We start from the raw sequence: 55,327 nt of genomic DNA on the forward strand, positions 1-55,327 counted from the left end.
ATGGGCGCAACTTCCTGTTCTTCGCGCCGCATGTCTCGGTCCTGCCGAGCCTGGTGATCTTCGCGGTGGTGCTGGCCTTCAACGTGCTTGGCGACTCCCTGCGGGACGCCCTCGATCCCAAGCTGCGCAAATAGCGCCGACATCAACCAAGAAGCGTCAAAAAGGGGACTTGCTCGATGTTTAAACTCTCAACTCTGCTTCTCGCCGGCGCCGCCGCCGCGACCTTTGCGGCCGTGCCCGCGGTCGCCCAACAGAAGGCGCCGCTCTCGATTCTGCGCATCATCGATGCCGACAACTACGATCCGATCCGCACCACCGCGACCGCGGCGGCCGAGGTCATGTACATGCTGGCCGACACGCTGGTGACGGTCGATTTCGATATGAAGACGATCAAGCCCGGCCTCGCCGAGAGCTGGACGATCTCGCCGGATGGCTTGACCTACACTTTCAAGATCCGCAAGGACGTGAAGTTCTGCGACGGCCGGCCGATGAGCATCGACGATGTCGTCTATTCGCTCAGGCGCTGGACCGACCCGGCCAACAAGTCGCCGGTCTCCTTCCGTGGCGGCCCGGTCAAGGACATCCGCGCCGATGGCGATTCCACGCTGATCTACGAGCTGAAGGAGCCCTATGGCGACCTGATGTTCCAGCTCGCGCTATCCTTCGCCTCTGTGGTCGACAAGGCGACCGTTGAGAAGCTCGGCGCGAATTTCGGCGTCCAGGGCTTCAACGGCACCGGCCCCTATTGCTGGTCGAAATGGACCCCGCGCCAGGAGCTCGTGCTCAAGAAGAACCCGCATTATTCGTGGGGCCCGCCGATCTACAAGGACCCCAAGCCGCAGATCGACGAGATCGTCTGGAAGGTCATTCCAGAGTCCAACACGCTGATGGCCGCGATCCAGGCCAAGCAGGCCGACGTGACCTACTACATGCCCTATATCGCGCTCGACACGATGCAGCGCATCCCCGGCATGACGGTCCAGCGGCAGGACAACTACATCTACGACGTCTTCATGGGCTTCAAGGTGGACAAGCCGGTGGTGAAGGACAAGGCGATCCGCGAGGCTGCCAATATGGCCGTCGACAAGGAAGCCATCGCCAAGGCGATTTATTTCGGCAAAGGCAGGAGTCTTCCCTCCCTGCTCAATCCCGCCGTGGTCGATTACGATCAGAATTCGGCCAAGGCGATGCCGAAACACGATCCGAAAGCGGCCGCCAAGCTGCTGGAAGACGCCGGCTGGAAGATGGGCGCGGACGGCATCCGCGAGAAGGATGGCGAAAAGGCCAGCTTCACCGTCTACGGCATCCGCAACAGCGACAATCCGCGCATCTCCGAGGCGATGCAGGCGGATCTGCGCAAGGTCGGCATCGACATGAAGATCCAGCTCTGGGACGCGACCGTCGCCTGGGGCAAGCTGGCGACGCAGGAATTCGACGCGTTCCTGATGTCCTACCCCTATGTGACCGCGACGGAGGCGATGAGCCTCTATTTCCGCAGCCAACAGGCCCCCACACCGAACCGGATGAACTGGAAGAATCCTAAGACGGACGAACTGCTCAAGGCTGCGTCGATGGCGACCGACGCCGACAAGCGCAAGCAGGCGCTGGCCGAGGTGCAGACCCAGCTCACCGAGGCGAATGTCTGGGTGCCGCTATCGTCGCAGCCGCTCTGGATCGTCGCGACCGACCGGGTCGAGGGCGCGCGCGCCCACGGTCTCTACGGAGCCGGCCTCTACAAGGGGCTCGACCTCAAACTGAAGCGCTGAACGTCTCCAGCGCCGCGTGGCCCGAGCCACGCGGCGCTTTTTCTATGTCTGGATTGCTAGGGAGGAAATGTCATGACGATCACGGTCATCAAGAACGCCGAAGTCGTTGTCGCCTGGGATGCGGAAGCCTCCCGTCACGTCTATCTGCACAATGCCGATGTCGCCTTCGAGGACGGCACGCTGCGCTATGTCGGGCCCCGCTATGAAGGTCAGGCCGACGAGACCGTCGATGGCAGCGGGCGCATGGTCATGCCCGGCCTCGTCAACATCCATTCGCATCCGTCGAGCGAGGCGCTGAACAAGGGCTTCCTCGACGAGCTCGGCTCGCCCGCGCTCTACAATTCCTCGCTCTACGAGTTCATGCCGATCCTGCGGCCCGACGCCGAGGCCGTGCCGGACTGCGTGCAGGTCGCCTATTCGGAGCTGCTGCTCTCCGGCGTCACCACGCTCGCGGACCTCTCGGTCGCCCATCCCGGCTGGATCGACCTTGCAGCCAATAGCGGCCTGCGCGTCTGCGTCTCGCCGATGTTCCGCTCGGCCCGCTGGTACACCAAGAACGGCCATGTCGTCGAATACGAGTGGGACGAGAAGGCTGGCGAGGCGGCCATGGAGACCGCCTTCGACGTCATCGAGCAGGCGCAGAAGCACCCTTCAGGGCGCCTCTTCGGCATGGTCTGCCCGGCGCAGATCGACACCTGCAGCGAGGGCCTGATCAAGGACAGCCACGCCGAAGCGAAGCGTCGCGGCCTGCCCTGGCAGATCCACGCCGCCCAATCGACGGTCGAGTTCCACGAGATCACCCGCCGTCATGGCGTGACGCCGATCCAGTGGCTGGAGAAGCTCGGCGTGCTCGGCAAGACCAGCATCGTCGGCCACGGCATCTTCCTCGACGATTATCCACGCGTCGGCTGGCACAGCCGTCGCGACCTCGCGTTGCTGGCCGAGACCGATACGATGGTCGCTCATTGCCCGACGGTGTTCATGCGCCGCGGCATCGCGCTCGACGATTTCGGGCGCTATCGCCGCGCCGGTGTCCGCATCGGCATGGGCACCGACACCTATCCGCACAACATGCTCGAGGAGATGCGTCATGTCGGCTATGTCGCCCGCATGATGGCGGAGAACCCGCGCACGCTGACCACGACCGACATCTTCGAGGCCGCGACCACGGCTGGCGCCGCCGCGCTCGGCCGCGACGATATCGGCAGGCTGGAAGTGGGCTGCAAGGCCGACCTCGTCATGGTCGACCTCAAGCATCCGATGATGCAGCCGCGCCGCGACCCCGTCCGCAGCATGGTCTATGCCGCCGCCGAACGCGCTGTCGACCGTGTCTATGTCGACGGCAGCCTCGTCGTCCGCGACGGCACCGTGCTGACCATGGACTATCCGGCCGCGGCCCTGCGCCTGCACGAAGGCCAGAAGCGGACGGAAGCGGCCGCGCCCGGCAACGACTGGATCAAGCGGCCGGTAACGGATTATTCGCCGCTGACCTTCCCGTTGAAGTGAGCGGCCGGAGACCGGCATAAGCCGAAAAGTGGCGATGCGCCTCGTCCGGGGCGCATCGCCGTATCGTGAGCCCCCTGCGTCACGCCGCCCGCTTTCGGTCGGCGCGATCCGGCGATAGGTTGTGCCCATGTCGCAGGCAGACGAGACAACGCAGACGGAGGCCGGCTCTTCGAGCCGTCTTGGCCTCATGCTGATCGGCGGAGGCTTCTTCGCCCTGTTCCTCACCGGCCTGCTGCTCTGGTGGCGCGAAGGCGACCGGCTCTTCACCGACGGTCTGATCGCCGCCATCGTGGCTTGTTTCTAGCGGTTGAGGCCGCCTGTCCGGGAAGTCTTTCGTGAACCGCCGTCTCGTCCTGCCCCTCGTCGTATTCCTGGCCGGGGCGCTTGCGCTCGCCGCAGCCGCGATCCTGACCTTCTCGCCCGGCCGCCAGGGAAGCGGCGGCAGTGGCGTAGCGAGCGTCGGCGGCCCGTTCACGCTGACGACGCAGGAGGGCAAGCCGCTCTCCGACACCGACCTGAAGGGTTCGCCCTTCCTGGTCTTCTTCGGCTTCACCCATTGCCCGGATATCTGCCCGACCAAGCTCTTCGAGATCTCGGAGGCCCTGCGCGCGGCCGGCGACGGCGCCAAGGCGAAGGGGCTTAAAGCGCTCTTCATTACGGTCGATCCCGAGCGCGACACGCCGGACGCGATGAAGAGCTATCTCGGCTCCTTCGATCCCCGCATCGTGGGCCTGAGCGGCGACCGCCCGGCCATCGACGCCGTGGTCAAGGCCTACCGCGCCTATGCCAAGAAAGTGCCGCTCAAGGATGGCGACTACACGATGGACCACACCGCGCTGGTCTATCTGATGGGCAAGGACGGCAAGTTCGTCGGCGCCTTCAATATCGAACAGCCTCCGGCTCAGGCCGCGGCGGAATGGCTGCGTCACTCGTAGAGGTTTCGATCGGCGCGCGCCGGCGCGCCAACCCATGCTCCGTCTTGTTCCAGGCGAAGCGGCGGTTGAAATATTCGTAGAACGCCATCCAGGCGGCGACCGAGACCAGCGCGTAATAGAGCGGCAACAGCGGCACGAGCAGCAGCAGCCCTGGCGCGCCCCGGCGCAGCGCGCCGACGATCGGCGGCACGAACAGCGCGACGCTGCCGAGCAGCCAGACGCCGAGCGCGATGATTGAGGTCAGGGTCGCGGCGGTGCCGACCGGTTCGAAAAGCGAGCCGTCCCAATAGGCAATCAGCGCGGCGATTGCGAAAGCGGGATAGCCGAGCGCCGTCGCGACGGTGCCGAAGACCAGGGACAGGAAGGCGAAGGTCGCGGCTATCCCGGCCTCGCGCATCAGCCGCACGGGCGCGCGCGAATGCGTCACCAGCGTCTGGATATAGCCCTTGATCCAGCGCGAGCGCTGCTTGAGCCAGGCGGGGATGGAGACCGGCGCCTCCTCGCGGGTGCTGGAGGGCAAATCGCCGATGCGATAGCCCGCGCGCACCAGCCTGAAGCCGAGATCGGCATCCTCGGTGACGTTCCAGGCGTCCCAGCCGCCCACCGCGCGCAGTGCCTCCGTGCGGAAATGGTTCGAGGTGCCCCCCAGCATGATCGGCAGCTGGAACTGCAGCAGGCCGGGATTGAGCACCTCGAACAGCCCGGCATATTCGAGCGCGAACAGCCCGGGCAGCAGGCCTTCATCGGCATGGTCGATCACCAGCCTCGCCTGCAGGCAGCCGAGCTCCTTCGGGCCGCCGAGGAAGCGCGCCGCCGCCATGCGCAATTGCTGCGGATCGGGGATGTCCTCGGCGTCGTAGATCGTGAAGAGCGTGCCACGCGCTTCGAGCAGGGCGAGGTTCAGCGCGCGGGGCTTGGTGCGCGGAAAGCCGGGTGGGACGATGGTGACGGAAAAATGCGGCGGCAGCGCCATCTGCGCCAATGCGCTGCGCATGGTCGTGTCGTCGGCTTCGATCAGCAGGCGGATATCGAGCTTGGCTGCGGGATAGTCGAGCGCGCCAAGCGCATCCGTCAATTGCCGGAGCACGGCAAGCTCGCGGTAGAGCGGCATCGCGACCGTGTAGACCGGCAGGCGGGCATCGTCGATCCGCCAACGATGGCTGTGCCAGAGATCGGGCGCCGAGCGCTCGATAGAAGCCGCAAGCCGCAGCAGGATCAGGCCGAGGAAGAGCGGGCCGAGCAGGAGCGCAAGCCCGAAGAAGGTTTCGAGCGGAGCAAGCACCCCGCCGATCGCGGCAGCGGCGACGCCGCAGCCGGCAGCGATCACCTGACCCCGGCTCGCGCCGGTGCGGGCGCTGTCACGCGCGAGCCCGGCTGGATCGAGCCCGGCCGCCTGCTCGGCCAGCGCGCCGGCATTGCTGTGGCGCAGGGCGTCGCCGAAGCGGCGCGGGGTCGTCACCGCGATGTCGTCGCGGTTCCGCGGCCCGGCTTCGAGCATCCGCCGCAGCGCCGGCCCCTCGGGCGCGAGGATGAAGCGGAAGCGCGGATCGCCATCGGTCGGTGCGATGCCTTGGCGCAGGATCGCATCATGCCCACCGCCGGGCCTGAGCGCCGGAGGCTGCGCCAGGAAGGCGAGCCCCATCTCGGCGGCTAGCGCCCGGTAGAAGCGGGTCTCGTCGATCAGGCCCTGTACGATCGCTTCGCGGGCCGGTTCGGTGCGGTTGCGCCGGGATGTTTCAGCCGCGCCTGCGAGCGAGGAAGGCGGCAGGCCGTGTCGCGTCAGGAAGGCGAGCTCGACCGGCAGGCCGGCTGAACCCGGCCCGACCTTGATCGGAAGGTCGTCGTTACCGCTGCCCCCCACTGGCCCCGGTCCCGCTGCGCACAAGGATGCCCGGTGCGGATGCACCGATGGCAACTCATGGTTGCCAGTGCGGCGGGGAGAGTCGAGAGGCCCCGCATAAGACTTTCGTGAGCCCCGGTGGCGTCAGCGCGCCGCCAGGATTTCCGCGACCTGCGGGATGTCCTTGTCGCCGCGGCCGGAGAGATTGACCACCATCAGGTGATCCTTCGGCTTCTGCGGGGCGAGATCGGCGACGCGGGCGAGTGCGTGCGCTGACTCCAGCGCCGGGATGATACCTTCCAACCTTGAGATCAGCTGGAACGCCTCCAGCGCCTCCTCGTCGGTGGCGGAGAGGTATGTCGCCCGGCCGACATCGTGCAGCCAGGAATGCTCCGGCCCGATGCCGGGATAGTCGAGCCCGGCCGAGATCGAATGCGCGTCCTTGATCTGCCCGTCATCGTCCATCAGCAGGAAGGTGCGGTTGCCGTGCAGCACGCCGGGGCGCCCGCCGGTGAGCGAGGCCGCATGCAGTCCGCTGGGAATGCCGTGGCCGGCGGCTTCGACGCCGTAGATCTCGACGCTGGAATCGTCGAGGAAGGGATGGAACAGCCCCATCGCGTTCGAGCCGCCGCCGATGCAGGCGATCAGAGAATCAGGCAGGCGGCCTTCCGCCTCTTGCATCTGCTCGCGGGTTTCCTTGCCGATGATCGACTGGAAATCGCGCACCATCGCCGGATAGGGATGGGGGCCGGCGACCGTGCCGATGCAGTAGAAGGTCGTCGCGACATTGGTGACCCAGTCGCGCAGCGCCTCGTTCATCGCGTCCTTCAGCGTCTTGGTGCCGGATTCGACCGGCACGACGGTGGCGCCGAGCATCTGCATGCGGAAGACGTTCGGCGCCTGCCGGGCGACGTCGACCGCACCCATGTAGACGATGCATTCCAGGCCGTAGCGGGCGCAGAGCGTCGCGGTGGCGACGCCATGCTGGCCGGCGCCGGTCTCGGCGATGATGCGCTTCTTGCCCATGCGCCGCGCCAGCAAAATCTGGCCGAGCACGTTGTTCACCTTGTGGGAGCCGGTATGGTTCAGCTCCTCGCGCTTCAGGTAGATCTTGGCGCCACCGAAATGGTCCGTCAGCCGCTCGGCGAGATAGAGCGGCGAGGGCCTGCCGACATAATGTTTCAGGCCGCTGGTCATCTCGGCGTGATAGGCCGGGTCGGCCTTGGCGGCCTTGTAAGCCTCCTCCAGCTCGAGGATCAGCGGCATCAGCGTCTCGGCGACGAAGCGGCCGCCGAACAGGCCGAAGCGGCCGTTCTCGTCGGGGCCGTTGCGATAGCTGTTCGGGGTCGAGGGGGCGTTCATGCCGTCAAACCTTCTTGCAGTGCCGCTGCGGCCGTGCGGGCCGATGCGATGAATTTCGCGATCCGTGCGGGGTCCTTGACCCCCGGCGCGCTTTCGACGCCCGAGGAGACGTCGACGCCCGCCGGCCTCGCGATGCCGATGGCTTCAGCGACATTCGCCGGATCGAGCCCGCCCGATAGCATGAAGCGCTGGGAAGGGTCGAGGCCGGCGAGCAGGCCCCAGTCGAAGGGTCTGCCATGCCCGCCGGGAAAGGCCGCATCCTTCGGCGGCTTGGCGTCGAGCAGGATGAGATCGGCCGCGTCGCGATAGCCTGCGACGGCCGTGAGGTCTCCCGCCGTCGCGATGCCGAGCGCCTTCATCACCGGCCGGCCGACGGCGCGGCGCAGGGCCGCGGTCTGCTCGGGCGTCTCGCGGCCGTGGAACTGGAACCAGTCGGGCTTCAGCGCCTCGGCAAGCTCCGCCGCCTGCTTGTCGCTCCAGTCGACGACCAGCGCGACGATCTGCGCCTTGCCCCGAGCGATCCTGGCCAACTCCCTAGCGCGCTCCAGCGTGACGTAGCGCGGGCTCTTCGGATGGAAATTCAGCCCGATCATGTCGGCGCCGGCCGCGAGCGCGGCCTCCAGCGTCTCGGGGGTGGAGAGGCCGCAGATCTTGATCAGGAAGGGCGAAACATTGGACATGGCCCGGCGTTTAGCACGGTCCGTTCGCGGGCGCATGCCGTACTTGCGACATGATGACGAAGGAAGCCATGTTCGGACAGGGCGAAGAGGGGGACGGGTTGATCCGGCTGGGCATGGGCAGGCGCGGGCTGACGATGATGGCGGGCCTGCTCGCCGTCACCGGGCTCGTCGTGGCGGTGTTCTATTATGTCGGCCAGCCGCGGACCCTGCGCCTCGCCGTCGGGCCGCTCGGCTCCGAGGATGCCCGCATGGCGGCAGCCTTCGTGCAGGGGCTCAATCGCGACAAGGCTTCCATCCGCCTCCGCCTCGTTCTGACCGAAGGCTCCGAGGACAGTGCGAAGAAGATCGATGCCGGCCAGGCCGATCTCGCCATGCTGCGCGCCGACATCGCCATGCCCTCGACCGCCGACACGGTCCTGATCACCAGGCGGACCTTTCCGTTCTTCATCACCCGGAGCGAGGCCGCGATCGGCCGCATCGCCGAATTGCGCGGGCGCCGGATCGGCGTCTCCCGCAATCCGGCCGGCAATCTCACCCTGCTGAAACGGGTGCTGGCGCAATACGAGGTCCGGCCCGAGGAGGTCGAGATCGTCAAGCTCGGCCAGGAGGAGATCGTGGCGGCGGCCAAGGAGAAGCGCATTGACGTCTTCTTCTCGATCAACGCCGTCGGCTCCCACACCAACAACGACGGCCTGCGCCGCCTGCGCGAGGCCTGGGGCAACGATCCCGTGCTGATTCCAGTCCGCGAGGCCGATGCGCTCGCGGCGCATTACCGGGCGATCGAATCCGGCGAGATCGTGCGCGGCGCGCTGGGTGGCGACCCGCCCCGTCCGGCCGAGAGCCTCCAGACCATCTCGATCACCTCGCGCCTCGTCGCGGCGCAGAGCCTCGACGACAATCTCGTCGGCGAGCTGACCAAGGATATCCTGGGCCTGCGCCTCACGCTCGCGTCGGAACTGCCGGCCGTGCAGGCGCTGGAGACACCCTCGACCGACAAGGACGCGCCCCTGCCGGTTCATTCGGGCGCGGCCGCCTATATCGACGGCGAGCAGGAAAGCTTCTTCGATCGCTATGGCGACTGGTTCTATATCGGCGCCATGGCGCTCTCGGCGGTGGGCACGGGCGGCGCCGCCTTGCTCGGCCGCGAGAGCGCCAACCGGCGCCGACGGGCCATGTCGGGCCTCGACGAATTGCTCGGGTTGCTGGCCCTGATCCGCGCTTGCGAGGACGAGGTCGAACTGATGCGGCTCGGCCGCGAGGCCGACCAGATTCTGACGCGCGTGCTCGCCGATTACGCCAAGGGCGATCTCGACACGGCGGCGCTCGCCGCCTACCGCCTCGCCATCGATCAGGTCGGCCGGGCGGTCGCCGAACGGCAGCGCGCGCTGGCCGAGACCTGAGCGCATTTACTTTTCGGCAGGCTCGGCGGTTGCCGAAAAGCCCGTCAGCGTTTATGTGCAGCGCAACGAATTCCAGATTCACGTGAAACAGGCTGCGCCGGCGGGGCATCGCTCCAGACCGGCTCGTGGCCTTGAAAGCAAGGCCCTACCCGCATGTCCATGCGCAACATCGCCATCATCGCGCACGTCGACCATGGCAAGACGACCCTCGTCGACAAGCTCCTGCAGCAGTCCGGCGCCTTCCGCGAGAACCAGCGCGTCGCCGAGCGCGTGATGGATTCGAACGACCTCGAGAAGGAGCGCGGCATCACCATCCTGGCCAAGGCGACCTCGGTCGTCTGGAAGGATACGCGCATCAACATCGTCGACACCCCCGGCCACGCCGATTTCGGCGGCGAGGTCGAGCGCATCCTGAACATGGTCGACTCGGCCATCGTTCTGGTCGACGCCGCCGAAGGCCCGATGCCGCAGACCAAGTTCGTGGTCTCGAAGGCGCTGAAGCTCGGCCTTCGCCCGATCGTGGCGATCAACAAGGTGGACAAGCCCGACGCCCGCACCACCGAAGTCATCAACGAGGTCTTCGACCTCTTCGCCGCGCTCGATGCGACCGACGAGCAGCTCGACTTCCCGATCCTCTACGGCTCGGGCAAGCAGGGCTGGATGGCCGACTCACCGGAAGGCCCGCAGGACCAGGGTCTTGCGCCGATGTACGACCTCATCCTCAAGCATGTTCCGGCCCCGGCGGTCGAGGACGGCCCGTTCCGTATGATCGGCACGCTCCTGGAGGCCAACCCCTATCTCGGCCGCATCATCACCGGCCGCGTCACCTCGGGCACCGCCAAGCCGAACCAGACCATCAAGGTGCTCTCTGGCGACGGCTCGACCGTCGAAACCGGCCGCATCTCGAAGATCCTCGCCTTCCGCGGCATCGAGCGCCAGCCGATCGAGGAAGCCGTCGCGGGCGATATCGTCTCGATCGCCGGCCTGGTGAAGGGCACCGTCGCCGACACCTTCTGCGACCCGGCCGTCACCGAGCCGATCAAGGCCCAGCCGATCGACCCGCCGACTGTGTCGATGACCTTCTCGGTCAACGATTCCCCGCTCGCCGGCACCGAAGGCGACAAGGTCACGACCCGCGTCATCCGCGACCGCCTGTTCAAGGAGGCCGAGGGCAATGTCGCGCTGAAGATCGAGGAAGCCACCGACAAGGACAGCTACATCGTCTCCGGCCGCGGCGAACTCCAGCTCGCGATCCTGATCGAGACCATGCGCCGCGAGGGCTTCGAGCTCGGCGTCTCGCGTCCCCGCGTCGTGCTCAAGCGCGATGAGGCCGGCCAGCTGCTGGAGCCGATCGAGGAGGTCGTGATCGACGTCGACGAGGAGCATTCCGGCGTCGTCGTGCAGAAGATGGCCGAGCGCAAGGCCGACATGCTGGAGATGCGTCCGTCGGGCGGCAATCGCCTGCGTCTCGTCTTCCACGCCCCGACCCGCGGCCTCATCGGCTATCAGGGCGAGCTTTTGACCGACACGCGCGGCACCGCGATCATGAACCGCCTCTTCCACGCCTATCTGCCTTACAAGGGCGAGATCGCCGGCCGCCGCAACGGCGTGCTGATCGCGATGGAGACCGGCGAGGCCGTCGCCTACGCGCTGTGGAACCTCGAAGACCGTGGCCCGATGATGATCGAGCCGGGCTGGAGGGTCTATCAGGGCATGATCGTCGGCGAGCACACCCGCGAGAACGATCTCGAGGTGAACGTGCTCAAGGGCAAGAAGCTCACCAACATCCGCACGACATCGAAGGATGAGGCCGTTCGCCTGACGCCGCCGATCCGGATGACGCTGGAGCGTTCGCTCGCCTGGATCGACGATGACGAGCTCGTCGAGGTCACGCCGAAGTCGATCCGCCTGCGCAAGGGCATCCTCGACCCGAACGAGCGCAAGCGCTCGCAGAAGCAGAAGGCCGAAGTGGCCTGAGCGACTTGTCCGGCACGGACGTCGAGATCCTCCTGATCACCGGCCCCGCAGGGGTCGGCAAGTCGACCCTGTGCTGGGAGGCGAGCGGGCTGCTGGCCGAGGCCGGCATCCCGCATGCGGCGATCGAGAGCGACGAGCTCGATCGCGTCTTCCCCAAGCCCGGCGCCGAGGAGCTTGCTCGGCTCGCGCCCGGCGCGCGCGATGTCAGCCAGCTCAACCTGGCGGCGCTGTGGGCGACCTATCGCGCACTCGGCCACCGGCGCCTGCTGATGTCCGGCGTCATCCTCCATCCCGCCTTCGACAGGCGCTGGATTCTCGCTGCCATCCCCGATGCGCGCATCACCATCGTGCGCTTGCGCGCCGGTGACGAGGCCTTGCTCGCGCGTCTCGACCGCCGCGAGCAGGGCGCTGGCCGCGAGGCGCAGATCGAGCGCAGCCTGCGCCAGTCCCGTCGCATGGCGGTCGAAGCTGCCGAGGATTACCTCGTCATCGACACGGACGGACAGTCGCCGGCCGATCTGGCCCGCCTCGTCCTCGCCCGAACGGGCTGGCTGACCCCCGTCTGAAGCCACGGCCTGTTCGGCTGCCGCGTGTCCGCCTTGCGCCGGGCGCCATTGTCTCGCCGCGCCGGCTCTGATCCTCTGCCGCCCTCTCAGGGGAAGGATCAACACCATGCAATTCCGCAATCTCGGCCGCTCGGGCCTGCGCGTCTCGCTCGTCGGGCTGGGCTGCAACAATTTCGGCGGCCGCATCGATCTCGACGCGACTCGCAAGGTCGTCGATGCCGCGATCGAGCATGGCATCACCCTGTTCGACACCGCCGATATCTATGGCGAGCGGGGCGGCTCCGAGACCGCGCTCGGCGAGGTACTGGGCGCGCGCCGCAAGCAGATCGTGCTCGCCAGCAAGTTCGGCATGGACATGGATGCCGAGGGCGTGAAGAAGGGCGGCTCGCGCCGCTACATCATGAACGCGGTCGAGGATTCGCTGCGGCGCCTCAAGACCGACTGGCTCGATCTCTACCAGCTCCACCGGCCCGACCCGCTGACTCCGATCGAGGAGACGCTGCGCGCCATGGACGACCTCGTCCGGCAGGGCAAGGTCCGTTATATCGGCTGCTCGAATGTCGTCGCCTGGCAGGTCGCCGATGCCCAGTGGACGGCGCGCGATCTCGGCATCCCCGGCTTCGCCTCGGCGCAGGACGAGTACAGCCTGCTGAAGCGTGGCGCCGAGAAGGACCTGATCCCCGCCATCGCTCATTACGGCATGGGCCTGCTGCCCTATTTCCCGCTCGCCAATGGCGCGCTCACCGGCAAGTACAAGCGCGGAGCGGCGATGCCGGAAGGCGCGCGCCTGACCAAGCTGCCGCAGCGCGCCGACGAGATCTTCAGTGAGGACAACTGGCGCCGCATCGAGGGCCTGACCGCCTTCGCCGAGCAGCACGGCCACACGCTCGTCGAGCTCGCCTTCTCCTGGCTGGCGGCGCAGCCCGTGGTCTCCAGCGTCATCGCAGGCGCGACGAAGCCGGAACAGGTCGCGGCCAACGTCAAGGCGGCCGATTGGGCGCTGAGCGCGGAAGACCTCGCCGAGATCGACAAGATCACAGGCTGAGCGATTGCGGAACCGCCTCGGCACCGGCCATGTTGTAGCGGTGTCGAGGGGGGAGCGCGTTGACACGCCTGCGTTGGGTCCTGAAACAGCTTTCGGAGCGCCTCTGGGTGAGGGCGGCGCTCTTCGCGCTCCTGGGTATCGCCAGCGCGCTCGCATCGATCGTCGCGGCGCCGCTGGTGCCGGAGGACGTATCGGCCAAAATCGGTGCGGATGCGGTCGACAAGGTGCTGGGTATCCTGGCGTCGTCGATGCTGACGGTGGCGATCTTCTCGCTGTCGACGATGGTGTCCGCCTATGGCGCGGCGGCGAGTTCGGCGACGCCGCGCGCGACCTATCTCCTGCAGGCCGATACCGGTGCGCAGAACGCTCTGGCGACCTTCATCGGGGCGTTCCTGTTCAGCCTCGCCGGCATCATCGCGCTGAGCACCGGCCTTTACGGCTCCAGCGGGCGCTTGCTGCTCTTCCTCGTGACATTGCTGGTCGTCGCCGTGGTGGTGGCGACCTTCGTCGGCTGGATCGACGCGCTGTCGCGGCTCGGCCGGATGAACGAGACGATCGATCGCGTCGCAGCCGCCGCTGCCGAGGCATTGGACGACTATGCCGTCTCCCGGACGATGGGCGCGCAGCCCGGCCGCACGCCGCCGGCCGGCGCCCGCGCGATCACGGCGGATCGGACCGGCTATCTCCAGCATGTCGATATCGCGGCCCTGGCACAGCTTTGCGAGGATGGCGGCGAGATCGACGTCGCCCGCATCCCCGGCGCCTTCGTCGGCAGGGGCGAGACGCTCGCCTATGCCAGCGCTTTCGACGAGGAGCGGGCCGAAGAGATCCGGGGCGCCTTCATCATCTGCGACCGCCGCTCCTTCCGCCAGGATCCGCGCTTCGGGCTGATCGTGCTCTCCGAGATCGCCTCCCGTGCACTCTCACCGGCCGTCAACGACCCCGGCACCGCGATCGACGTGCTGGCGTCGCTGGCTAGGCTTCTGACGCGGCCGGTGCCGGAGGACGTGCCGGAGCCGGTGGCCAATGTTCATGTACCGATACTCGCCCCGCGCTCGCTCCTCGAGGACTGCATCGTGCCGATCGCGCGCGACGGCGCGGCGATGATCGAGGTCGCCCTGCGCCTGCAGCGCACGCTGGCGACGATTGCGACGAACCCGCGCTTCGCCGAAGCGGCGCATGACCTCGCCGAGGACAGCCGCGAGCGCGCTCTGGCGACCTTGCCTCATGAGATCGATCGGCAAAGGCTGCGCGCTGCCACCGCCGCAAGCAGCCCCTAGAGATCACAGGAAGGTCGCGATCTCCTCCAGCGGCTTCTTGCCGATGGCGGGGACGAGGCAACCCTCCTTGGGATAGCCGACGACGAGCAGGATCAGCGCCTTCTCGTTGTCGGGCCGTCCGCAGAGCTCGTTGAGGAAATTCATCGGGGCCGGCGTATGCGTCAGCGTGGCCAGCCCCGCATCATGCAGCGCCGCGATCAGGAAACCGGTGGCGATGCCCACCGACTCAGGCACGTAATAGTGCTTGATCCTGTTGCCCTCGGCATCATGGCCCCAGCGCTGCGCGAAGATCGCGATCAGCCAGGGGGCTGTCTCCAGGAAGGGCTTCTGGTCGTCGGTGCCGAGATGGGCGAGGGCGTCGAGCCATTCCTCGCCGGCGCGACCGGCATAGAAGGCGCGCTCCTCCTCTTCCGCGCCCTCGCGGATCAGCTTCTTGCGCTGGGCGTCTGAGATGCAGACGAAGCTCCAGGGCTGCTGGTTGGCGCCGGACGGGGCGGTGCCGGCGACGCGCACCGCCGTTTCGATCAGCTCCCGCGGCACCGGCCTGTCCGAAAAGTCGCGCACCGTGCGGCGCTTGCGCATGCGGGCGAGGAAGGCGTCCGCCCGCCCCTGCATCTCCGCTTCCGGAACACCCTCGAACACGAGGGGCATGGTGACGTAGGGACTCACGGGCGCTTCGCTCCTGACGCAATTTGGTCAGCTTGCTGCGAATCGCAGGCCGGATGCAATGGACCCGTTGCGCCGGCCCGCTTATGGTCCGCGCCATGAGCGAGAAAGCCACCACCGCCCCCGCCCTGAAGCCCGGCGACCATCTCTTCCTGGTCGACGGCTCGAACTTCATTTTCCGGGCCTATTTCCAGTCGATCAACCAGGACCGGAAATACAATGCCCGCTCGGACGGGCTGCCCTCCGGCGCGGTCCGGCTCTTCGCGACGAAGCTCTTCCAGTTCGTTCGCGAGGGCGTGCTCGGCGTCCGGCCGACCCATCTCGCCATCGTCTTCGACAAGTCGGAGAACTCGTTCCGCAAGGCGATCTACCCGGCCTACAAGGGCAATCGCTCCGATCCGCCGCCCGATCTCATCCCCCAGTTCCCGCTGATGCGCGAAGCGGTGCGCGCCTTCGGCCTGATTCCCGTGGAGCAGGATGTCTACGAGGCCGACGACCTGATCGCGACCTATGCGAAGCAGGCGCGCGAGGCTGGCGCCGACGTCCTGATCGTCTCCGCTGACAAGGACCTGATGCAGCTCGTGAAGCCGGGCGTCGCGATGTATGACCCCGCTTCCGGCGACCAGAAGAAGGGCGCCGGCTTCCGGGCCGAACGCCGCATCGGCGAGCCCGAGGTCGTCGAGTATTTCGGCGTCATGCCGGACAAGGTCACCGATGTTCAGGCGCTGGCCGGCGACGCCACCGACAACGTGCCGGGCGCGCCGGGCATCGGCATCAAGACGGCGGCCCAGCTGATCGGCGAATATGGCGATCTCGAAACCCTGCTGGCGCGTGCCGGCGAGATTAAGCAGCCCAAGCGCCGGGAAACGCTGACCAATCCCGAGGTGATCGAGAAGGTCCGCATCTCCCACAAGCTCGTCAGCCTCGTCGAGGACGTGAAGGTCGAGACGCCGCTGGAGAACCTGACGCTGGAGCAGCCCGATCCGGCGAAGCTCATCGCCTTCCTCAAGGCGATGGAGTTTACCACCATCACCAAGCGCGTCGCCGAGGCCTATGAGGCGGATGTCGGCGCCGTCGATGCTGATCCGGACCTGGCTCCGGGTGGCGCACGCGCGGCCGAGCTCAAGGCGCTCTATGCCGGTGCCGATGCCGCCGGGGATGCGGCCATGGGCATCGCAGCTGCCGCCTCTCCGGCGCCTGCCGCCGCAGCCTCAGGCACTTCGGCTGGTGAAGACGGCTGGCTGAAGCCGGCCGACCTCGCCACATCCCGCAGGAACGAGGCGATCGCCGGTAAGATCGACCGCTCGAAATATGAATGCGTGCGCACGCTCGCCGATCTCGAACACTGGATCGGCTGGGCCTATGAAGCCGGCCATGTCGCCCTCGACACCGAGACCAATTCGCTCGACGCGATGCAGGCCGACCTTGCCGGCATCTCGCTCGCGGTTGCGCCGGGCCGGGCCTGCTACATCCCGCTCCAGCATCGCGGCGGCGATGGCGGTCTCTTCGACGAAGGCTTGCTGGCCGACCAGATTCCGCTGGCGCAGGCCGTCGCGGCGTTGAAGCCGCTGCTCGCCGATGCCGGCGTGCTCAAGATCGGCCAGAACCTGAAATACGACCTGCTCATCCTGGAGCGTCATGGCCTCAGCGTGTCCCCGATCGAGGACACGATGCTGATCTCCTATGCGCTCGATGCCGGCAACAACACGCACGGCATGGACCGGCTCGCGGAACTGCATCTCGGCCACGAGACGATTCCGTATTCCCAGGTCGCCGGCACCGGCAAGAACCAGGTCACCTTCGACAAGGTGCCGCTCGACAAGGCGACCGACTACGCCGCCGAGGATGCCGACGTCACGTTGAGGCTCTGGCTCGCGCTGAAGCCCCGCCTCGTCGCCGAGAAGAAGACGGCGGTCTACGAGGTGCTGGAGCGGCCGATGGTCGAGGTCCTCGCCAAGATGGAGCGTCGCGGTATCGCCATCGACCGGCAGATCCTCTCCCGGCTCTCCGGCGATTTCGCGCAAGGGTTGGCGCGGCTGGAGGACGAGATCTACGAGCTCGCCGGTGAGAAGTTCACGATCGGTAGCCCGAAGCAGCTCGGCGACATCCTGTTCGGCAAGATGGGCCTGGAAGGCGCCAAGAAGACCGCGACCGGCCAATGGGCGACGGGTGCCGGCGTGCTGGAGGACCTTGCCGAGCAGGGCCATGCGCTGCCTTCGAAGATTCTGGAGTGGCGCCAGCTCGCCAAGCTGAAATCGACCTATACCGACTCGCTGCCGGGCTATGTGAATCCCGAGACGAACCGGGTTCACACCTCCTATGCGCTGGCCGCGACCACGACGGGCCGGCTGTCCTCCTCCGAACCGAACCTGCAGAACATCCCGATCCGCACCGAGGCCGGCCGCAAGATCCGCACCGCCTTCGTGCCCGAGAAGGGCTACAAGCTGGTCTCGGCCGATTACAGCCAGATCGAATTGCGCCTGCTCGCCCATATCGCCGAGATCCCGCAGCTCCGGCAGGCTTTCGCGGATGGTATCGACATCCACGCGATGACGGCGTCCGAGATGTTCGGCGTTCCCGTGCAGGGCATGCCGAGCGAGGTCCGCCGCCGCGCCAAGGCGATCAATTTCGGCATCATCTACGGCATCTCGGCCTTCGGCCTTGCCAATCAGCTCGGCATCGGCCGCGAGGAGGCGAGCGCCTATATCCGCAAGTATTTCGAGCGCTTCCCCGGCATCCGCGACTACATGGACCAGACCAAGACCCATGTCCGCGCCCATGGCCAGGTCACTACGATCTTCGGCCGCGTCTGCCATTTCCCGGCGGTAGCCTCGAAGAACCCGTCCGAGCGCGCCTTCGTCGAGCGTCAGGCGATCAACGCCCCGATCCAGGGCTCGGCCGCCGACATCATCCGCCGGGCGATGACCCGGATGGACTCCGCGCTCGCCGCCAATCGCCTCAATGCCCGCATGCTCCTGCAGGTCCATGACGAGCTCGTCTTCGAGGTGCCGGAGGCCGAGGTCGAGAAGACCCTGCCGATCATCGAGAAGGTGATGGTCGAGGCGCCGCATCCGGCCGTGCAGCTCCGGGTACCGCTCGCGGTCGAAGCCCGCGCCGCCGACAACTGGGACGAGGCGCACTGAGCGCCTCCGCCCGGCCGGAACCCGGCCGATCCTTCCGGCGTTGATCCCTCCGACGCGCCAGGGGGGCGCGGATTGCGCGTTGGAATCGGGGACATGCTCAGCTCATCGGCCTGGAGGCCGTTTCCGCGCTACATGGCGGAACCGGAACCGGTGGAGGACAATGCGGAGGTCACGCCCTCGGAGCATGACCTTATCGTCCGCTACGCCATCGTCGGCATCTTCGTCATTCTCGCGACGGCCTCGCTGGCCCTGACCAAGGTCATCGCGATACCGATCGTGGCGGGCGTGATCTTCGGGCTCGTGCTTGGCCCGCTCGTCGACGTGCTGGCGCGGCACCGCGTGCCGCAGCATGCGGCTGCGGCGCTGGTTGTGCTGTTCTTCATCGGTCTCTTGCTTGCCGCGATCGCCATCCTCGCCGTGCCGGTCGCCGGCTGGAGCGATCAGGCCCCGGCCATGATGACGGCGCTCAAGACCAAGCTCGCCGGTGTCTTCGCCTTCATGGACGAGTTCAAGCGCGGCATCGCCTCGATCACCGGCAAGGGCGCCGAACTCAGCGTCTCCCAGGGCAACCCGCTCTTCGACATCGCCATGACGTCCTCGACGGCGGCCGGCGGCATGCTGATCTTCGTCGCGACGATCTATTTCTGGCTGGCGACCCGTCGTCATCTCAAGGCGCGGGTGCTGAGACTCTGCCTAGGCCGTGGCGCGCGCCGTTCGGCCGGTTCCTTCTTCGAGGAGATCGAGGCCCGCGTCGCCCGCTATTTCGCACTGGTGACGACGATCAATCTCGGCATGGGCGTCCTCACCATGGCGATCGCCTGGATGGCAGGCCTGCCCTTCCCGGTTTTCTGGGGCGCGCTCGCCTTCCTGCTCAACTATCTCGCCTTCATCGGCCCGATCATCGTTGCGATCCTGCTTCTGGCTGGTGCCTTGCTCGATGCGCCCTCGATCGTTGCGGCGCTCTGGCCTGCGACGGCCTATTACGTCCTGCACCTGATCGAGGGCAACGCGGTCACGCCCGTCTTCGTCGGCAACCGGCTGACGATCTCGCCCTTCCTCGTCTTCGTCGCCTTCATCTTCTGGCTCTGGCTCTGGGGGCCTGTCGGCGCGGTGCTCTCGACGCCGATCGTCATCGTCGCCATGGTCGCGCAGGAGGAATTCGCGCGCTATCGCCGCGACAAGGCCAAGGCGGACGCCGAAGAGGCTGGCGAGGCGAAAGCGGCCTGATCGCGGCCCCGGAACTGAAATCCCGCTTATGCGTTGCCGAAGCAGGCGGAAGCCCTTGCGGCAGCCGCATCTCCCCGCCACCATCGAAACTTGCAACAGCGACAGGACGACACCGCCATGGCCACCACGACATCCGCGAAACGTCAGACCGCCGCCGCCGCCAAACGTGCGAAGGCCGAGGTCGAGGCCGGGGCCGAGGATGTCGCCGCCGAGGCGCGCCAGGCCGGAGCCCGTGCCAAGCGCCAGGCGAGCGCGCTGGAGGACACGCTGACCCGCAGCGCCGAGGATATCGCGGCCACCGTCAGCGAGCGCCTGCGCGCCGTCGGCGTCGACACCGACAAGATGGTCGATGTCGCCAAGGAGCAGGCGACCGAGCTGCAGCAGCTGATCGAGGACGAGATTCGCGAGCGGCCGCTGCGTGCGCTCGGCATCGCGGCGGCGGTCGGCCTGTTCGTCGGCTTCCTGTCGGCGCGCTGACCATGTTCGGGGGGATCGGTTCCTTCATCGCCTCGGAGGTGTCCGGGGTGGTGAGGCGCAATGTCATCGTCTACGGCCTGTTCGGTCTCGCCGTCCTGCTGATGCTCTGCGCCGGCGGCTATGCGCTGAACGCTCTGCATACCGTGCTGGTGCAACACTACGGTGCGATCGCCGCGAGCCTCTGGGTCGCCGGTGGTTTGTTTCTGGCTGGGTTTTTCGCCATCTGCATCGCCCTTGTCGTCAAGGGACGGCGCCGGCCGCCGCGCCCGGCTGCGACGGCGGTTCTTGCGGCGGCGCCCATCGCCGCGAAGCTCATTGGCTCGCGCCTTAGCTGGCGCATGGCGGTTGCCGGCGGCATCATCGTGCTCGGCGCGATTCTGGGCCGCCAGATCGTCGCGGGCGGCGAAGATGACGATGCGGAAGCCTGATTCCGTGTGAATCGGCAGGCATGGACGAAGCATGTCTTTTTACATAGGGATGTCGGCATGCGTCCCTTAACAAGACTTGCATGTCTGCTCAGGTGAGGCCTCGCAATCGCTTCCCGCTGCCGGTTTTTCCGGTCTTCGGCGCGCGCTTTCGTTCGGCCACGACCACGATCATCGCGATCGGGGTGGTGGCGCTCGCAGTGGTGCTGGCTGCCTGGATCAACTGGCAGGCGCGGCAGACGGCGGACCGTGTCTCGCATGCGATCGAGATCCGTGAGCGCGCCGAGCGCTTCCTCGGCCGGATGCGCGATGCCGAGACCGGGCAGCGCGGCTTCCTGCTGACTGGACAGGCAAATTATCTCGATCCTTTCACCGAGGGCAGGGCCGCCGCCGGCCCCGAGCTCGACATCCTGACGGCGCTGGTCGATGCCGATCCGGCCCAGAAGGAGCGGGTCGGGACCTTGCGCGAGGACATGGCCACCAAGTTCGCGGAGCTTGATCGGACGATCTCTCTGGAACGCGCGGGCCGCCGGGCGGAGGCGCTGGCGCTGGTCCGCAGCGAAAGCGGCATCGCCGCGATGGATCGTTTGCGCGATACGGTCCAGGCGATCCAGCAGAGCGAGAATATCCGCCTGAGGTCGCTCTACAGCCGCGAGGAGCGCCGCCGGCTCTGGGGCAGCACGGGCATCGTCATCGCGCTCGCCGGGCTCGCCTTCGCCGCCTGGCAGCAATTGCGCAGCCGCCAGCGCCGCAGCACCGCGCTTGCCATCAGCAATGCCGAGCTGGAGCGCATCGTCAGCGAGCGCACGCGGCAGCTGGAAAGCGAGCGCCTGCGCATCGAGGCGCTGCTGCGTGACGTCAATCACCGGGTCGGCAATAACCTCGCCATGGTTTCGGCGCTGCTCAACGTGCAGAGCCGGCAGACGCGCGAGCCTGCGGTCAAGGCGGCGCTGGCCCAGGCGCAGTCGCGCATCCAGGCGATCGCCGCCGGGCAGCGGCGCCTGCGCCTCGACATCGAAACGGACGAGATCGACGCGCGGCCCTATATGGAAGACCTGCTCGCCGAGATCGGAAAATCGGCGGAAGGCCGGCCGATCCGGATCGATCTCGACATGGAATCGATCCGCCTGCCCGGCCGCGACGCCGTGTCCTTCGTCGTCATCGTCAACGAACTCGTCACTAACGCCATCAAGCACGCCTTTCCCGAGGGCATGTCGGGCCGGATCGTGATCCGATTCGCTCCGACGGAGCAGGACGGGGAACCGGCGCTCGCGCTGTCGATCGAGGATGACGGCGTCGGCATGCCCCTGGAGACGGCAAGCAAGGGGCTTGGCCAGACGGTGATCGCCAGCCTGCTGCGCAGCATGCGGGCGACGATGACCTCAGAGCCGGCGCACCCCGAGCGGGCCGAGCGCCCGGGCACGCAGGTGACGATCGTTTTTCCGAAGCGGGAAAGCCTTCCGGCTCACGCCTGACGTGCGGCGTCAGCCCTGCAGGGCCTTGAGGCCGGTCACGCCCACTGCACTTTTGACGAAGGCCGCGACCTCGCGCGTCGAGAACGGCTTGCGCAGGAAGCGGGCGCTGCGCAGCGTCGCCGGTACTTCATGCGGCGCCGATCCCGAGACGAAGGCGAAGGGCGTGCCGCTTTCCTGAAGCGTGCTGGCCACGTCGAAAGTCTTGCCGCCGACGACATCGATGTCGAGCAGGGCACAGGCCAGCTGCTGCGCCGTCATCCGGTGCGCTTCCGCCACGGATTCGACGACGATCAGCTCGACGCCGTCGCCGAGCTGCTCGGCCACGGCGGTCTCGATGTCCATCGCGATGAACGGATCATCCTCGACGATGAGTACGCGGATATCAGCCATTGACCGGCTCTCTCACTCACACTGCAATCCTGTTACGCGGTCTCAACGTGACAGGATTGGCGATGTTCCTGCTTCGACGTGGCACGCTCGCCGAAAGCTAGGAATTTGAGTCGATTTTGACCGGTCAAGGTTAGTAAAACGTAAGCCTGCCCGCAGTTCGTTTACGTCAACGCCGGCGGCCGGGCTCGACCAGCGTCAGGTCGAGCGCCGTGACGCCGATCGCGACATTGATGCCGCGATTGCCCTGGAGCGGCAGCGGCAGCAGGCTCGCCTCATTGTCCTTGCCCCCGACCAGTGCATTGCCGGGCGTCGACGGGGCGGTTGCGCTGCCGCTCTTGAACGAACCGCCGAGCGCGCCGAGCGGCGCGCGCGCATAGGGGCCGTAGACGCGCCAGACCATGGTCGCAGTGCGCACCGAGCCGAGATCCAGGCTGAAGCTCCGAACGATCCCGTTATAATGCTGAATCGGCCCGCGGCGCGGCCTGAAGCGGCATTCGGTCGGGCGCTGGGATTTGGCGATGGCCGCGAAATTGTTGCCGATGGTGCAGGACAGGCGCCCGGTCGGCGGGCCGGCGGGCTGCGCGGCGGCCGTCTCATGCATTCCTATGAGGCCGACGAGGGCAAGGGCGGTTAGGCAGGGTCGGGAATGCCCAAGGCTCATCTCGAATGCTCCTGGTGAACTGGCGGTACGAACGCCCCAAGAAACCCACAGTTCCGGGTTAAGGAACCAGTATGAGTTTGTAGCGTTGGCGTTTCATCTTGGCATGGGAATGTCGATGTCCGTGAGTCGTCCGCGTGGGGAAACCCCAACAATAATCGATCCCGAAACCCTGACGGCGCTGCCGCCTTTCTGGGAATTGGAGGATCTCGTCGCCACGGGTCTCGATCAGGAGGCCGCGCTGGCTGTCATGGTCGCGCGCCGCAGCGGGCCTCGTCTGGTCGGCGACATCGCTCCGGGCGACGACGAGCAGGGCTTCCTTCTGAGCTTCGGGGCGCCCGAGCTTCCCCACTGATCCCCTACTGGCAGAAGCGGGAGGCGCGTGAGCGCCGTTCCTGAATATCGACATGCAGGTGGTTGGCATGGGCGGCGTCCGAGCCCGGCCCCAGCGTGGTCATGAAGGCGCCACAGGCCGATTGCCTGATCGCATCGAGGAAGCGGTTCTGCGCCAGGCCTTCCGGTTTCTCCACCACGACCTGCGACGCATTACCGTCGCTCCCCAGCTTGAAGGCGAAGATATCCAGGGCCTGGCCGGTCGCGTGTTCGCTGACCGGGCCGGCCGAGGCCCGGTTGCGCCGCCGGCATTCATGCCCGCCGCCGACACGCAAGCTCGCGAGATCGCGCTCGAAATGGCCGCGCGCCAAAGGCTGGACGCTGCCGTCGAGCCAGCCGGCCAGGGTCTTCGCCATGGCGCAGCTCAGCACGGGCGGGGGATCCAAGCTCACGCTGGCGCTGCCGCCCGGTCGCCTGATGGCGAGGGCCTCGACCCGGACCGGCTCGCTGACGCGGCAGGCCGGGTCAGTGTTTTTGGGGTCAGGGCTGGCTGGCAGGACCCGGTTGCCGGGGATCGCTGCGAGCGCGGCAAGGCATGAAGCCTGTCCGGAGGGCGCATCTGGGGTCGTTGCGCTCGAAGGCTGCGGCGCGACCGCAGGTGCCTCGTTCGGCGCCGGAGTGTTCGGCACGGACGGCCGCAGTTCAGGCGGTCGGGATGGAGGGCGCTGCTGGGAAATCGGCGCGACCACAGGCGTTGCGGCGGCACCCATCGGGGCAAGGCAGATTCCAACGACAACCATGCCCGACACAGTCGCTTTGACGGGGTCAAGCCACCGCACTTCGCCGCAAGGTGCGGCCGGCCTGTTCGCGTCGGGCTGGGTGGGGTGACCTAGCTGTCCAGGGCCGAGGCGCTGGCGATCGCCAGACCGGTCAGACCGGCGAGCGCGAGGGAGAGAATCTCCGCGCTCGGGGCCCCCGGTTGGATGAATCCTGAGAAGAGGGCAGTCCCGATCGATAGTGCCGCGATCGCGGCCGAGAAGCAGGTCGTCGCCATGGTCCACGCCCTCCCCAACTGCAAACGAAACTGTCATTCAACGCCGAACGCATCATTTCCGCTCGGGTTCCGAACAGCAAGAGAAAAGGCCCGCGGATCGCGCCGCGGGCCTTGATCGCTTTCGACGGTAAGTCGAGGCGTCAGGCGGCCTTGCGGCCGGCGCGGCGGTCGAAGAACAGGGCCTGGCTGATCGCGGCCTTCACAGCCTCCGGCTGGAACGGCTTGGTGATCAGGAAGGCCGGCTCCGGCCGGTCGCCGGTCAGGAGCCGCTCGGGATAGGCGGTGATGAAGATCACCGGCACGTCGATCGAGGACAGGATCTCGTTGACGGCGTCGAGGCCCGAGCTGCCATCGGCGAGCTGGATATCGGCGAGCACGAGGCCGGGGCGCTTCTTGGCGACCAGTGCGAGCGCCTCGCGCTGGGTGCGCGCGACGCCTGTGACGCTGTGGCCGAGCTCCTCGACCATGGTCTCGATATCGAGCGCAATGATCGGCTCGTCCTCGATGATCAGCACCTCGGTCGCCACCTGCTCGGCGATTTCCTGCCCGGCGGTCTGGATCAGCGCGGAAGCCTCGGCGGCCGTGATATCCATCACCTTGGCGACGTCGTCGAGCGGGAAGCCTTCCACGGTGCGCAGCAGGAAGGCTTGGCGCGGGCGCGGCGTCAGCGCCTCGAGATTGCGCTCGGCCGGTGCGCGCGACAGCTCCACGACCGGGGCGGCGGCATCGACGCTGGCCGAGGACCACAGCTTCAGGAAGGTCTTGTACAGGCCGATGCGCGGGTCAACGTCGCGCGGGAATCCCGAGGGGTCGGCAACGAGGGCTTCGAGCATGGCGACGACATAGGCATCGCCGCTCGGCTGGCTGCCGCATAGCGCCCGCGCGAACCGGCGCAGATACGGAAGATGAGGCGCAATTTCTTTTGCAATCGACATGAACGCGTCCCTTTTAACGTGCTGGAATAATGGCTTAGGATGCGTCTGAGACAAGAAATTTATTTTTGCGGGAGCATGGAACCTTGGGCTGGGGAGCCCGTTATTAAGGCGCATTGGTGTCGCCAGCGCGACGTGGCTTCGGCATCGCCGGCAGGAAGTGGCAAGACCAGGTATGACGGGACGTGGAGATGTGGGATTGGCTGGAAAAGCTGACCCGGTGGTGGTGCGAGGGCTGATATGAGCAGGTTGGATGCAGCGATGACTGAGCCGGACGATCCCGACGAGGGCTTCGATCTGGTTCTGGACCCGAAGGTGCAGGAATCCATCGGCCGCTCCCTCAAGGCCCATTACGACGACATCGTGAACGCACCCGTGCCCGACAAGTTTCTCGTGCTGCTGGCGCAGCTTGAGGCGACCGAGCAGCGTGCAGCTGGAGAGTCGCGTGATGAGTCCCAGTGAGATCGCGTCCGCCGACCGGGTCGAGGATCTGGCGCGGGAACGCAGGACCGAAGATTTCAAGGACGGGCTGATCCGCGAGATTCCCAATCTGCGCGCTTTCGCCGCCTCGCTCTCGGGTTCGATGCAGCTGGCCGACGACCTCGTGCAGGACACGCTGCTTAAGGCCTGGGGCAACTCCGACAAGTTCGAGCCCGGCACCAGCCTGCGCGCCTGGCTCTTCACCATCCTGCGCAACACCTATTATTCGCTCTACCGCAAGCGCGGCCGCGAGGTGCAGGACAGCGAAGGCACCTATGCCGAGCGCATGGCGACCCATGGCAACCAGGAGAGCCATCTCGACCTCGCCGATTTCCGCAAGGCCTTGGCGAAGCTCCCCGAGGAGCAGCGCGAGGTGCTGATCATGGTCGGCGCCACCGGGTTGTCCTATGAGGAGGCGGCCGAGATCTGCGGCGTGGCGATCGGCACGATCAAGAGCCGGGTCAATCGCGCCCGCACGAAACTCGCCGAACTGCTCTCCATCGGCAGCGTCGACGATCTCGGGCCGGGCCGCACCAACGCGGCGGCGATGCAGAGAGTTGGTTCCGAACCAGTTGGCTTCTGATGCGTTTGCGGCGTTTCAGCACTGTCCGGACACGTCTGCTGGCTTTGCTGGTTGTGATCGCCATCCCGATCGCCTGTGCCTCGGCCTTCGCGGCCTACGCCACCTACCGGGCCGCGATCGTCGCGATCGAGGCGGCGCAGGCGCGCACCGTCGATGATTTCGCGGTGCGCACCCGTGTCTGGTATCGCGGCATGTCGCGCGCCTTGCTCGCCTTCGGCACCACGGCCGGCGAGCTTGGTCTCGACACGTCCGGCTGCCGCGACGCCGGCGTCAAGGCGATGGAGCGTGCTGGAGGATTCCGCGCCTTCCTACTGCGGCGGGCCGACGGGCAGCTCTGCACCGGGTCGCTCGACCCCGACATTTCCGCCGAAACGCTGGACGGCATCGCCGGCAAGCTCGCTGGCCGCTCGGCCATCGGCATGTGGAACGGCGCCAATCTCGGCCGGATGCGCTACGATCAGGTCACGGCCGGCGGGCGACGCTATCTCGCGATCCTCGCCTCGGATTTCCCGGGTGCGAATGGCGGCTTGCAGCAGGCGCTCCTGCTGGTCTCCCCGGAACTGCTCGAGAATGTCTTCGATCTCGGCGAGGACGGGCAGGTTCTGAACGTTGCGTTGGTCGGGCGCGACGCCGGTCTCGTCGCCAGCCGGGGTGAGAACCGGGACATGTCGTGGCTCCCGCGCACCGACCTGATCCCGGAGAAACACGCCCGCTGGACCGGCCCGAGCCGCCGCGGGGAGGACAGCGTCTATGCGGCCCGGATGGTCGCGGAGCCGGATTTCTACATCGTCGCGAGCTTCGACGACCGGCCGGCCGAGGCGGCCCGGCTGCAATTCGTCGTGCTGCTGCTCGCGCCGCTCCTGACGCTCGCGCTGCTCTGCCTCGTCTGCATGCGGGCGATCGAGAAGCATTGCCTGCGCTGGCTGCGCGGCATCGAGGTCGCCGCCCGGTCGCGGACCACCAACAACCGGATTCGCGCCGCGGTGGCGGAAGACATGCCGAGCGACATCCGCAGCGTCGCCGAGGCCTTCAACGGCATGGTCGAGGAGCAGGAGGTCCGCCAGCGCCGCCTCCAGACGGCGCTCGACGACAACCGTTTCCTCGTTCGCGAGCTGCATCACCGGGTCAAGAACAGCCTTCAGGTCGTGCAGAGCTATATCGGGCTGAGCAAGCGCGATCATCGCGACGAGGCGCGGCTGGCGCTGGCCGATGCCGAATGCCGCGTACATGTCCTGTCGGCGGCCTATCGCTTCACGCTTGCCGATGGCGAGATGCAGCCGGTCCGGATCGACCTCTTCCTGGACGACGTCGTCACGATGATCTCGAACCTGATCCGCAGCCGCGACCAATGGGTCACGAGCCGGATCGAGACCGCCGCGACGCTCTCCGTCGACCGGATCATCCCGCTCGGCTTTCTCGTCGCCGATGTGGCGTCGCGCGCCTTGCGGGGCACGCCCGGCGTCCGGATCACCGTCGAGGTGCTGGATGTCGATGCCTCCGCGATCGAGGTCGGGCTCGAGGTCGATCGCGATATCGAGCACAGCGCGCCGCCGCGGCTCTTCGCGGGGCTGCTCACCCAGATCGAGGCCGTGCAGACGCAGGAGCCTCACGGCCGCAGCCTGGGCCGCTGGCGCATCGGCCACGGCTCCTGAATATCCAGACTTCAAACGAAAACGCGCCGCCAGACCGGTCCGGAATGGCAGCGCGCTTGCTGGGAAAATGGGTTGGCGTCTCAGCGCACGATATGCGTGACCGGGCCGCCGGCCATCGCCTGCTGCGACGGCGACGCGATCGCGCGCTTCGCCGTGCTGCGCGAACGGTCGGCATGGTCCACGGCGGCGACCTGCAGGCTGTCGGCATAACCACGCTCGCTCGCGCCCTTTGCCAGCGCCACCGTTGTCGAACTCTGGTCTTCAGGCATCTGGAGCCCGGCACCCAGGGTCAGGCCGGTCACGGCCGTTCCCATGAGGCCGAAGAAGACGATGGCGCGCATGGCCGGCGCGAGGCTGGACTTCGGCATGTATGTCTCCAGGGCTGGCCGGTCGATTGACCGGCTTTCGGCATGGAAAACGTCCGAAATGACGCTTTGGTTCCTTAAAAGCTCCGTGAAGGCTGATCCGCCCTATCCTTGCGGAACGCTGAGCCGGGTCGCCGCGTTGTTCCGAAGCCGGCTCCTTGCCGGTGATCGGGGGATCGCATTCGACCATGAACATCGCCAACCGGCCGGCACGCCTCGGCACGCCATGTCTTGCCTGTCCCTTGCGGCTGAAACCGGCCTTCCGGGACAAGACCGATGACGAGATCCGCTTCATCCAGACGATGAAGGTCGATCACCGCACCGTGCGCGCGGGCCTCGACATCATCCATCCCGGTCAGGAGGATGCGGAACTCTACACGCTCTATTCGGGCTGGGCCTTCCGCTACAAATCCCTGCCGGACGGGCGCCGCCAGATCCTCAACTTCCTGCTGCCGGGCGATCTCGTGGGCTTACAGGCCTCGCTGCTCAGCGCGGCCGAGCACGGCATCGAGGCACTGACCGATGTCGAGCTTTGCGTCTTCCCGCGCAAGCGCCTGTGGGAGCTGTTCGAACGGATGCCGACGCTGGCCTATGAAGTGGCCTGGCTCGGCTCGCGAGAGGAAAGCATGGTCGACGACAACCTGACCTCGGTCGGGCAGCGCAGCGCGGCCGAGCGTCTCGCGGCGCTGATCATCTCGCTCCATCACCGCGCCGATGCGCTAGGCCTCGTCACGAATGACAGCTTCGCCTTTCCGCTCTCGCAGCAGCAGATCGCCGATGCGCTCGGCCTCTCGCTCGTCCACACCAGCAAGACCTGGTCGCGGCTGCGCAAGGAGGGCCTGTTCTCGCTCTCACAGGGACGGCTGACCCTGCTGAACCCGCACCTGACGGCGCGGATGGCGGCGGTCTACGAACGGACCACGGCCCCGCGACCCCTGATCTGACGGGGCCGGGCGCCTTCGACATGGAATAAAAGCTTGGCGGCGGCCCGCTCTTGACCCCATATGCCGCGCAGGTAACGTGATTTGCGTCAGACGCGTCGTCTCCGCGGCGTTCAAGGGGTGTCATGTCTTCGACGATCCGCCATCGCCCACCGCGTGCTGCATCGCTGGCCGCCCGTCTTGGGCAGTCCCGCGTCGCGACGCGGATCGAGGGCGAGATGCGCGTCACCGCCGCCGATCTCGTCGATCGCGTGGCCGAGGCGAAGCTGAAGGTCGCGGCCGTCCGCTACAAGGTCGAGGGCGAGGTCCGCAGCAAGGCGGAGAAGCTCAAGAGTCGCGTCAGCGAGGCCAAAGCGAAGCTCGGCGACGAGGCGCGTTTCATCAAGTCCTGGATCGACGATCCCCGCCGGACCGGCTCGGTCACGCCGTCGAGCCCTGCGCTGGCCAAGCGGATGGCGTCCTATGTCGATCCCGAGCAGCCCGGTCCGGTCATCGAGATCGGCCCCGGGACCGGCCCTGTCACCGAGGCGCTGATCGAGCGCGGCATCGACGAAAGCCGCCTGATCCTCGTCGAGTACAGCCCTGAATTCTGCGAATTGCTGCGCAAGCGTTTCCCGCGGGCGACGGTGGTGCAGGGCGATGCCTATGCCCTGGCGACGACGCTGGCCGGCCATCTCCAGGAGAAGGCGATCGCGCTGGTCTCCAGCCTGCCGCTGTTCAACCGTCCGCCGGCCGCGCGCACGGCATTGGCGCGCGAAGTGTTTCCGCTGCTCGTGGAGGGCGCGCCCTTCATCCAGTTCACCTATTCGGTGATCTCGCCGATTCCGCGCAAGGGCTCGGGGCTCAAGGCCTCCGTTTCCGACTGGGTGCTGCGCAATATCCCGCCGGCGCGAGTTTGGGTTTATCGTCAAATTCGTTGATTTTTCGCCGAGTTGACGCTGCGTCATCGGCGTTTCCCGCGAATTGCCGACGTTTCCACACGGAATCGTAAGACCTCGCTGTTAGGCAGCACGCGCGACCGGCTGCGTGCTGGTCGGCCTGCCAGCGAGGAGCCTAAACAGCCGATGAGTGGCGCAGTCCTCCGTTACAGTTTGCCGCGTTGGCGCCTGACGCGTTGGCTGGCGGATGCCGGGCCGGATGTGCCGCCGGAAATCCGGGTCGCGCTGATCGGCAGTCTCTACGGCACGTTGCCGATCTTCGCCGGCGGCGTGATCAACTCGCTCGCGGTCTCCTTCCTGATCGCCTGGCGCATCCCGACCCTTCCCTTCATGCTGTGGTGCGCCTTCGAGCTGCTCTGCTGCAGCATTCGCCTTGTCGTGCTGATCCATGCCCGCCGCCGCGCAGCGCGTGGCGCCTCGACACCGACCGATCTCTACCTGCTGCTCGGTGTCGCCTGGGCGGCCGGCATCGGGGCCGGTACCTTCCTCTGCCTGACCAGCGGAGACTGGGTCGCGGCGACTTTGGCTTGCCTCTCGGCCGCCGCGATGGTCGGCGGCATCTGCTTCCGCAACTTCGCCGCGCCGCGCATGGCCGGCGTGATGATCGGCCTGACGCTCGGGCCCTGCGTGCTCGCGACGCCTTTCATCTCCGAGCCGATGCTGTTGATCACCTTCATGCAGATCCCGCTCTATCTCTTCAGCATGACGGTTGCCGCCTACAAGCTGAACGCCATGCTGATCTCGACCATGCGGGCCGAGCGCGAGAACGCCTTCCACGCCCGGCACGACATGCTCACCGGCCTCTCGAACCGGACTGGCCTGGCCAAGGCCTTCGCCACCCGTTTCGAGAGCGAGACCGCGCCGCGGGGCTTGGCGCTGGTCTATCTCGATCTCGATGGCTTCAAGGCCGTCAACGACAATTACGGGCATATGGCGGGCGATGCGCTGCTCCAGCTTGTCGCCGAGCGCCTGCGCGGTCTCGTCCGCAGCTCCGATGTCGCGGCGCGCATCGGCGGCGACGAGTTCGTCGTGCTCTCCGAGCAGACCGAGCGGGTGCAGCTCCAGCGCTTCGGCGAGCGCATCGTGCGCGAGATCTCCGAGCCCTACGAACTCGATAGCGGTGACCAGCTCAATATCGGCGCGTCCGTCGGCATCGCGCTCGCGCCGGAGCATGGCCGCGACATGAACAGCCTGATGGCCGCCGCCGATGCGGCGCTCTATCAGGCGAAATCGCGCGGCAAGTCGCTCTGCGTCATCGCCGGGCAGCGCTCCGTCCTGGACGCGCGCGCTTCGAGCGGGCGTCACCCGCGCTTGCAGTAGGGGCGCGTCACTCGATCTCGCAGGCGTCCTTCGCCGGCATCAGCCGCCAGAGCCCGTCATCGGGTTTCGCCGGGATCTTCACCGCGTTATCGGCGATCTCCTCGGCATCATAGGGGTTGGGATTGGCGATGATCCCGCCATTGCGGATATCGAGCACGCCTTGCGGCCCGCTCTCCAGCCGCCAGCTTCCGGCATCCCATTCCGGCACGCAGCGCAGACCCTTGCCCTGCGGCTTGCAGAAACCGCTGAGCTGGTAGTCGAAGCGGCCGGTGGTCGTGCGCTGGCGCAGGTTGAAATAAACAGCGACATAGAGCGCCGCATGCGGCTCTGCCTGCCAGTTGCCGGGCTTGTGGACGAGGCGGATCTTCGTGACCTTCTGCTGCGGATGCGCCTTGAGATGGGCCTCGTCATAGGCGCGCTCCCAGCAGGCGTCCCGCTTCACCGGCAATTCGCTTTCGAGCGGGCGGGCCATGGCTGGCAGGGCGGCCATCAGCAGGGCGGAAACGGCGATGGCGCGGCGCATGCGGGTTGCCTCCGGGCTTCGAAGGCTCAGATCACCGCAGTTTGACGTGGACTGCAACGGCTTTCGTTCCGTGCTTGACCGCAGGCGCGCGCTGAGGCTTGGCTGTCGCGCCGAGACGGAACAGCCGGGGCGGGAAGCGTGACGGATATCGGGCGGCTGGTCCGCGACATCACCGAGGAGATGCGCCGAGCCGAGGAGCGCGGCGAGGTCGCGACCTATATCCCACCGCTCGCCCGTATCGATCCCCGCCAGTTCGGGCTTTGCGTCGTGACGGCGGATGGTGAGATCCATGCTTCCGGCGACAGCGAGGAGCCCTTCTCGATCCAGAGCGTCTCGAAGGTGTTTGCCCTGACGCAGGCGCTTGGCAAGGTCGGCGATACGCTCTGGCGCCGGGTCGGCCGCGAGCCCTCAGGCACACCGTTCAATTCCATCGTCCAGCTCGAGCGCGAACAGGGCGTGCCGCGCAATCCCTTCATCAATGCCGGTGCCCTCGTTGTCGCCGACATCAACCTCGCCGGCCACGAGCCGCGCGTCGCCATCGGCGAGTTGCTGCGCTTCATGCGCTATCTTGCCGATGATGACACGATCATCATCGACGAGGCGGTGGCGCGAGCCGAGCAGGCGACCGGCTTTCGCAACATCGCGCTCGCCAATTACATGAAGGCCTTCGGCAACATCACCCATGCGCCGGAACTGACGCTCGGCGTCTATTTCCACCAATGCGCCATCGCGATGACTTGCCGCCAGCTCGCCATGGCCGGGCGCTTCCTGATGCATGGCGGCTATTACGAGCCCGGCGGGCCCCGCGTCGTCTCCGGCCAGAGGGCGCGGCGCATCAACGCGCTGATGCTGACCTGCGGCCATTACGACGCTTCCGGCGATTTCGCCTTTCGGGTCGGCCTGCCCGGCAAGTCGGGCGTCGGCGGCGGCATTCTGGCGATCGCTCCGGGCAAGGCCGCGATCGCAGTCTGGTCGCCCGGCCTCAACGCCAACGGCAATTCCCTGCTCGGCACGCTGGCGCTGGAACGCCTGACCGAGGCGACGGGCTGGTCGATCTTCGCGCGGTAAGCGTGGGAGGGTCAGCTCCGCAGGCCCGGCGCTTCCTGCCCGGTGCGGGCGACGTATTCCGTGTAGCCGCCGCCATAGGCGTGGACCCCGTCGGGCGTCAGTTCCAGCAGTCGGTTGGAGAGCGCGGCGAGGAAATGCCGGTCGTGGCTGACGAAGAGCATCGTGCCCTCGTAGTTCGAGAGCGCGGTGATCAGCATTTCCTTGGTGGCGATGTCCAGATGGTTGGTCGGCTCGTCCAGCACCAGGAAATTCGGTGGATCATAGAGCATCATCGCCATGACGAGCCGCGCCTTCTCGCCGCCCGAGAGCACGCGGCAGCGCTTCTCGACATCGTCGCCGGAGAAGCCGAAGCAGCCGGCGAGCGAGCGCAGCGAACCCTGCCCGGCCTGCGGAAAGCGATCCTCCAGCGCCTCGAAGACGGTGCGCTCGCCGTCGAGCACCTCCATGGCGTGCTGGGCGAAATAGCCGAGCTTGACGCTGGCGCCGATATTGACCGTGCCGGCATCGGGCTCGGTCGTGCCGGTGACGAGCTTCAGCAGCGTCGACTTGCCGGCGCCGTTGACGCCGAGCACGCACCAGCGCTCCTTGCGCTGGATCTGAAAGTTCAGCCCATCATAGATGCTGCGGCTGCCATAGGCCTTGTTCACGTTCTTGATGCTGACGACGTCGTCGCCGGAGCGCGGCGCCGGCTGGAACTCGAAGGCGACACTCTGGCGCCGCCGCGGCGGCTCGACACGCTCGATCTTGTCCAGCTTCTTGACCCGGCTCTGCACTTGCGCGGCATGCGACGCGCGCGCCTTGAAGCGCTCGATGAAGGCGATCTCCTTGGCGAGCATCGCCTGCTGGCGCTCGAACTGCGCCTGCATCTGCTTTTCGGCCAGCGCCCGCTGCTGCTGGTAGAACTCGTAATCGCCGGAATAGCTGGTCAGCGCGCCGCCATCGATCTCGATGATCTTGCCGACGATGCGGTTCATGAACTCGCGGTCATGCGAGGTCATCAGCACGGCGCCGTCATAGTTCTTCAGGAAGGATTCCAGCCAGATCAGGCTTTCGAGGTCGAGATGGTTCGACGGCTCGTCGAGCAGCATCGCGTCCGGTCGCATCAGCAGGATGCGGGCGAGCGCGACGCGCATCTTCCAGCCGCCGGAGAGGCCGCCGACATCACCCTCCATCATCTCCTCGCTGAAGCCCAGCCCTGCGAGCACCTCCCGCGCCCGGCCGTCGAGCGCATAGCCGTCGAGCTCCTCGAAGCGGCCCTGCACCTCGCCATAGCGGGTGATGATCTCCTCCATCTCGTCGGCCCGGTCGGGATCGACCATGGCGGCTTCGAGTTCGGCGAGCTCGGCCGCGACCGTACTGACCGGGCCGGCCCCGTCCATCACCTCGGCGACGGCGCTGCGCCCGGCCATCTCGCCGACATCCTGGCTGAAATAGCCGATGGTGATGCCGCGATCGGTCGAGACGACGCCCTCGTCGGGCGCCTCCTCGCCGGTGATCATTCGGAACAAGGTGGTCTTGCCCGCGCCGTTCGGCCCGACCAGGCCGACCTTCTCGCCCTTCAGGAGCCCTGCCGAGGCCTCGATGAAGACGATCTGCTTTCCGTTCTGCTTGCTGATGTTCTCGAGGCGGATCATGGAAATGGGGAACCTTGGAGGAATGCTCCCGCGGCACTAAGCCATCGGGGCGTATCGGGAAAGCTCGGGAAGGTTGGTATCAGGCCGAGATGACGGCGCTGCGGGCATTGGCCGCGCTGAGGAGGTCGGCAGGTGCGAGCGCGATCTGCAGGCCGCGCTGGCCACCATTGACATAGACCAGCGCCTCGGAAGAAGCCGGCTCGTCCACGATTGTCGGCAATTTGCGCTTCTGCCCGAAGGGGCTGACCCCGCCGACCTTGTAGCCGGTCAGGCGCTCGGCATCCGGCACCGGCATCATCGCCGCAGTCTTCCCACCAAAGGCAGCCGCGACCTTCTTCATGCTGGCCTCGCGGTCGGAGGCGAGCACGATGCAGACCGGCTTGCCGTCGACCTGCGCGATCAATGTCTTGAGCACGCGCTGGGGCGGCTCGCCCAGAGCTTCCGCCGCCTGCAACCCGACGCGCTCGGCATTCGGATCGTACGCATAGCTGTGCAGCTCGAAACGGATTTCAAGCTGCTTCAGCGCCAGCGTGGCGGGGGTCGTCTGGGCCATCGTCCGGACGTCGCGGCGATCAGATGTCGACCGTCGCGTTCAGCGCGTTGGTCTGGATGAACTCGCGCCGCGGCTCGACGACATCGCCCATCAGCTTGACGAAGAGGTCGTCGGCCTCGTCGTTCTGGTCGTTCTTGACGCGCAAGAGCGAGCGCACGTCGCGGTCGAGCGTGGTTTCCCAGAGCTGGTCGGGATTCATCTCGCCCAGGCCTTTGTAGCGCTGCAGCGAGACGCCCTTCTTGCCGATGGTCGAGACCGCGTCGAACAGGTCGCTCGGGCCGTTGACGGTGAAGTCGTCGCCCTTGCGCGCGAGCACGCCGGGCTTGGCATAGGCTTCCTGAAGCGAGGCCGCTGCCGCGTGGAGCTTGCGGGCCTCGGCGCTGGCGAGCAGGCCGGCATCGATCGTCGCGGCCTGCTTCACGCCGCGGATCATCCGCGAGAAGACGAAACCGCCCTCGCTGACCTTGCCCTCCCAGCCGCGCTCCAGATCGTCCGAGATCGCGTCGAGCCGGCGCGCGACATAAGCGGCCGCCTCGTTCGCCTTGGCCTCGTCATCCTCGCTGACCGGGTGCAGCACGCCGGCGATCGCCATCTGCTCGACGACGCGGCGGTCATAGCGCGAATGGAGCTGCGCCAGCGCGTTGCGGACGTTGCGGGCTTCCTCGATCAGGGCGCGCAGGTCGGCGCCACCACGCTCGACGCCCTCGCTGGTGCGGAAGGTCGCGCCGTCCACCGTCGAGTCGACCAGATATTCCTCCAGCGCCCGCTCGTCCTTGAGATAGACATGGCTCTTGCCGCGTGCCGCCTTGTAGAGCGGCGGCTGGGCGATGAAGAGATGGCCGGCGTCGATCAGCTCCGGCATCTGCCGGTAGAAGAAGGTCAAGAGCAGGGTGCGGATATGGGCGCCGTCGACGTCGGCGTCGGTCATGATGATGATCTTGTGGTAGCGCAGCTTGGCGAGGTTGAAGCCGCCCTGATCGGCCTCCGCCCGGCCGATTCCAGCGCCGAGCGCGGTGATCAGCGTGCCCACCTGATCCGACGAGAGCATCTTGTCGAAGCGTGCCCGCTCGACGTTCAGGATCTTGCCGCGCAGCGGCAGCACGGCCTGGTATTCGCGGGCGCGGCCCTGCTTGGCGGAGCCACCGGCCGAGTCACCCTCGACGATGAAGAGTTCGGACTTGGCGGGATCGCGCTCCTGGCAGTCAGCCAGTTTGCCCGGGAGTGACGCGATATCCAGCGCGCCCTTGCGGCGGGTGAGGTCACGCGCCTTGCGGGCGGCCTCGCGGGCGGCGGCGGCTTCCGCTACCTTGCCGACGATGGTCTTGGCCTCGCCCGGATGCTCCTCCAGCCACTCCGAGAGAGCCTGGTTGACGACGTTCTCGACGACCGGGCGGACTTCCGAGGAGACCAGCTTGTCCTTGGTCTGCGAGGAGAATTTCGGATCGGGCACCTTGACCGAGACGATCGCGGTCAGGCCCTCGCGGCAATCGTCGCCGGTGAGCGAGACCTTCTCCTTCTTGGAGATGCCGGAGCTTTCGGCATAGCCGGTGATCTGGCGCGTCAGCGCGGCGCGGAAGCCGGCGAGATGGGTGCCGCCATCGCGCTGCGGGATGTTGTTGGTGAAGCAGAGCACGTTCTCGTGGTAGCTGTCGTTCCACCACAGCGCGACATCGACGGTGATGCCGTCCTTCTCCGAGGTCAGCATGATCGGCTTCTCGATCACGGCCGACTTGGCGCGGTCGAGATAGCGCACGAAGGCCTCGACGCCGCCATCGTACATCAGCTCTTCGCGGACGATCTCGGCATGGCGCGCATCGGTCAGGACGATGCGCACGCCCGAGTTCAGGAAGGCGAGCTCACGCAGGCGGTGCTCCAGCGTCTTGTAGTCGAACTCCACCATGGTGAAGGTCTCCTGCGAGGGCAGGAAGGTCACCTCGGTGCCGCGCTTGTCGCCCTGCGGGCCGACGACGGCGAGCGGGGCCACCGCGTCGCCATGGCGGAATTCCATGTAGTGCTCGCTGCCGCCGCGCCAGATTCGCAGCTTGAGCGAGACCGAGAGCGCGTTGACGACGGAGACGCCGACGCCGTGCAGGCCGCCCGAGACCTTGTAGGAGTTCTGGTCGAACTTACCGCCGGCATGGAGTTGGGTCATGATGACCTCGGCCGCCGAGATGCCTTCCTCGCTGTGGATATCGGTGGGGATACCGCGCCCGTTGTCGCTGACGGTTACCGATCCATCGGCATTCAGCGTCACCGTGACGAGGTCGGCATGCCCTGCGAGCGCCTCGTCGATGGCGTTGTCGACGACCTCGTAGACCATGTGGTGCAGGCCGGAGCCGTCATCGGTGTCGCCGATATACATGCCGGGCCGCTTGCGCACCGCGTCCAGGCCCTTGAGAACCTTGATGGAATCGGCGCCGTAGTCGTCGGGCTGGGCGCTGAGGGCGGCATCGGTCATGAAGTGGTTCCTGAGCGGGCGAGCGAGCGCCCGCGATGATCCTGATTCGAAACGACAATATAGGGTGTGACGATGGCTTTTTCACGCGCCTACGCGTGCGTGCGCGTAGAGAGGCCAACGCGGCGGCAAATTCGCGTCGATTGTCAGCCCCTGAATTCCGAGATCGCCTCGACGAAGGCCTCGCCGTATTGCGCGAGCTTGCGCTCGCCGACGCCCTCGATCGCCCGCATCTCGTCGAGGCCCAGCGGCCGCTCGCGCGCCATCGCGATCAGCGTCCGGTCGGTGAAGATGATATAGGCCGCGACGCCCTCCTCGCGGGCGATCTGCAGCCTGAGCTTGCGCAGATGCTCGAACAGGCCGGCCGTGCCCTCGTCGAGCCCGTCGGCGCGCGCCGCGTCGCGCTCGGAGCGGCGGGAGCGCCGCTCGGCGAAGGGGTCGGCCCGGAGCGCGATGCTCTCGCGCCCGAACAGAATGTCCTCGCCCTTCGGCGTCAGGCAGAAGCCGCCATGCTCGATACTGGCCTCGGCGAGCGCGCCCGCCGCGAAGAGCTTGCGCGTCAGCCCCATCCAGGCGGCCTTGGGTTTGTCCGCACCGACGCCGAAGGTCTTCAGGCCGTCATGGTTCTGGCGGCGGACGACCTCGGTCGTCGTGCCCGTCAGGATATCGGCGAGATGGCCGGCGCCGAAGCGCTCGCCGGAGCGGATCACGGCGGAGAGCAATTTGCGCGCATCGAGCGTGGCGTCCTGCAGGGCCGGCGCCTCGGCGCTGCAGAGATCGCAACGGAACGGCGCATTGCCGTGCCGGCAGGGCGGTGTCTCCTCGCCGAAATAGGCCAGCAGCGCGCTGCGCCGGCAGAGCGCGTTCTCGCAAAGATCGATCATCGCGTTGAGGCGCTTGTGCTCGATGCGCCGACGCTCGTCGTCGATCTGTTTCTCGTCGATCTGGCGGCGCCTGAGCGACATGTCGTCGACACCATAGAGCGTCAGCGTATCCGCCGGCAGGCCATCGCGCCCGGCGCGACCGATCTCCTGGTAATAGCCCTCGATCGAGCCGGGCATATCGGCATGGACGACGAAGCGCACATCGGGCTTGTTGATGCCCATGCCGAAGGCGATGGTGGCGCAGACGACGACCCCGTCCTCCTGCAGGAAGATATCCTGGTTGCGGTTGCGCTGCGTCTGCTCGAGGCCCGCATGATAGGGCAGGGCATTCCAGCCCTTTTCGCTCAGTGCGGTAGCGAGGCGTTCGGTCTTGCTGCGCGAGGAGCAGTAGACGATACCGGAGCCGTTGCGGTGTCGGCGCAGGAAATCGTCGATCTGCCGGCGCGGCTGCTCCTTCGGTGCGAAGGCGAGCTTCAGGTTCGGCCGGTCGAAGGAATGCACCACCATCCGCGGCGGCTGCGGGAACAATTGCTGGGCGATATCGGCCTGGGTCTGCCGGTCGGCGGTCGCCGTCAGCGCCGTGACGGGCACGCCGCCCAGGGCCTCGCGCGTCTTGGCGAGCAGGCGATATTCCGGGCGGAAATCATGGCCCCACTGCGAGACGCAATGCGCCTCGTCGATGGCGAGCCGGTTCACGCCGAGGCGCTTCAGCCGGCCGACCAGCCCCTCGCCGGCCAAGCGCTCGGGCGAGACGAAAAGCAGCCTGAGATCGCCGGAATTCAGGCGGTCCCAGGCTTGCGCCGCCTCGTCCTCCGTATTCATCGAGTTGAGCGAGGCAGCCGAGACGCCGGCTCGGACGAGCTGACCGACCTGATCGCGCATCAGGGCGATCAGCGGCGAGACGACCAGCGTCAGTCCCCCTGAGACCAGTGCCGGGAGCTGGTAGCACATCGACTTGCCGGAGCCGGTCGGCATCACCGCGAAGACGTCCTCGCCATCGAGCGCGGCTGCGATCACCTCCCACTGGCCGGGGCGGAAATCGTCATAGCCCCACACCGATTTGAGGATCGCGCGGGCGTCTGATTCGCGGGATGGCGACATGGACAAGGGATGTGCCGCAGCCGGGCGCGCTTGGCCAGCCTTTCGCCGGATATCCTGTGCCTAGACCTGCACGGCCAGCAGATGAACCACTGCGGTACCCGCGAAAACCGCGGCGATCAGCTTGGACGGCCAGGGCTTGAGGTCGAACCAGATGAATTGCAGCGCGAGTCGCAGGCCCCAGAAGGCAGCGCCCACGAGCGGCAGCACGGGGTGCACGCTGCCTTGCCCGGATAGCCAGATCAGCGTGGCGCCATAGGCGAGGAAGACGAAGATCAGCATCGCGTTGAGCGTCTGCGTGATCGCGGTGTTCAGGCTGCCGGAGGGGGCGAGCCGCTCCGGCCAGCCGAACAGCCGCCGGAACGCGGCATGGAACAGCGCGAAGCCGAGATCGATGAGCCCTGCCGCCAGAGCCAAGGCCGGTCAGCTCCGCGTCGCGATCGCGGCGGCGGCGCCCGCCATCACGCCGCCGGTCATCCGGTTGATCCAGCGCATCGCCCGCGGGCTGGCGACGAGCCGCCGCGCCCGGTCGGCGGCATAGGCATAGGCCATCAGCGTCCCCGTGATGATCGGGGCGATCAGCGCGGCGACCTCGACGAAGGCAAGCGTGCTCATCGCGTTGAGATCGATGACCAGCGGCAGGATCGACAGGAAGAAGACCATGACCTTGGGATTGCCGAGCGTCAGCGCGATGCCGCCTAGGAAGAGACGCATGCCCTCGCCGCGCGCGGCGGCGGACGGCTTCGGCGCCTCGGCCGGAGCCGTCCAGGCCTTGTAGGCGAGATAGAGGAGATAGGCGCAGCCGGCATATTTGATCGCGACGAAGACGCCGTGGAAGCTCTGCATGAGCACGCTGAGGCCCAGCGCCGTAAGCGTGAACCAGACGAGATCGCCCATGACGATGCCGGCGAGGAACGGCAGTGACCGCCGGAAGCCCGAGGACAGCGAGCGCGCGACCAGCGCCGCAATCGCCGGTCCGGGCGAGGCGACGGCGAGGAAATAGACGCCGGCGAACAGGGCAAGGCTGGAAATGTCCATGGAAAGCCTCCGAAACTGCCCATGAGATTAGCAGGAACGCCCGCACCCGTCCTATCGCAAGCCGTGGCCTGACCGATCAATCGAGCGGATCGATCCGCCCCGGCGTGACCGAAAAGCGCTGCGCGCCGGCCGGCAGGTCGCCGAACAGGGCAGCGTCCGCCCCGGTCATCCAGACCTGGCAGCCGAGGCCCGTCAGCCCCTCATAGAGCGCTCCGCGGCGGCGCGGATCGAGATGGGCCGCGATCTCGTCGAGCAGGACGAGCGGCGCGATCCCGCTCATCGCCGCGACCAGCCGCGCATGGGCGAGCACGAGCCCGATCAGCAGGGCCTTCTGCTCGCCGGTCGAGCCCTGGCCTGCCGGTATGTCCTTCGGCCCGTGCCGGACTTCGAGGTCGGAGGCCTGCGGCCCCGTGAGCGTGCGCCCTGCGGCCCGGTCGCGATGGCGGCTCTGGCGCAGCAGGTCGCGATAGGCATCCTCGGCATCGACGGCCGGCAGGCGGGCGACCAGCGCGTCGATCTCGCCGGAGAGCGCGATATCGGCGAAGGGGAAGGGCGAGGCCTCGTCGCGCGTCTCGGCGATGATGGCGGAGAGCCGCGCCACGGTCTCGGCCCGCGCGGCCGCAACCGCGACGCCGAGCTCGGCGACCTCACGCTCGACCGCGTCGAGCCATTGCCCCTGATTGGGGCTCTCCTCCAGGATGCGATTGCGCGAGCGCAGCGCCCGCTCCAGCGCGTTCGAGCGCGTCGCATGGCTCGGGTCGATCGCCAGCACCAGCCGGTCGAGGAAGCGGCGGCGGTCGCCGGCCGCGCCCCGGAACAGGCCATCGAGATCGGGCGTCAGCCAGACCACGCGCAGATAGTCGCTGAAGGCGAGCGCCGAGCCGGCATTGGCGCCGTCGATCCGGGCGAGCCGCGGCCGGCGTCCCTCCGCATCGAGCGGGCCCAGCCCGATGCCGAGCCGGCCCGCCTCGTCGGCGAGCGTGATCGAGGCGGCGAGCGAACCGTCGCCACCTTGCCGCGCCATCGCCGTGATCTCGGCGCGGCGCAGGCCCCGCCCCGGCGTGAACAGCGAGAGTGCTTCGAGGATATTGGTCTTGCCGGCTCCGTTCTCGCCTGCGAGCGCAACGATTTGGCCCTCGATCGGGAGATCGAGGGCCTCGTAGGAACGGAAATCCTGCAGGATCAGGCGCGCGACGGCGGCCATGATCGCCGGATCAGACGCGCATCGGCATCAGCACATAGAGCGCGGAGGCGCCTTCGCGATCCTGGATCACGGTCGGCGAACCGGGATCGGCGAGCTTGAGCAGGGCGGTGTCGCCGTCGAGCTGGGCGGCGATATCCATGAGATAGCGGGCGTTGAAGCCGATATCGAGCGGGCTCGCCTCGTAATCGACCTCGATCTCCTCGGTCGCCGAGCCCGAATCCGGGTTGGTGACGGAGAGCGTCATGCGCCCTTCGGCCATGGAGAGCTTCACGGCGCGGCCGCGCTCGGACGAGATCGTCGAGACACGATCGACCGACGCGGCGAAATCGCCCTTGTCGACGGTCAGGCGCTTGTCGTTGCCGCTCGGGATGACGCGCTGATAGTCCGGGAAGGTGCCGTCGATCAGCTTCGAGGTCAGCACGACGCTGGCCGTGGCGACGCGGATCTTCGAGCCGGACAATTCGACCGCGACCTCGCTCTCGCCGTCCTCCAGCAATTTCTGGATTTCGGACACGGCCTTGCGCGGCACGATCACGCCGGGCATGCCGACCGAGCCCTTCGGCGCGGCGGTGTCGACGCGGGCGAGGCGGTGACCATCGGTTGCGACGGCGCGGAGCACCGGGTGGCCATCGACATCGATCGTGTGGAGATAGATGCCGTTGAGATAGTAGCGCGTCTCCTCGGTGGAGATCGCGAACTGGGTCTTGTCGATCAGGCGCTTGAGCTCGCCGGCCGGCAGCACGAAGCGATGGGCCATCTCGCCGGCGGTGATATCCGGGAAATCGCTCTCGGGCAGGGTCTGGAGCTGGAAGCGCGAGCGGCCCGAGCGCAGCACGAGGCCGCTATCGCCGGTCGTCTCCAGCGAGACCTGGGCGCCGTCAGGCAATTTGCGGACGATGTCGTAGAGGGTATGGGCTGGAACGGTCGTGGCGCCGGGCTCGGCCGCGTCCGCGGGGATCGTCTCCACCACCTCGATATCGAGATCGGTCGCTTTCAGCCGCAGGCCGTTCTCGGAGGCCGAGAGCAGCAGGTTTGACAGGATCGGGATCGTGTTGCGGCGCTCCACCACGCGATGCACGTGGCCGAGCGACTTGAGCAGCGTGGAACGTTCGACCGTGACCTTCATGATTGTCTAGTCTTCTGGCGCTGGCCGCCCACGCGCGAACGCGCGAGCCGAAATGAATGGCCAGCGACATTGCCGGACGCCGGGCGGGGGCGCAAGGCCTGCCCACTCCGGCAACCACAACCATTTGACGGGGGTGGTGAATCCCCGAAGGCCTCACTCCTGCAGCATGCGCTTCAGCAGATCGACCTCGTCATGCAGCGAGCGATCCTCGCTGATGGCCTTCTCGATCTTGCGCACGGCGTGCAGCACGGTCGTGTGGTCGCGCCCGCCGAAGCGGCGGCCGATCTCGGGCAGCGAGCGCGGGGTCAGCGCCTTCGACAGATACATCGCGATCTGGCGCGGCTTCACCACCGCCGCGGTGCGGCGCTCCGAGAGGATGTCGGCGCGGCTGACATTGTAGCGCGTCGCAACCAGCTTCTGGATGTCCTCGATCTTGACGCGGCGCGGCTCGCGCGTCCGGACGAGGTCGCGGATCGCCGCTTCAGCCGTCTCCAGCGTCACGAGCTGGCCCGACAGCGTCGCATGGGCGAGCAGGCGGTTGGCGGCGCCGTCCAAGTCGCGGCCATTGGTCGCGACGACGCGCGAGACATAGGCGACGACATCGGGGCTGACCTGGAAGTTCGGATGGGCGGTCTGCAGCGCATCCAGCCGGCTGGAGAGGATCGTGGCGCGCAGCGTCTCGTCGAGTTCTCCCACTTCGACCACCAGGCCGCCGCCGAGCCGCGAGCGGATGCGCTCGTCGAGCGCCTCGAGCTCACCAGCGAGGCGATCGCCGGCGACGACGATCTGCTTGCCGGCATCGAGCAGCGCGTTGATCGTGTGGCCGAATTCCTGCTGGATCGACTTGCCCTGGATGAACTGCACGTCATCGACGACGAGCAGGTCGATGCCGCGCAGCTTCTCCTTGAAGGCGAGCGCGGTCTGCGACTTCAGGGCGGCGACGAAGCCGTACATGAAGCGGTCGGCGGTGAAATAGGCGACGCGCTTGCCCTGGCGGCGCGCTTCCTGCGCGATCGCCTGCAGCAGATGCGTCTTGCCGAGGCCGACGCCGGCATGGAGATAAAGCGGATTATAGGGGCTCTGGCCCGCCGGCGCGGCGGCGATGCGCTCGGCCGCCGCGAAGGCGAGCTGGTTCGACTTGCCGACGACGAAGCTCTGGAAGCTCATGCGCCGGTCGAGCGCCGTGCCGCAGGCATCGACGAGGTCGCTCTCGCTGGGCTGCGGGCTGCCGGCGACGGCGGGGCGGCCGGCCTCGGTCGGGGCGGGGGCGGCGACAGTCGCGGGGCGGCTGCGCAGGGCCTCGATCTGCGGCTGGGCGGCCGGATCGCGCGATACGGTGCGCACCGAGAGCATCACGCCGTTGGGCGCCGGCAATTCGGCCATGCAGTTCACCCGCAGACGCTCGGTATAATGCGCCTCGAGCCAGCTCTTCAGGAAGCGGGTCGGGACGGTGAGATAGGCCACGCCCTCGACGATCCCCGCGATCTCCAGCCGGCCGAACCAGCTCGAGAAAACGTCCTCGCCCAGCTCTGCCCGCAGGCGGCGGCGCACGCGCTCCCATGCGTCCTGAATCGAAACCTCCTCGATCTGGACGACGGCCGAGTCTTCAGCCGCGATCGTCACAACCACCGACGCCGCCTCGACCGTGTCTCCGAAATCCTGCCGCTCGAACATCAATGGCCCCGTTCTTTGAAAATGCCCGCACTGAGGGTTCGGCGGCCGCTTCCTGACCGTCGTCCCGGTGCTTATGTCTGGTCAAAATGGTTCCGGTCCCGACTGGCGCATGGCGCCACGACGGGCTTCGGTTCCGGTTCTGTTGATTACGCTTGGAAGGCTCGCCGAGGGACGACGCCACCCTTCATCTCGATCAAGAAAGACAAAGGGTCACATCCTCCAACCTCCATGGTCGCGAGCCAAAACGCTGATCATCTCTGGAAATCCCGCGGCGGTCATTGCTGTCCGCCCGGCGATGAGGGGGACCTTACAAGGCGCTCTCGACGGGCTGCAACACCCCTTTCAGCCGGCTTTCGAGACTCGGGCTCGGCCCGGTGTGGCGATGGCTGGGGATGTGCGGCGCAATTGGTTGGGGAACTTAAGATTTTCTTCATGTCGGGCTTTCCGGCAGCACCCGAATCTTTTTTTGCGTCGCCTCGAAAAGCCTGCCGCAGAGTCGCCGCGATTCCGTCGCCCAAAATGCTTTGCCTGCTAAGGTGATGAAAAATCACATCTTTTTATGAGCGGCAGAGTCCGGCCCGAAGGGCGATTTCGCGCCCTGAACGGTGCCTGAGAGTCAAGTCCGCAAGGCCGTGGAAAGCTTGCGAAAATAGCTTGAAAGCAGCTTTGTTTTGTTCCGTCAGAGCCTGTGGCGAGTGCGCCACAGAGGCCATGAAGCCAACGAAAAAGCCCGGCCTTGCGGCCGGGCTTTCGGGTCGTCGAAACGCCTAGAACTTTTGGCTCAGGAAGCCAGCGCACCGATGCGGTGAGCGAGACGCGAGACCTTGCGCGAGGCGGTGTTCTTGTGAACCACGCCCTTCTGCGCGGCGCGCATGATTTCCGGCTGGGCGGCCTTCAGGGCTTCGGCAGCGCTGGCCTTGTCACCGGAGGCGATCGCCTCCTCGACCTTGCGCAGGAAGGTGCGCATCCGCGAGCGGCGCGCCTTGTTGACCTCGGTGCGGCGAGCGATCTTGCGCGTAGCCTTCTTGGCCGACGTCGTATTGGCCATCGAAACGTCCTCGTCTCTTCATCGCGACCGGGCGCCTGGCGTCATTGCCGGCGGGGCTGGCCGCATCCTTGCTGGAAAAACGTGCGCGGCGGCCGTGCTTGCGCGGGCCGCCGCGAATGGTGGGGCTATAGTCGCTTGCCGGGCCGGCGTCAACGCCGGAATCGCGGCAGCCCCGTCGAACTCACGCGGAGGGCGCGATAAAGGCGGCGAAGCCCGCCAGATCGACATTGCCGCCCGACAGAATGACGCCGACGCGCTTGCCTGCGACCGGCACGGCGCCGGTGAAGGCGGCGGCCGCCGCCAGGCACCCGGTCGGCTCGACCACGAGCTTCATCCGCTCGGCGAAGAAGCGCATCGCGTCGACGAGGGCGTCGTCGCTGACCGTGACGATATCCTCGACCTCGCGCTGGATGATCGGGAAGGTCAGGTCGCCGAGGAAGGCGGTCTGCGCCCCGTCAGCGATGGTCTTGGGCACGCCGATCGCGACGATTTCGCCCTTGCGCAGGGATTGCTGGCCATCGTTGCCGGCCTCCGGCTCGACGCCGAAGACGCGGCAGCCCGGGTTCAGCGCCTTGGCTACGAGCGCCGCGCCGGCGAGCAGGCCGCCGCCGCCGAGCGGCACGAGCAGGATGTCGAGCGGGCCGGCATCTTCGATCAATTCCTTGGTCGCGGTACCCTGGCCGGCGATGACGTCAGGATGGTCGTAGGGCGGGATGATCGTCAGCCCGCGCTCGGCCGAGAGCTTGTTGCCGATCTCGAGCCTGTTCTCCTTGTAGCGGTCATAGCGGATGACCTGCCCGCCATAGCCCTCGGTCGCGGCGACCTTCGCGGCCGGAGCATCGTTCGGCATGATGATCGTGGTCGGCACGCCGAGCAGCTGGCCGGCATAGGCGATGGCCTGGGCATGGTTGCCGGAGGAATAGGTGACGACGCCGGCCTTCTTCTGCTCGGGGCTGAGCGAGGCGATCGCATTGTAGCCGCCGCGGAACTTGAAGGCGCCCATGCGCTGCAGGTTCTCGGGCTTGAAGACGAGGCTGGCTTGCGTGCGCCGGTTGGCGGTGGCCGAGCTCATCGCCGGCGTATGATGGGCGATACTCTTGAGCCTGATGGCCGCGGCCTCGACATCGGCATAGGTCGGGAGGGACGGTCCGGTCTGGGCGTTCATCGCGGGAGATCCTGCTGGCGAAAGACGAGGGCTATCTGCCAGCAGGAGTGTCGCTTCATCAAGGCGGTGCCGCTCGACGCCGCCATGCGGCAGGCGATGGCCGGCCGCTCAGCCGTTCTTGAAATCGGGCTTCCGCTTCTCGGCGAAGGCGGACATGCCCTCCTTCTGGTCGAGCGTGGCGAAAAGCGAGGAGAAGACGCGGCGCTCGAAGCGCAGGCCTTCCTGCAGCGTCACCTCGAAGGCGCGCTCGACCGATTCCTTGGCCATCAGCACGGAAGGCAGCGACTTCGCCGCGATCTGCTCGGCCGCCTTCAGCGTCTCGGTGAGGAGATCGGCGAGCGGCACGACGCGGGCGACGAGGCCCGAGCGCTCGGCCTCTTCGGCATTCATCATCCGGCCGGTGAGTATCAGGTCCATCGCCTTGGCCTTGCCGACCGCCTTGGTCAGGCGCTGCGTGCCGCCGGCGCCGGGGATGACGCCGAGATTGATCTCGGGCTGGCCGAATTTGGCATTGTCGGCGGCGATGATGAAATCGCACATCATGGCGAGCTCGCAGCCGCCGCCGAGCGCGAACCCCGCGACCGCCGCGACGATCGGCTTGCGGCGCCGGCCGATCCGGTCCCAGTCCTCAAACTTGTCGTCGAGATAGGTGCCGGGGAAGGTGCGGCTCTGCATCTCCTTGATGTCGGCGCCGGCGGCGAAGGCCTTCTCCGAGCCTGTGAGGACGACGCAGCCGATGCCGTCATCGGTCTCGAAGCCGTCGAGCGCCTGGTTGATCTCGCCGATGAGCTGGCCGTTCAGCGCGTTCAGCGCCTGCGGGCGGTTGAGCGTGATCAGCCCGACCTTGCCCTTCGTCTCGACGAGAATGGTCTCATAAGCCATGGCGGCCTCCCGGATGCTCCTGTGATGGCAGCTTTAGCGGGCGGTGGAGGAGCGGTCCATGCGCGTCGCACGCATCCGCGCATTCGCGCTGCCTCCCCGCCGCCTGCCGTCATGGTCGGGCTCGTCCCGACCATCTCGTGGCGAGTGGCGCGGGAACCGCGGGGAACCCCTCTCCCGTGTGGGAGAGGGGCAGGGGTGAGGGCAGGGCGGAAAACGCTTTAGTCGTGCCTCGGCCGCTGCCGCCGTTAGCCTTGTGCTGCGCTGGTCCAAGGGCCTACACCTCACCCCTGCCCCTCTCCTTACAGGAGAGGGGTTCCGCGCCATGGTTCCCGCACATGAATCGTCGCCCGCCCGCGTCACCGCGTTCGTGCATCAATGAGAGGCAGCGGAGCGCCGCGAGGCGCGGTGGATAGAGAGCCGCTTCCGTTGAGCCAGGATGCGGCGCGGAAGGATTGAGCCACCCTCCGCACGCCCCGTGGCGCTCCGCTTGCCGGCGATTTGAAAGCCACGGGCCGCGCTTATCGGGCTGGGGTTTCTCATGCCCGGCGCGGTCCACGGATCAGTTCGGCTCATCGCCTCGTCACCCGTTCCACGTCCGGCCTCGGATATCCCGAGCCTTCCAGCGAGCTCCTCGCACAGGGGCCGTAGTACCCCCAGGGCGGTGCCCCGCAGCCTCCCGAGTCCGGGGTGCAAACCCGGCCGCAGGGCGCCGCCCCCGCCCCGCCATGCAGCTTGCCTCCGGATGGCCGCCCCTCGGGGTGAGGTGGAGCGAGGATAGGCACAGGTTGCAAGGGCGGGGATTAGTTTTGGGGAATGTCCGCTCTCCAATTGCAGACATCCCCCGGCCAACTAGCTAGGATCGAGAAAAGAGCCGTCGGCGTCTTTCTACGAAGGGAAAATAGCGTGATCGAAATCAAGAATGATCTCGCGCTGTTTGTAAATGAGTGCCTCGCGGCAGCCTCACCGCATCTTAAGTCGGATGAGGGCTCCGCAGCTATTCAAGCCGTAGAATATAGCAATATTGGTGCATTTATCGACGTGAAGGGTGCGGTGCTTGCTCATCCGCTCCAAAATCCTACCCGCACTCTCAGCGCCGGTGCGACGATCGACGATTCCGAAGCTACGATCATGCTCCACTGTGACGACACCGAACTCCATCGAATTGAGATGTACTTCGACGCGGGGCGCAATCTTGAGAGTTGGAATCGTCGCATCGATAGAATGCAGTTCTTGTCTGCGTTCTAGGTAGGTGGCGTCCGCCCCCGACCCCATGCGGACTGCGCGCCCCTAGCGAACCGCCCGCTTCTGACAGCTCTCGCAATAAAACGTCGAGCGCCCCGACTGCACCAACCGCTTCACCAATTGACCGCAGCCCGGCGTGACGCAAACCTCGCCCTCGCGGTCATAGACCTTGAAGCGGTGCTGGAAATAGCCGAGCGAGCCGTCGGCATGGGCGAAGTCGCGCAGCGTCGAGCCGCCAGCCGCGACCGCCTCTTCCAGCACCTCGCGGATGATGCGGGCGAGCTCATGCGCCTTCTCGCGCGGCCGGCCTGTGGGCGTCGCGATCGTGCCGGCTTCCGCTTCCGGGTGGAGCCCGGCACGGAACAAGGCCTCGCAGACATAGATATTGCCGAGGCCCGCCACGAGCCGCTGGTCGAGCAGCGCGGCCTTCAAGGGCGCGAACTTGCCCGCAAAGAGCTTTGCCAGCGTCTCGCCGGAGAGTTCGTTGCCGAGCGGCTCGATCCCCATCCCCGCGAAATGTTTGGATGTCGCGAGTTCGGCCCGCGGCACGAGGTCCATGAAGCCGAAGCGGCGCACGTCGTTATAGGTGACGCGCGCGCCGGTCCCCATCTCGAACACGACATGGTCATGGATCAGATGCCGGCCGATCTCATTATAATAGGAGCCGGGCTCGGTCGGCGGCGTGCCGGGCGCCTCGACGATGAAACGCCCGCTCATGCCCAGATGCATCACGAGCGCCGCGCCGTCGTCGAGATCGGCGATCAGGTATTTCGCTCGCCGCGACAGGGCCTCGATCCGCCGCCCGGTCAGGCGCTCGGTGAAGCGCTCGGGCAGGGGAAAGCGCAGGTTCGGCCGGCGCAGCTCGACGCGCTGGAAGCGCTCGCCCAGCATCGCGGGCTCCAGCCCGCGTCGGACGGTTTCGACCTCGGGTAGCTCCGGCATCCCTGAACTCTCTTGTAAAGCCTGCGTCGAGAGGGCCCGCGACAAGCCCGCCGCCTTTGGCTATTGATCGGCACAAGCGAAGACAAGACAGATTTGCACAAGGCCGGCCCGACCGTGACAGCAGCCTCCGACACCACCCATTTCGGCTTCGAGACGGTGAAGCTTGCCGAGAAGCAGGCGAAGGTCGACGACGTCTTCCACAAGGTCGCCAACCGCTACGACCTGATGAACGACCTGATGTCGGGCGGCCTGCACCGGGCCTGGAAGAGCGCGCTCCTGACCGCGATCAATCCGGCCAAGGACCGGCCCTTCCACCATCTCGATGTCGCCGGCGGCACGGGTGACGTCGCTTTTTCGGTTCTGGAGGCCGGCGGCTCTCAGACCGATGTCACCGTGCTCGACATCAATGCCGACATGCTGCGCGTCGGGCGCGAGCGCGCCGACAAGCGTTTTCCGGAGGATGATCGCATCCGCTTCGTTCAGGGCAATGCCGAGGTGCTCGGCCTGCCCGACAATCATTTCGACTGCTACACCATCGCCTTCGGCATCCGGAACGTGCCGCAGATCGACAAGGCTTTGGCCGAGGCCTGGCGCGTGCTGAAGCGCGGCGGGCGCTTCCTCTGCCTCGAATTCAGCCATGTCGACGTGCCCCTGCTCGACAAGATCTACGAGACCTATTCCTTCAAGGTCATCCCGCCGATGGGCCGCATGGTCACCGGCGAGGCCGAGCCTTACCAGTATCTCGTCGAGTCGATCCGCAAGTTCCCGAAGCCGCAGGCTTTCGCGGGGATGATCGAGGATGCCGGCTTCCGCCGCGCGAAGTTCACAGCCATGACCGGCGGCGTCGTGGCGCTGCATTCCGGCTGGAAGCTGTGATGCTGGCTCAGGCGGCATGATCTCCTCCTTCTTCCACATGCTGCGCGGCGCGCGCGTCGGCTTCGTGCTGGCGCGCGAGGGCGCGCTGGCGCTGGTCGACCCCTCCGTGCTGCCGCCACTGGCGCGCGGCCTGATCCGCGTCGGTCGCCTGATCGAGCGGCGTGGCGCCGGCTCCTCCGCGACGCGGCTCGCGGCGGCGATGACCCGGCTCGGCCCGTCCTATGTGAAGTTCGGCCAGTTCCTGGCGACGCGGCCCGATGTCGTCGGCATGAAGATCGCGCAGGACCTCTCCGCCCTGCAGGACCGGATGCCGGCCTTCCCGATGGCCGAGGCCCGCGCCATCGTCGAAGCAGCCCATGGCGTGAAGCTGGAGACGCTGTTTCCCGAATTCAGCGAGCCGGTCGCCGCCGCCTCGATCGCCCAGGTTCATCGCGCCCGCTTGAAGGATGGCCGCGAGGTCGCGGTGAAGATCCTGCGTCCCGGCATCCGCGACCGCTTCAACCGCGATCTCGCCGCGATGCGCTTCGGTGCCGAAATGGCCGAGGCGCGTTCTCCCGAGGCGCGGCGCCTGCGCTTCACCGGCGTGGTCGAGACCCTGGCGCGCTCGGTCGCGATGGAGATGGACCTGCGGCTCGAAGCCGCCGCGCTGTCCGAATTCGCCGAGAATACCAAGGACGACGCCGACTTCCGTGTGCCGGAGCCGGATTGGCAGCTCACGGCGCGGGAGATGCTGGTCGACGAATGGATCGACGGCGTCCGCCTTTCCGATGTCGAGGGCCTGCGCGCTGCCGGCCATGATCTGCCGGAACTGGCCCGCAAGATCATCCAGTCCTTCCTGAAGCACGCGATCCGCGACGGCTTCTTCCATGCCGACATGCATCCCGGCAATCTCTTCGTCGACGCGGAGGGGCGTCTCGTCGCGGTCGATGGCGGCATCATGGGTAGGCTCGGCCTGAAGGAGCGACGCTTCCTCGCCGAAATCCTGCTCGGCTTCATCACCCGCGATTATCGCCGCGTGGCGGAAGTACATTTCGAGGCGGGCTATGTCCCGGCCCATCACGATGTCGAGGATTTCGCCCAGGCGATCCGCGCCGTCGGCGAGCCGATCCATGACAAGCGCGCCGACCAGATCTCGATGGCCAAGGTCCTGACCCTGCTCTTCGAGATCACCGGCATGTTCGACATGGCGACCCGCACCGAGCTCGTGATGCTCCAGAAGACCATGGTGGTGGTCGAGGGCGTCGCCCGCTCGCTCGACCCGCATCTCGACATGTGGGGCACGGCCGATCCGGTGGTGCGGAGCTGGATCACCGAGAATCTGGGTCCCCTCGGCAAGCTGGCGGATGCCGGCCGCGGCGCCCGTTCCTTGCTCGGCTCGCTCGCGACCCTGCCCGACACGGTCATCCGGGCCGAGCGCGTGCTCGGCCAACTCGAGGACGCCTCGCGCCACGGCTTCTCGCTCGACGAACGCAGCGTCGAGGCGATCGGCCGGGCCGAGGCCCGGCGCAACCGCTGGGGCAATATCGCGCTCTGGGTGATCGCGGGGCTGTTGGCCTACGGCGTTTTCGGCTGAGGCCAGCGCTTACCGGAACGGCGGCTCGTCAAAGCTCCTGAGCTTGCGCGAATGGATCGCCGAGCCGGTGACCTTCAGCTTCTCCAGCGCGTCGAGCCCGATCCGCAGATGCTCGCCGACGGCGCGCTCGTAGAAGGCGTTGGCCGCGCCCGGCAGCTTGATCTCGCCGTGCAAGGGCTTGTCGGAGACGCAGAGCAGCGTGCCGTAGGGCACGCGAAGCCGATAGCCCTGCGCCGCGATCGTGCCGGATTCCATGTCGACTGCGATGGCGCGCGACAGGTTGATGCGCCGCCGCTCCTTGGTCCATTGCAATTCCCAGTTGCGATCGTCCTGGGTCACGACGGTGCCGGTGCGCAGACGCTGCTTCAGCCGGTCGCCCTTTTCGCCGGTGATGTCGGCGGCGGCCTGCTGGAGCGCGACCTGCACCTCGGCCAGCGCCGGAATCGGAATATCCGGCGGCACGAGATCGTCAAGGATGCGATCCTGCCGGAGATAGGCATGGGCCAGCACATAGTCGCCGATGATCTGGGTCTGGCGCAGGCCCCCGCAATGGCCGACCATCAGCCAGCAATTCGGCCGGAGCACCGCGAGATGGTCGGTGATGTTCTTCGCGTTGGAGGGGCCGACGCCGATATTGACCAGCGTCACGCCCTCGCCGCCCTTCCGGATCAGGTGATAGGCCGGCATCTGGAAGCGGTGCCAGGGCGCCGACATCACCCGCTCGGCCGCCGAGACGTCGATCCCGTCCTTGTCGATGCGGATGCCGCCCGGCGCGACCAGGGCCTCGGCCGTGCCCGCCTCGATCTCGGCGAGGCCGAGCCGGACGAACTGGTCGACATAGCGATGGTAGTTGGTCAAGAGCACCCAGGGCTGCACTGCCCGCCAGTCGGTGCCGGTGTAATGCACCAGCCGGCGCAGTGAGTAATCGACACGGACCGCGTCGAAGAGTGAAAGCGGACGCGGCTCGCCCTCGATCAGCTCGTAGGTGCCATCCGCGATCTCGTCGCCGACCAGCGCCAGCAGCGGTGTCGGGAAATAGCGCGCGAGCTCGGCGGCAGTGATCTTGCCGCGCCCCAGTTCGTCGCCGCCTTCGAGCGCGTAAGGGTAGGGGATTTCCTGCGTGCTGACGCCGGTCTCGATCGTCGCGCCATATTCGGCGACGAGCGGCTTGAGCTGGTCGAGCAGATAGGCGCGGAACTCGGCCGGCTGGGTCACCGTGGTCGAATAGATGCCGGGCACCGCGAACTTGGCGTAGCCGCGCCGCGTCGCCGCCGGCAGCTTCGAGGGCTCATAGGTCACGCGCAGCATCGGGTAGCGATAGCGCTCCCGGTCCTCGGGCGTCGGCGCCTCGCCGGTGTCGAAGAAGCGCTGCAGGTCGCTGCGCAAGGCCGAGCGCGCCTCGTCATAGAGCCGTTCGAGCCGGTCCACGGCGGCTTCCGGTGTCGCTGCGGTCTCGAAGCTCATGAACCCTCCTCATTCTCTCTCCGGTTCTAGCCGCGTGTCCGCGCTCCTGACAACAACCGGCGGTGGTTCGCGCCAGCTTGCGGCCCAGCCCGGTTGACAGGCAGGAGGAATGCGATTAGTAAACCGATCAGTTAATTAACTGATCGGTTTCATAAGATGTCGACGGACCCGCTCAGCCTGACCTTCGCAGCCCTCGCCGACCCGACGCGCCGCGCCATCCTGGCCAGGCTGTCGCAAGGCGAGAGTTCGGTGAAGGAACTGGCCGAGCCCTTCGCGATGAGCCTGCCGGCGGTCTCCAAGCACCTGAAGGTGCTGGAGCGCGCCGGGCTGATCACGCGGGGGAAGGAAGCCCAGTGGCGACCTTGCCGGCTCGACCCCGGCCCGCTGCAGGACGTCTCGCAATGGCTGGAGCATTACAGCCGTTTCTGGGACCAAAGCCTGGGGCGGCTGGACGAGATGCTCCGCGAGATCAAGGCGAAACTACCCGATGAACCCGGCGTTTGACGCCAAAGCCATTCCTTTTGCTCAGTTTCAGGTGCTCGTCATGCTCAAGACCATTCTTCTGACCCTGCTCGGCCTCGTCGCGACTGGCGCCGTCGTCGTGCTCGTCCTGGCCGCCCGCAAGCCCGATACCTTCCAGGTCACGCGTTCCATCGCGATCAATGCCGCGCCGGAGCGGATCTATCCGCTGATCGCCGACTTCCGGGCCTGGGGCGCCTGGTCGCCCTGGGAGAAGAAGGACCCCGCGATGAAGCGCAGCTTCGGCGGGCCGGAGACCGGCGTCGGCGCGACCTATGCCTGGGCCGGCGACAAGAATGTCGGCGAAGGCAGCATGCGCATCACCGAGGCCCAGGTGCCGGGCAAGCTTGGGCTCAAGCTCGATTTCCTCAAGCCCTTCGAGGCGCATAACGACGTCGTCTTCGCACTGACCCCGCAGGGTCAGCAGACGAACGTGACCTGGATCATGACCGGCCCGACGCCGTTCGCGGCCAAGATCATGCATGTCTTCATGGACATGGATCGCATGGTCGGCGGCGATTTCGAAAGCGGTCTCAAGGCCATGAAGGCCGCGGCCGAGCGCGCCGCCTGAGGCGGCGCATAATCCCGATCACCCAGAGAACGAGAAACCAGAGGAGAGAGACCATGATGGGCGAACCGCAGAAGGAACATGAGTGGCTCCACCAGCTGATCGGCGACTGGACCGCCGAGATGAACTGCTCGATGGGGCCGGACCAGCCGCCTTCCTCGTCGAAGGGTACGGAGAGCGTGCGCTCGCTCGGCGGGCTCTGGACGCTGGGCGAGGGGCAAGGCGAAGGGCCTGACGGCAAGCCGGTCACCAGCCTGATGACCCTCGGCTTCGACCCGGCCAGGGGCCGCTTCGTCGGCAGCTTCGTCGCCTCGATGATGACGATGATGTGGACCTATGACGGCGCGCTCTCGGCCGACGGCAAGTCGCTGGTCC

54 protein-coding genes (2 of these 54 only partly in view) are annotated in these 55,327 nt (G+C 66.9%); 29 read left to right on the forward strand and 25 right to left on the reverse strand.

All coding sequences use genetic code 11. The features are described 5' to 3' along the window. The 5 genes from NUV79_RS11445 to NUV79_RS11465 form a co-directional block, all read left to right on the forward strand. Positions 1-134, forward strand: the 3' end of a protein-coding gene (locus NUV79_RS11445) for an ABC transporter permease (RefSeq protein WP_257733206.1). 778 nt of this gene lie to the left of the window's left edge; 134 of the gene's 912 nt are visible here — the last part of the coding sequence; the start codon falls outside the window, past its left edge; its stop codon occupies positions 132-134. A gap of 42 nt (positions 135-176) precedes the next feature. Then, positions 177-1,766 (forward strand): ABC transporter substrate-binding protein, encoded by a 1,590-nt coding sequence (locus NUV79_RS11450; RefSeq protein ID WP_257733207.1) that lies wholly within the window; start codon positions 177-179, stop codon positions 1,764-1,766. 72 nt (positions 1,767-1,838) lie between these two features. Then, the gene (locus NUV79_RS11455; RefSeq protein WP_257733208.1) at positions 1,839-3,272 is read left to right on the forward strand and encodes an amidohydrolase family protein; all 1,434 of its coding nucleotides are present in this window, start codon (positions 1,839-1,841) and stop codon (positions 3,270-3,272) included. A gap of 127 nt (positions 3,273-3,399) precedes the next feature. Then, complete coding sequence (locus NUV79_RS11460; RefSeq protein WP_156367053.1) at positions 3,400-3,576, forward strand: hypothetical protein; 177 nt, start codon at positions 3,400-3,402, stop codon at positions 3,574-3,576. A gap of 31 nt (positions 3,577-3,607) precedes the next feature. Then, complete coding sequence (locus tag NUV79_RS11465) at positions 3,608-4,207, forward strand: SCO family protein (RefSeq protein ID WP_257733210.1); 600 nt, start codon at positions 3,608-3,610, stop codon at positions 4,205-4,207. Here NUV79_RS11465 and NUV79_RS11470 read toward each other — a convergent pair. The 3 genes from NUV79_RS11470 to NUV79_RS11480 all read right to left on the reverse strand — a co-directional run bounded on the left by NUV79_RS11470 (position 4,152) and on the right by NUV79_RS11480 (position 8,089). Beyond that, positions 4,152-6,068, reverse strand: a complete 1,917-nt coding sequence (locus NUV79_RS11470) for a glycosyltransferase family 2 protein (RefSeq protein ID WP_257733211.1) — start codon at positions 6,066-6,068, stop codon at positions 4,152-4,154. The two genes, NUV79_RS11465 and NUV79_RS11470, sit on opposite strands and share 56 nt — an antisense overlap. A gap of 123 nt (positions 6,069-6,191) precedes the next feature. Continuing rightward, entirely contained in the window at positions 6,192-7,409 is a 1,218-nt protein-coding gene (gene trpB / locus NUV79_RS11475; protein WP_257733212.1) for a tryptophan synthase subunit beta, read from the reverse strand. Next, positions 7,406-8,089, reverse strand: a complete 684-nt coding sequence (locus NUV79_RS11480) for a phosphoribosylanthranilate isomerase (RefSeq protein ID WP_257733213.1) — start codon at positions 8,087-8,089, stop codon at positions 7,406-7,408. Before NUV79_RS11480 ends, trpB begins: the two co-directional genes overlap by 4 nt. A gap of 53 nt (positions 8,090-8,142) precedes the next feature. Between NUV79_RS11480 and NUV79_RS11485 the strand changes: the two genes are divergently transcribed. From NUV79_RS11485 to NUV79_RS11505, 5 genes are all read left to right on the forward strand, one after another. Next, complete coding sequence (locus NUV79_RS11485; protein ID WP_257733214.1) at positions 8,143-9,489, forward strand: TAXI family TRAP transporter solute-binding subunit; 1,347 nt, start codon at positions 8,143-8,145, stop codon at positions 9,487-9,489. A gap of 153 nt (positions 9,490-9,642) precedes the next feature. Then, positions 9,643-11,466, forward strand: a complete 1,824-nt coding sequence (gene typA / locus NUV79_RS11490) for a translational GTPase TypA (protein ID WP_257733215.1) — start codon at positions 9,643-9,645, stop codon at positions 11,464-11,466. 5 nt (positions 11,467-11,471) lie between these two features. Next, positions 11,472-12,032, forward strand: coding sequence for an AAA family ATPase (locus tag NUV79_RS11495; protein ID WP_257733216.1), 561 nt, complete (start codon positions 11,472-11,474; stop codon positions 12,030-12,032). A 106-nt stretch (positions 12,033-12,138) separates the two neighbouring features. Then, a complete protein-coding gene (locus NUV79_RS11500; protein ID WP_257733217.1) occupies positions 12,139-13,077 on the forward strand; it encodes an aldo/keto reductase in 939 nt (312 codons plus the stop codon). Between the two features lie 59 nt (positions 13,078-13,136). Beyond that, a complete protein-coding gene (locus tag NUV79_RS11505) occupies positions 13,137-14,357 on the forward strand; it encodes a DUF2254 domain-containing protein (protein WP_257733218.1) in 1,221 nt (406 codons plus the stop codon). A gap of 3 nt (positions 14,358-14,360) precedes the next feature. Here the strand turns inward: NUV79_RS11505 and NUV79_RS11510 are convergent, their stop codons facing one another. Next, on the reverse strand, positions 14,361-15,026 hold the full coding sequence (locus tag NUV79_RS11510; RefSeq protein WP_374679208.1) for a nitroreductase family protein: 666 nt from the start codon (positions 15,024-15,026) through the stop codon (positions 14,361-14,363). Between the two features lie 95 nt (positions 15,027-15,121). Here NUV79_RS11510 and polA point away from each other — a divergent pair, with 95 nt between their 5' ends. The 5 genes from polA (at position 15,122) to NUV79_RS11535 (ending at position 21,770) form a co-directional block, all read left to right on the forward strand. After that, positions 15,122-18,166, forward strand: coding sequence for a DNA polymerase I (polA, locus tag NUV79_RS11515; protein WP_257733219.1), 3,045 nt, complete (start codon positions 15,122-15,124; stop codon positions 18,164-18,166). Positions 18,167-18,259: 93 nt separating this feature from the next. Then, entirely contained in the window at positions 18,260-19,393 is a 1,134-nt protein-coding gene (locus NUV79_RS11520) for an AI-2E family transporter (RefSeq protein WP_257733220.1), read from the forward strand. 117 nt (positions 19,394-19,510) lie between these two features. Further along, complete coding sequence (locus tag NUV79_RS11525) at positions 19,511-19,870, forward strand: DUF883 C-terminal domain-containing protein (RefSeq protein WP_257733221.1); 360 nt, start codon at positions 19,511-19,513, stop codon at positions 19,868-19,870. A 2-nt stretch (positions 19,871-19,872) separates the two neighbouring features. Then, positions 19,873-20,298, forward strand: a complete 426-nt coding sequence (locus tag NUV79_RS11530) for a hypothetical protein (protein WP_257733222.1) — start codon at positions 19,873-19,875, stop codon at positions 20,296-20,298. A gap of 80 nt (positions 20,299-20,378) precedes the next feature. Further along, positions 20,379-21,770 carry a sensor histidine kinase gene (locus tag NUV79_RS11535; protein WP_257733223.1) on the forward strand — a complete coding sequence of 464 codons (1,392 nt, stop codon included), beginning with the start codon at positions 20,379-20,381 and terminating at the stop codon, positions 21,768-21,770. A gap of 9 nt (positions 21,771-21,779) precedes the next feature. Here NUV79_RS11535 and NUV79_RS11540 read toward each other — a convergent pair whose 3' ends face one another. After that, positions 21,780-22,160: a response regulator gene (locus NUV79_RS11540; protein ID WP_257733224.1), complete on the reverse strand. Its 381-nt coding sequence runs from the start codon at positions 22,158-22,160 to the stop codon at positions 21,780-21,782. 166 nt (positions 22,161-22,326) lie between these two features. Continuing rightward, positions 22,327-22,761, reverse strand: a complete 435-nt coding sequence (locus NUV79_RS11545; RefSeq protein WP_257733225.1) for a DUF992 domain-containing protein — start codon at positions 22,759-22,761, stop codon at positions 22,327-22,329. A 145-nt stretch (positions 22,762-22,906) separates the two neighbouring features. Here NUV79_RS11545 and NUV79_RS11550 point away from each other — a divergent pair, with 145 nt between their 5' ends. Continuing rightward, entirely contained in the window at positions 22,907-23,173 is a 267-nt protein-coding gene (locus NUV79_RS11550) for a hypothetical protein (protein WP_257733226.1), read from the forward strand. A 4-nt stretch (positions 23,174-23,177) separates the two neighbouring features. On the opposite strand, the gene NUV79_RS11555 is transcribed toward NUV79_RS11550, so the two are convergent. The 3 genes from NUV79_RS11555 to NUV79_RS11565 all read right to left on the reverse strand — a co-directional run bounded on the left by NUV79_RS11555 (position 23,178) and on the right by NUV79_RS11565 (position 25,140). Next, a complete protein-coding gene (locus NUV79_RS11555) occupies positions 23,178-23,951 on the reverse strand; it encodes an extensin-like domain-containing protein (RefSeq protein WP_308218192.1) in 774 nt (257 codons plus the stop codon). Between the two features lie 89 nt (positions 23,952-24,040). Next, positions 24,041-24,205 carry a hypothetical protein gene (locus NUV79_RS11560; RefSeq protein WP_257733228.1) on the reverse strand — a complete coding sequence of 55 codons (165 nt, stop codon included), beginning with the start codon at positions 24,203-24,205 and terminating at the stop codon, positions 24,041-24,043. A 140-nt stretch (positions 24,206-24,345) separates the two neighbouring features. Then, positions 24,346-25,140 (reverse strand): response regulator, encoded by a 795-nt coding sequence (locus tag NUV79_RS11565; RefSeq protein ID WP_257733229.1) that lies wholly within the window; start codon positions 25,138-25,140, stop codon positions 24,346-24,348. A gap of 258 nt (positions 25,141-25,398) precedes the next feature. Between NUV79_RS11565 and NUV79_RS11570 the strand changes: the two genes are divergently transcribed. From NUV79_RS11570 to NUV79_RS11580, 3 genes are read left to right on the forward strand one after another with little or no spacing between them, the layout of a single operon-like run. Then, positions 25,399-25,599, forward strand: a complete 201-nt coding sequence (locus NUV79_RS11570) for a NepR family anti-sigma factor (RefSeq protein WP_257733230.1) — start codon at positions 25,399-25,401, stop codon at positions 25,597-25,599. Continuing rightward, positions 25,586-26,200: a sigma-70 family RNA polymerase sigma factor gene (locus tag NUV79_RS11575; protein WP_257733281.1), complete on the forward strand. Its 615-nt coding sequence runs from the start codon at positions 25,586-25,588 to the stop codon at positions 26,198-26,200. The genes NUV79_RS11570 and NUV79_RS11575 overlap by 14 nt, the downstream gene beginning before the upstream one ends. Then, entirely contained in the window at positions 26,200-27,852 is a 1,653-nt protein-coding gene (locus NUV79_RS11580) for a histidine kinase dimerization/phosphoacceptor domain -containing protein (RefSeq protein WP_257733231.1), read from the forward strand. The genes NUV79_RS11575 and NUV79_RS11580 overlap by 1 nt, the downstream gene beginning before the upstream one ends. An 80-nt stretch (positions 27,853-27,932) precedes the next feature. On the opposite strand, the gene NUV79_RS11585 is transcribed toward NUV79_RS11580, so the two are convergent. Further along, positions 27,933-28,220: a hypothetical protein gene (locus tag NUV79_RS11585; RefSeq protein WP_257733232.1), complete on the reverse strand. Its 288-nt coding sequence runs from the start codon at positions 28,218-28,220 to the stop codon at positions 27,933-27,935. 185 nt (positions 28,221-28,405) lie between these two features. Here NUV79_RS11585 and NUV79_RS11590 point away from each other — a divergent pair, with 185 nt between their 5' ends. From NUV79_RS11590 to NUV79_RS25275, 3 genes are all read left to right on the forward strand, one after another. Beyond that, on the forward strand, positions 28,406-29,161 hold the full coding sequence (locus NUV79_RS11590) for a Crp/Fnr family transcriptional regulator (RefSeq protein ID WP_257733233.1): 756 nt from the start codon (positions 28,406-28,408) through the stop codon (positions 29,159-29,161). A gap of 122 nt (positions 29,162-29,283) precedes the next feature. Next, on the forward strand, positions 29,284-30,078 hold the full coding sequence (locus NUV79_RS11595) for a class I SAM-dependent methyltransferase (protein WP_257733234.1): 795 nt from the start codon (positions 29,284-29,286) through the stop codon (positions 30,076-30,078). Positions 30,079-30,222: 144 nt separating this feature from the next. Beyond that, a complete protein-coding gene (locus NUV79_RS25275) occupies positions 30,223-31,416 on the forward strand; it encodes a GGDEF domain-containing protein (protein WP_308218189.1) in 1,194 nt (397 codons plus the stop codon). A gap of 7 nt (positions 31,417-31,423) precedes the next feature. Here NUV79_RS25275 and NUV79_RS11605 read toward each other — a convergent pair whose 3' ends face one another. Further along, positions 31,424-31,939 carry a hypothetical protein gene (locus NUV79_RS11605; RefSeq protein WP_257733235.1) on the reverse strand — a complete coding sequence of 172 codons (516 nt, stop codon included), beginning with the start codon at positions 31,937-31,939 and terminating at the stop codon, positions 31,424-31,426. 138 nt (positions 31,940-32,077) lie between these two features. On the opposite strand from NUV79_RS11605, the gene NUV79_RS11610 reads away from it, so the two are divergent. Continuing rightward, the gene (locus NUV79_RS11610; protein WP_257733236.1) at positions 32,078-33,007 is read left to right on the forward strand and encodes a glutaminase; all 930 of its coding nucleotides are present in this window, start codon (positions 32,078-32,080) and stop codon (positions 33,005-33,007) included. 11 nt (positions 33,008-33,018) lie between these two features. On the opposite strand, the gene NUV79_RS11615 is transcribed toward NUV79_RS11610, so the two are convergent. From NUV79_RS11615 to NUV79_RS11670, 12 genes are all read right to left on the reverse strand, one after another. After that, positions 33,019-34,641, reverse strand: coding sequence for an ABC-F family ATP-binding cassette domain-containing protein (locus NUV79_RS11615; protein WP_257733237.1), 1,623 nt, complete (start codon positions 34,639-34,641; stop codon positions 33,019-33,021). 79 nt (positions 34,642-34,720) lie between these two features. Further along, positions 34,721-35,194 carry a Cys-tRNA(Pro) deacylase gene (ybaK, locus tag NUV79_RS11620; protein ID WP_257733238.1) on the reverse strand — a complete coding sequence of 158 codons (474 nt, stop codon included), beginning with the start codon at positions 35,192-35,194 and terminating at the stop codon, positions 34,721-34,723. A 19-nt stretch (positions 35,195-35,213) separates the two neighbouring features. Continuing rightward, positions 35,214-37,652: a DNA topoisomerase (ATP-hydrolyzing) subunit B gene (gyrB, locus tag NUV79_RS11625; RefSeq protein WP_257733239.1), complete on the reverse strand. Its 2,439-nt coding sequence runs from the start codon at positions 37,650-37,652 to the stop codon at positions 35,214-35,216. Positions 37,653-37,795: 143 nt separating this feature from the next. Further along, a complete protein-coding gene (recQ, locus tag NUV79_RS11630; protein WP_257733240.1) occupies positions 37,796-39,634 on the reverse strand; it encodes a DNA helicase RecQ in 1,839 nt (612 codons plus the stop codon). Between the two features lie 60 nt (positions 39,635-39,694). After that, positions 39,695-40,048 carry a hypothetical protein gene (locus NUV79_RS11635; RefSeq protein ID WP_257733241.1) on the reverse strand — a complete coding sequence of 118 codons (354 nt, stop codon included), beginning with the start codon at positions 40,046-40,048 and terminating at the stop codon, positions 39,695-39,697. A 6-nt stretch (positions 40,049-40,054) separates the two neighbouring features. Then, on the reverse strand, positions 40,055-40,669 hold the full coding sequence (locus NUV79_RS11640) for a LysE family translocator (RefSeq protein WP_257733242.1): 615 nt from the start codon (positions 40,667-40,669) through the stop codon (positions 40,055-40,057). A 76-nt stretch (positions 40,670-40,745) separates the two neighbouring features. Further along, positions 40,746-41,873 (reverse strand): DNA replication/repair protein RecF, encoded by a 1,128-nt coding sequence (gene recF / locus NUV79_RS11645; protein WP_257733243.1) that lies wholly within the window; start codon positions 41,871-41,873, stop codon positions 40,746-40,748. 10 nt (positions 41,874-41,883) lie between these two features. Further along, a complete protein-coding gene (gene dnaN, locus NUV79_RS11650) occupies positions 41,884-42,999 on the reverse strand; it encodes a DNA polymerase III subunit beta (protein WP_257733244.1) in 1,116 nt (371 codons plus the stop codon). A gap of 153 nt (positions 43,000-43,152) precedes the next feature. Further along, positions 43,153-44,673, reverse strand: a complete 1,521-nt coding sequence (dnaA, locus tag NUV79_RS11655) for a chromosomal replication initiator protein DnaA (RefSeq protein WP_257733245.1) — start codon at positions 44,671-44,673, stop codon at positions 43,153-43,155. Positions 44,674-45,454: 781 nt separating this feature from the next. Then, entirely contained in the window at positions 45,455-45,721 is a 267-nt protein-coding gene (gene rpsT, locus NUV79_RS11660; protein WP_061970750.1) for a 30S ribosomal protein S20, read from the reverse strand. Positions 45,722-45,902: 181 nt separating this feature from the next. After that, positions 45,903-46,886 (reverse strand): threo-3-hydroxy-L-aspartate ammonia-lyase, encoded by a 984-nt coding sequence (locus tag NUV79_RS11665; RefSeq protein WP_257733246.1) that lies wholly within the window; start codon positions 46,884-46,886, stop codon positions 45,903-45,905. A 108-nt stretch (positions 46,887-46,994) separates the two neighbouring features. Further along, positions 46,995-47,768, reverse strand: a complete 774-nt coding sequence (locus NUV79_RS11670) for an enoyl-CoA hydratase (protein ID WP_257733247.1) — start codon at positions 47,766-47,768, stop codon at positions 46,995-46,997. Positions 47,769-48,671: 903 nt separating this feature from the next. Here NUV79_RS11670 and NUV79_RS11675 point away from each other — a divergent pair. Further along, the gene (locus tag NUV79_RS11675; RefSeq protein ID WP_257733248.1) at positions 48,672-49,013 is read left to right on the forward strand and encodes a hypothetical protein; all 342 of its coding nucleotides are present in this window, start codon (positions 48,672-48,674) and stop codon (positions 49,011-49,013) included. Between the two features lie 42 nt (positions 49,014-49,055). Here NUV79_RS11675 and mutM read toward each other — a convergent pair whose 3' ends face one another. Further along, positions 49,056-49,952 (reverse strand): bifunctional DNA-formamidopyrimidine glycosylase/DNA-(apurinic or apyrimidinic site) lyase, encoded by an 897-nt coding sequence (mutM, locus tag NUV79_RS11680; protein WP_257733249.1) that lies wholly within the window; start codon positions 49,950-49,952, stop codon positions 49,056-49,058. A 114-nt stretch (positions 49,953-50,066) separates the two neighbouring features. Between mutM and ubiE the strand changes: the two genes are divergently transcribed. Next, positions 50,067-50,828: a bifunctional demethylmenaquinone methyltransferase/2-methoxy-6-polyprenyl-1,4-benzoquinol methylase UbiE gene (ubiE, locus tag NUV79_RS11685; protein WP_257733250.1), complete on the forward strand. Its 762-nt coding sequence runs from the start codon at positions 50,067-50,069 to the stop codon at positions 50,826-50,828. Between the two features lie 16 nt (positions 50,829-50,844). Then, positions 50,845-52,401 (forward strand): 2-polyprenylphenol 6-hydroxylase, encoded by a 1,557-nt coding sequence (gene ubiB / locus NUV79_RS11690; RefSeq protein ID WP_257733251.1) that lies wholly within the window; start codon positions 50,845-50,847, stop codon positions 52,399-52,401. A 9-nt stretch (positions 52,402-52,410) separates the two neighbouring features. On the opposite strand, the gene NUV79_RS11695 is transcribed toward ubiB, so the two are convergent. Beyond that, a complete protein-coding gene (locus tag NUV79_RS11695; RefSeq protein WP_257733252.1) occupies positions 52,411-53,865 on the reverse strand; it encodes an AMP nucleosidase in 1,455 nt (484 codons plus the stop codon). Between the two features lie 156 nt (positions 53,866-54,021). Between NUV79_RS11695 and NUV79_RS11700 the strand changes: the two genes are divergently transcribed. The 3 genes in view from NUV79_RS11700 to NUV79_RS11710 are tightly spaced (at most 53 nt apart) and all read left to right on the forward strand, a layout consistent with a single transcriptional unit that may run on beyond the window. Next, positions 54,022-54,369: an ArsR/SmtB family transcription factor gene (locus NUV79_RS11700; protein WP_257733253.1), complete on the forward strand. Its 348-nt coding sequence runs from the start codon at positions 54,022-54,024 to the stop codon at positions 54,367-54,369. Positions 54,370-54,409: 40 nt separating this feature from the next. Beyond that, positions 54,410-54,955, forward strand: coding sequence for an SRPBCC family protein (locus NUV79_RS11705; protein ID WP_257733254.1), 546 nt, complete (start codon positions 54,410-54,412; stop codon positions 54,953-54,955). 53 nt (positions 54,956-55,008) lie between these two features. Then, positions 55,009-55,327 carry the 5' portion of a DUF1579 domain-containing protein gene (locus NUV79_RS11710; RefSeq protein ID WP_257733255.1) on the forward strand. It continues 164 nt past the right edge of the window, so the window shows 319 of its 483 coding nt (coding positions 1-319); the start codon lies at positions 55,009-55,011; its stop codon lies off the right edge, out of view.

Origin of the sequence: Allobosea sp. 47.2.35, from assembly GCF_024655635.1 — a bacterium.
Taxonomy (GTDB): Bacteria; Pseudomonadota; Alphaproteobacteria; order Rhizobiales; family Beijerinckiaceae; genus Allobosea.

Excerpts from the sequence above, each read along its gene's own strand:
- NUV79_RS11560 (WP_257733228.1), bottom strand. The coding sequence starts at position 24,205 with ATGGCGACGACCTGCTTCTCGGCCGCGATCGCGGCACTATCGATCGGG.
- NUV79_RS11525 (WP_257733221.1), top strand. The coding sequence starts at position 19,511 with ATGGCCACCACGACATCCGCGAAACGTCAGACCGCCGCCGCCGCCAAA.
- NUV79_RS11665 (WP_257733246.1), bottom strand. The coding sequence starts at position 46,886 with ATGAACGCCCAGACCGGACCGTCCCTCCCGACCTATGCCGATGTCGAG.
- mutM (WP_257733249.1), bottom strand. The coding sequence starts at position 49,952 with ATGCCGGAGCTACCCGAGGTCGAAACCGTCCGACGCGGGCTGGAGCCC.
- polA (WP_257733219.1), top strand. The coding sequence starts at position 15,122 with ATGAGCGAGAAAGCCACCACCGCCCCCGCCCTGAAGCCCGGCGACCAT.
- NUV79_RS11545 (WP_257733225.1), bottom strand. The coding sequence starts at position 22,761 with ATGCATGAGACGGCCGCCGCGCAGCCCGCCGGCCCGCCGACCGGGCGC.
- NUV79_RS11615 (WP_257733237.1), bottom strand. The coding sequence starts at position 34,641 with ATGATCCGCCTCGAGAACATCAGCAAGCAGAACGGAAAGCAGATCGTC.
- NUV79_RS11450 (WP_257733207.1), top strand. The coding sequence starts at position 177 with ATGTTTAAACTCTCAACTCTGCTTCTCGCCGGCGCCGCCGCCGCGACC.
- NUV79_RS11700 (WP_257733253.1), top strand. The coding sequence starts at position 54,022 with ATGTCGACGGACCCGCTCAGCCTGACCTTCGCAGCCCTCGCCGACCCG.
- NUV79_RS11570 (WP_257733230.1), top strand. The coding sequence starts at position 25,399 with ATGACTGAGCCGGACGATCCCGACGAGGGCTTCGATCTGGTTCTGGAC.
- NUV79_RS11530 (WP_257733222.1), top strand. The coding sequence starts at position 19,873 with ATGTTCGGGGGGATCGGTTCCTTCATCGCCTCGGAGGTGTCCGGGGTG.
- trpB (WP_257733212.1), bottom strand. The coding sequence starts at position 7,409 with ATGAACGCCCCCTCGACCCCGAACAGCTATCGCAACGGCCCCGACGAG.
- NUV79_RS11580 (WP_257733231.1), top strand. The coding sequence starts at position 26,200 with ATGCGTTTGCGGCGTTTCAGCACTGTCCGGACACGTCTGCTGGCTTTG.
- NUV79_RS11455 (WP_257733208.1), top strand. The coding sequence starts at position 1,839 with ATGACGATCACGGTCATCAAGAACGCCGAAGTCGTTGTCGCCTGGGAT.
- NUV79_RS11605 (WP_257733235.1), bottom strand. The coding sequence starts at position 31,939 with ATGCGCCGCGCCATCGCCGTTTCCGCCCTGCTGATGGCCGCCCTGCCA.
- NUV79_RS11485 (WP_257733214.1), top strand. The coding sequence starts at position 8,143 with ATGACGAAGGAAGCCATGTTCGGACAGGGCGAAGAGGGGGACGGGTTG.
- NUV79_RS11670 (WP_257733247.1), bottom strand. The coding sequence starts at position 47,768 with ATGGCTTATGAGACCATTCTCGTCGAGACGAAGGGCAAGGTCGGGCTG.
- dnaA (WP_257733245.1), bottom strand. The coding sequence starts at position 44,673 with ATGTTCGAGCGGCAGGATTTCGGAGACACGGTCGAGGCGGCGTCGGTG.
- NUV79_RS11585 (WP_257733232.1), bottom strand. The coding sequence starts at position 28,220 with ATGCCGAAGTCCAGCCTCGCGCCGGCCATGCGCGCCATCGTCTTCTTC.
- NUV79_RS11535 (WP_257733223.1), top strand. The coding sequence starts at position 20,379 with ATGTCTGCTCAGGTGAGGCCTCGCAATCGCTTCCCGCTGCCGGTTTTT.
- NUV79_RS11460 (WP_156367053.1), top strand. The coding sequence starts at position 3,400 with ATGTCGCAGGCAGACGAGACAACGCAGACGGAGGCCGGCTCTTCGAGC.
- NUV79_RS11595 (WP_257733234.1), top strand. The coding sequence starts at position 29,284 with ATGTCTTCGACGATCCGCCATCGCCCACCGCGTGCTGCATCGCTGGCC.
- NUV79_RS11705 (WP_257733254.1), top strand. The coding sequence starts at position 54,410 with ATGCTCAAGACCATTCTTCTGACCCTGCTCGGCCTCGTCGCGACTGGC.
- NUV79_RS11500 (WP_257733217.1), top strand. The coding sequence starts at position 12,139 with ATGCAATTCCGCAATCTCGGCCGCTCGGGCCTGCGCGTCTCGCTCGTC.
- NUV79_RS11565 (WP_257733229.1), bottom strand. The coding sequence starts at position 25,140 with ATGTCGATTGCAAAAGAAATTGCGCCTCATCTTCCGTATCTGCGCCGG.
- gyrB (WP_257733239.1), bottom strand. The coding sequence starts at position 37,652 with ATGACCGATGCCGCCCTCAGCGCCCAGCCCGACGACTACGGCGCCGAT.
- recF (WP_257733243.1), bottom strand. The coding sequence starts at position 41,873 with ATGGCCGCCGTCGCGCGCCTGATCCTGCAGGATTTCCGTTCCTACGAG.
- NUV79_RS11480 (WP_257733213.1), bottom strand. The coding sequence starts at position 8,089 with ATGTCCAATGTTTCGCCCTTCCTGATCAAGATCTGCGGCCTCTCCACC.
- NUV79_RS25275 (WP_308218189.1), top strand. The coding sequence starts at position 30,223 with ATGAGTGGCGCAGTCCTCCGTTACAGTTTGCCGCGTTGGCGCCTGACG.
- NUV79_RS11640 (WP_257733242.1), bottom strand. The coding sequence starts at position 40,669 with ATGGACATTTCCAGCCTTGCCCTGTTCGCCGGCGTCTATTTCCTCGCC.
- typA (WP_257733215.1), top strand. The coding sequence starts at position 9,643 with ATGTCCATGCGCAACATCGCCATCATCGCGCACGTCGACCATGGCAAG.
- ubiB (WP_257733251.1), top strand. The coding sequence starts at position 50,845 with ATGATCTCCTCCTTCTTCCACATGCTGCGCGGCGCGCGCGTCGGCTTC.
- NUV79_RS11590 (WP_257733233.1), top strand. The coding sequence starts at position 28,406 with ATGAACATCGCCAACCGGCCGGCACGCCTCGGCACGCCATGTCTTGCC.
- NUV79_RS11540 (WP_257733224.1), bottom strand. The coding sequence starts at position 22,160 with ATGGCTGATATCCGCGTACTCATCGTCGAGGATGATCCGTTCATCGCG.
- recQ (WP_257733240.1), bottom strand. The coding sequence starts at position 39,634 with ATGTCGCCATCCCGCGAATCAGACGCCCGCGCGATCCTCAAATCGGTG.
- NUV79_RS11695 (WP_257733252.1), bottom strand. The coding sequence starts at position 53,865 with ATGAGCTTCGAGACCGCAGCGACACCGGAAGCCGCCGTGGACCGGCTC.
- NUV79_RS11520 (WP_257733220.1), top strand. The coding sequence starts at position 18,260 with ATGCTCAGCTCATCGGCCTGGAGGCCGTTTCCGCGCTACATGGCGGAA.
- ybaK (WP_257733238.1), bottom strand. The coding sequence starts at position 35,194 with ATGGCCCAGACGACCCCCGCCACGCTGGCGCTGAAGCAGCTTGAAATC.
- rpsT (WP_061970750.1), bottom strand. The coding sequence starts at position 45,721 with ATGGCCAATACGACGTCGGCCAAGAAGGCTACGCGCAAGATCGCTCGC.
- NUV79_RS11555 (WP_308218192.1), bottom strand. The coding sequence starts at position 23,951 with ATGGTTGTCGTTGGAATCTGCCTTGCCCCGATGGGTGCCGCCGCAACG.
- dnaN (WP_257733244.1), bottom strand. The coding sequence starts at position 42,999 with ATGAAGGTCACGGTCGAACGTTCCACGCTGCTCAAGTCGCTCGGCCAC.
- NUV79_RS11575 (WP_257733281.1), top strand. The coding sequence starts at position 25,586 with ATGAGTCCCAGTGAGATCGCGTCCGCCGACCGGGTCGAGGATCTGGCG.